This is a genomic window from Kitasatospora sp. NPDC058032, from assembly GCF_042885845.1.
Taxonomy (GTDB): Bacteria; Actinomycetota; Actinomycetes; order Streptomycetales; family Streptomycetaceae; genus Kitasatospora.
In genome coordinates this window covers 1-56,701 of record NZ_JBHVRK010000021.1, presented here as the reverse complement: position 1 = coordinate 56,701, position 56,701 = coordinate 1, and the positions used below count along the sequence as shown (strand labels likewise).

At 72.8% G+C, this 56,701-nt stretch carries 50 protein-coding genes (1 of these 50 cut by a window edge); 11 read left to right on the top strand and 39 right to left on the bottom strand.

The window, feature by feature from the left end:
• The 20 genes from ACFVUH_RS28245 to ACFVUH_RS28150 form a co-directional block, all read right to left on the bottom strand.
• Window positions 1-614, bottom strand: the 5' portion of a protein-coding gene (locus ACFVUH_RS28245) for a 2-oxoacid:ferredoxin oxidoreductase subunit beta (protein WP_387916097.1). It extends 439 nt beyond the left edge of the window; only the first 614 of its 1,053 coding nucleotides appear in the window; the start codon lies at window positions 612-614; its stop codon lies off the left edge, out of view.
• Window positions 611-2,590, bottom strand: a complete 1,980-nt coding sequence (locus ACFVUH_RS28240; protein WP_387916095.1) for a 2-oxoacid:acceptor oxidoreductase subunit alpha — start codon at window positions 2,588-2,590, stop codon at window positions 611-613. The genes ACFVUH_RS28245 and ACFVUH_RS28240 overlap by 4 nt, the downstream gene beginning before the upstream one ends.
• A 235-nt stretch (window positions 2,591-2,825) precedes the next feature.
• Window positions 2,826-3,488, bottom strand: coding sequence for a response regulator transcription factor (locus ACFVUH_RS28235; protein WP_355374376.1), 663 nt, complete (start codon window positions 3,486-3,488; stop codon window positions 2,826-2,828).
• A 127-nt stretch (window positions 3,489-3,615) separates the two neighbouring features.
• Window positions 3,616-4,626 carry a polyprenyl synthetase family protein gene (locus ACFVUH_RS28230; protein WP_355374374.1) on the bottom strand — a complete coding sequence of 337 codons (1,011 nt, stop codon included), beginning with the start codon at window positions 4,624-4,626 and terminating at the stop codon, window positions 3,616-3,618.
• A gap of 300 nt (window positions 4,627-4,926) precedes the next feature.
• A complete protein-coding gene (gene nuoN, locus ACFVUH_RS28225) occupies window positions 4,927-6,561 on the bottom strand; it encodes an NADH-quinone oxidoreductase subunit NuoN (protein ID WP_355374371.1) in 1,635 nt (544 codons plus the stop codon).
• A complete protein-coding gene (locus ACFVUH_RS28220; protein ID WP_387916093.1) occupies window positions 6,558-8,207 on the bottom strand; it encodes an NADH-quinone oxidoreductase subunit M in 1,650 nt (549 codons plus the stop codon). Before ACFVUH_RS28220 ends, nuoN begins: the two co-directional genes overlap by 4 nt.
• Window positions 8,208-8,244: 37 nt before the next feature.
• Entirely contained in the window at window positions 8,245-10,140 is a 1,896-nt protein-coding gene (gene nuoL / locus ACFVUH_RS28215) for an NADH-quinone oxidoreductase subunit L (RefSeq protein ID WP_387916091.1), read from the bottom strand.
• A gap of 13 nt (window positions 10,141-10,153) precedes the next feature.
• Window positions 10,154-10,453 carry an NADH-quinone oxidoreductase subunit NuoK gene (nuoK, locus tag ACFVUH_RS28210; RefSeq protein ID WP_030300898.1) on the bottom strand — a complete coding sequence of 100 codons (300 nt, stop codon included), beginning with the start codon at window positions 10,451-10,453 and terminating at the stop codon, window positions 10,154-10,156.
• On the bottom strand, window positions 10,450-11,376 hold the full coding sequence (locus tag ACFVUH_RS28205; RefSeq protein ID WP_355374363.1) for an NADH-quinone oxidoreductase subunit J: 927 nt from the start codon (window positions 11,374-11,376) through the stop codon (window positions 10,450-10,452). The genes nuoK and ACFVUH_RS28205 overlap by 4 nt, the downstream gene beginning before the upstream one ends.
• Window positions 11,373-11,984 (bottom strand): NADH-quinone oxidoreductase subunit NuoI, encoded by a 612-nt coding sequence (nuoI, locus tag ACFVUH_RS28200; RefSeq protein WP_355374361.1) that lies wholly within the window; start codon window positions 11,982-11,984, stop codon window positions 11,373-11,375. Before nuoI ends, ACFVUH_RS28205 begins: the two co-directional genes overlap by 4 nt.
• Before the next feature lie 6 nt (window positions 11,985-11,990).
• A complete protein-coding gene (gene nuoH / locus ACFVUH_RS28195; RefSeq protein WP_387916090.1) occupies window positions 11,991-13,349 on the bottom strand; it encodes an NADH-quinone oxidoreductase subunit NuoH in 1,359 nt (452 codons plus the stop codon).
• Window positions 13,346-15,829, bottom strand: coding sequence for an NADH-quinone oxidoreductase subunit G (locus ACFVUH_RS28190; protein ID WP_387916088.1), 2,484 nt, complete (start codon window positions 15,827-15,829; stop codon window positions 13,346-13,348). The genes nuoH and ACFVUH_RS28190 overlap by 4 nt, the downstream gene beginning before the upstream one ends.
• Window positions 15,826-17,187 (bottom strand): NADH-quinone oxidoreductase subunit NuoF, encoded by a 1,362-nt coding sequence (gene nuoF / locus ACFVUH_RS28185; protein WP_387916087.1) that lies wholly within the window; start codon window positions 17,185-17,187, stop codon window positions 15,826-15,828. Before nuoF ends, ACFVUH_RS28190 begins: the two co-directional genes overlap by 4 nt.
• Window positions 17,187-17,921 (bottom strand): NADH-quinone oxidoreductase subunit NuoE, encoded by a 735-nt coding sequence (gene nuoE, locus ACFVUH_RS28180; RefSeq protein ID WP_355374388.1) that lies wholly within the window; start codon window positions 17,919-17,921, stop codon window positions 17,187-17,189. The genes nuoF and nuoE overlap by 1 nt, the downstream gene beginning before the upstream one ends.
• Before the next feature lie 17 nt (window positions 17,922-17,938).
• Window positions 17,939-19,294, bottom strand: a complete 1,356-nt coding sequence (locus tag ACFVUH_RS28175) for an NADH-quinone oxidoreductase subunit D (protein WP_355374350.1) — start codon at window positions 19,292-19,294, stop codon at window positions 17,939-17,941.
• Window positions 19,294-20,007, bottom strand: coding sequence for an NADH-quinone oxidoreductase subunit C (locus ACFVUH_RS28170; RefSeq protein WP_387916085.1), 714 nt, complete (start codon window positions 20,005-20,007; stop codon window positions 19,294-19,296). Before ACFVUH_RS28170 ends, ACFVUH_RS28175 begins: the two co-directional genes overlap by 1 nt.
• A complete protein-coding gene (locus ACFVUH_RS28165) occupies window positions 20,004-20,558 on the bottom strand; it encodes an NADH-quinone oxidoreductase subunit B family protein (protein ID WP_355374348.1) in 555 nt (184 codons plus the stop codon). Before ACFVUH_RS28165 ends, ACFVUH_RS28170 begins: the two co-directional genes overlap by 4 nt.
• A gap of 60 nt (window positions 20,559-20,618) precedes the next feature.
• A complete protein-coding gene (locus ACFVUH_RS28160) occupies window positions 20,619-20,978 on the bottom strand; it encodes an NADH-quinone oxidoreductase subunit A (protein WP_014137597.1) in 360 nt (119 codons plus the stop codon).
• 437 nt (window positions 20,979-21,415) lie between these two features.
• Window positions 21,416-22,075, bottom strand: a complete 660-nt coding sequence (locus ACFVUH_RS28155; protein ID WP_355374342.1) for a response regulator transcription factor — start codon at window positions 22,073-22,075, stop codon at window positions 21,416-21,418.
• Window positions 22,076-22,217: 142 nt separating this feature from the next.
• Window positions 22,218-23,282 (bottom strand): sensor histidine kinase, encoded by a 1,065-nt coding sequence (locus ACFVUH_RS28150; RefSeq protein ID WP_387916080.1) that lies wholly within the window; start codon window positions 23,280-23,282, stop codon window positions 22,218-22,220.
• A gap of 191 nt (window positions 23,283-23,473) precedes the next feature.
• On the opposite strand from ACFVUH_RS28150, the gene ACFVUH_RS28145 reads away from it, so the two are divergent.
• Window positions 23,474-24,085 carry a hypothetical protein gene (locus tag ACFVUH_RS28145; protein ID WP_387916079.1) on the top strand — a complete coding sequence of 204 codons (612 nt, stop codon included), beginning with the start codon at window positions 23,474-23,476 and terminating at the stop codon, window positions 24,083-24,085.
• Between the two features lie 16 nt (window positions 24,086-24,101).
• Here the strand turns inward: ACFVUH_RS28145 and ACFVUH_RS28140 are convergent, their stop codons facing one another.
• Window positions 24,102-25,007 carry a DMT family transporter gene (locus ACFVUH_RS28140; protein WP_387916078.1) on the bottom strand — a complete coding sequence of 302 codons (906 nt, stop codon included), beginning with the start codon at window positions 25,005-25,007 and terminating at the stop codon, window positions 24,102-24,104.
• Window positions 25,008-25,224: 217 nt separating this feature from the next.
• Between ACFVUH_RS28140 and ACFVUH_RS28135 the strand changes: the two genes are divergently transcribed.
• Window positions 25,225-25,938 (top strand): peptidylprolyl isomerase, encoded by a 714-nt coding sequence (locus ACFVUH_RS28135; RefSeq protein ID WP_387916077.1) that lies wholly within the window; start codon window positions 25,225-25,227, stop codon window positions 25,936-25,938.
• A gap of 122 nt (window positions 25,939-26,060) precedes the next feature.
• Window positions 26,061-26,393: a MazG-like family protein gene (locus tag ACFVUH_RS28130; RefSeq protein ID WP_387916075.1), complete on the top strand. Its 333-nt coding sequence runs from the start codon at window positions 26,061-26,063 to the stop codon at window positions 26,391-26,393.
• Window positions 26,394-26,482: 89 nt separating this feature from the next.
• On the opposite strand, the gene ACFVUH_RS28125 is transcribed toward ACFVUH_RS28130, so the two are convergent.
• From ACFVUH_RS28125 to ACFVUH_RS28095, 7 genes are all read right to left on the bottom strand, one after another.
• Window positions 26,483-27,766: a geranylgeranyl reductase family protein gene (locus ACFVUH_RS28125; protein ID WP_387916159.1), complete on the bottom strand. Its 1,284-nt coding sequence runs from the start codon at window positions 27,764-27,766 to the stop codon at window positions 26,483-26,485.
• 156 nt (window positions 27,767-27,922) lie between these two features.
• Window positions 27,923-28,615 carry a demethylmenaquinone methyltransferase gene (locus ACFVUH_RS28120; RefSeq protein WP_387916073.1) on the bottom strand — a complete coding sequence of 231 codons (693 nt, stop codon included), beginning with the start codon at window positions 28,613-28,615 and terminating at the stop codon, window positions 27,923-27,925.
• A 132-nt stretch (window positions 28,616-28,747) separates the two neighbouring features.
• Window positions 28,748-29,335, bottom strand: a complete 588-nt coding sequence (locus tag ACFVUH_RS28115) for a hypothetical protein (protein WP_355374323.1) — start codon at window positions 29,333-29,335, stop codon at window positions 28,748-28,750.
• Between the two features lie 292 nt (window positions 29,336-29,627).
• On the bottom strand, window positions 29,628-30,347 hold the full coding sequence (locus ACFVUH_RS28110) for a hypothetical protein (RefSeq protein ID WP_387916071.1): 720 nt from the start codon (window positions 30,345-30,347) through the stop codon (window positions 29,628-29,630).
• 14 nt (window positions 30,348-30,361) lie between these two features.
• A complete protein-coding gene (mqnC, locus tag ACFVUH_RS28105; protein ID WP_355374317.1) occupies window positions 30,362-31,585 on the bottom strand; it encodes a cyclic dehypoxanthinyl futalosine synthase in 1,224 nt (407 codons plus the stop codon).
• A 130-nt stretch (window positions 31,586-31,715) separates the two neighbouring features.
• Complete coding sequence (locus ACFVUH_RS28100) at window positions 31,716-33,374, bottom strand: serine/threonine-protein kinase (RefSeq protein WP_387916069.1); 1,659 nt, start codon at window positions 33,372-33,374, stop codon at window positions 31,716-31,718.
• A gap of 124 nt (window positions 33,375-33,498) precedes the next feature.
• Window positions 33,499-34,401: a menaquinone biosynthetic enzyme MqnA/MqnD family protein gene (locus ACFVUH_RS28095; protein ID WP_387916067.1), complete on the bottom strand. Its 903-nt coding sequence runs from the start codon at window positions 34,399-34,401 to the stop codon at window positions 33,499-33,501.
• A 366-nt stretch (window positions 34,402-34,767) separates the two neighbouring features.
• Here ACFVUH_RS28095 and ACFVUH_RS28090 point away from each other — a divergent pair, with 366 nt between their 5' ends.
• Window positions 34,768-34,971, top strand: a complete 204-nt coding sequence (locus tag ACFVUH_RS28090) for a cold-shock protein (RefSeq protein WP_344337792.1) — start codon at window positions 34,768-34,770, stop codon at window positions 34,969-34,971.
• Window positions 34,972-35,207: 236 nt separating this feature from the next.
• Here ACFVUH_RS28090 and ACFVUH_RS28085 read toward each other — a convergent pair whose 3' ends face one another.
• Window positions 35,208-36,539 (bottom strand): dicarboxylate/amino acid:cation symporter, encoded by a 1,332-nt coding sequence (locus ACFVUH_RS28085; protein WP_355374308.1) that lies wholly within the window; start codon window positions 36,537-36,539, stop codon window positions 35,208-35,210.
• A gap of 381 nt (window positions 36,540-36,920) precedes the next feature.
• Between ACFVUH_RS28085 and ACFVUH_RS28080 the strand changes: the two genes are divergently transcribed.
• The gene (locus ACFVUH_RS28080) at window positions 36,921-38,147 is read left to right on the top strand and encodes an MFS transporter (protein WP_387916065.1); all 1,227 of its coding nucleotides are present in this window, start codon (window positions 36,921-36,923) and stop codon (window positions 38,145-38,147) included.
• A gap of 118 nt (window positions 38,148-38,265) precedes the next feature.
• Here ACFVUH_RS28080 and ACFVUH_RS28075 read toward each other — a convergent pair whose 3' ends face one another.
• The 5 genes from ACFVUH_RS28075 to ACFVUH_RS28055 form a co-directional block, all read right to left on the bottom strand.
• The gene (locus ACFVUH_RS28075) at window positions 38,266-39,360 is read right to left on the bottom strand and encodes a LacI family DNA-binding transcriptional regulator (protein ID WP_387916064.1); all 1,095 of its coding nucleotides are present in this window, start codon (window positions 39,358-39,360) and stop codon (window positions 38,266-38,268) included.
• Window positions 39,361-39,371: 11 nt separating this feature from the next.
• On the bottom strand, window positions 39,372-39,749 hold the full coding sequence (locus tag ACFVUH_RS28070) for a DUF4229 domain-containing protein (RefSeq protein WP_387916062.1): 378 nt from the start codon (window positions 39,747-39,749) through the stop codon (window positions 39,372-39,374).
• 111 nt (window positions 39,750-39,860) lie between these two features.
• Complete coding sequence (locus tag ACFVUH_RS28065; protein ID WP_387916061.1) at window positions 39,861-40,388, bottom strand: GNAT family N-acetyltransferase; 528 nt, start codon at window positions 40,386-40,388, stop codon at window positions 39,861-39,863.
• Window positions 40,389-40,410: 22 nt separating this feature from the next.
• Window positions 40,411-41,781, bottom strand: coding sequence for an MFS transporter (locus tag ACFVUH_RS28060; protein WP_387916059.1), 1,371 nt, complete (start codon window positions 41,779-41,781; stop codon window positions 40,411-40,413).
• A 494-nt stretch (window positions 41,782-42,275) separates the two neighbouring features.
• Window positions 42,276-42,800: an ATP-binding protein gene (locus ACFVUH_RS28055; protein WP_380680081.1), complete on the bottom strand. Its 525-nt coding sequence runs from the start codon at window positions 42,798-42,800 to the stop codon at window positions 42,276-42,278.
• A 583-nt stretch (window positions 42,801-43,383) separates the two neighbouring features.
• On the opposite strand from ACFVUH_RS28055, the gene ACFVUH_RS28050 reads away from it, so the two are divergent.
• Together ACFVUH_RS28050 and ACFVUH_RS28045 are read left to right on the top strand one after the other, a co-directional pair.
• Window positions 43,384-44,049: a sigma-70 family RNA polymerase sigma factor gene (locus ACFVUH_RS28050; protein ID WP_355374291.1), complete on the top strand. Its 666-nt coding sequence runs from the start codon at window positions 43,384-43,386 to the stop codon at window positions 44,047-44,049.
• A complete protein-coding gene (locus ACFVUH_RS28045; RefSeq protein WP_387916057.1) occupies window positions 44,046-45,278 on the top strand; it encodes a zf-HC2 domain-containing protein in 1,233 nt (410 codons plus the stop codon). Before ACFVUH_RS28050 ends, ACFVUH_RS28045 begins: the two co-directional genes overlap by 4 nt.
• Window positions 45,279-45,347: 69 nt before the next feature.
• On the opposite strand, the gene purU is transcribed toward ACFVUH_RS28045, so the two are convergent.
• Both purU and ACFVUH_RS28035 read right to left on the bottom strand, forming a co-directional pair.
• On the bottom strand, window positions 45,348-46,214 hold the full coding sequence (gene purU, locus ACFVUH_RS28040; protein WP_355375738.1) for a formyltetrahydrofolate deformylase: 867 nt from the start codon (window positions 46,212-46,214) through the stop codon (window positions 45,348-45,350).
• A 169-nt stretch (window positions 46,215-46,383) separates the two neighbouring features.
• Window positions 46,384-46,899 carry a hypothetical protein gene (locus ACFVUH_RS28035; RefSeq protein ID WP_355375735.1) on the bottom strand — a complete coding sequence of 172 codons (516 nt, stop codon included), beginning with the start codon at window positions 46,897-46,899 and terminating at the stop codon, window positions 46,384-46,386.
• A 176-nt stretch (window positions 46,900-47,075) separates the two neighbouring features.
• On the opposite strand from ACFVUH_RS28035, the gene ACFVUH_RS28030 reads away from it, so the two are divergent.
• Window positions 47,076-48,374 (top strand): ABC transporter substrate-binding protein, encoded by a 1,299-nt coding sequence (locus tag ACFVUH_RS28030; protein ID WP_387916055.1) that lies wholly within the window; start codon window positions 47,076-47,078, stop codon window positions 48,372-48,374.
• 111 nt (window positions 48,375-48,485) lie between these two features.
• Here the strand turns inward: ACFVUH_RS28030 and ACFVUH_RS28025 are convergent, their stop codons facing one another.
• The 3 genes from ACFVUH_RS28025 to ACFVUH_RS28015 all read right to left on the bottom strand — a co-directional run bounded on the left by ACFVUH_RS28025 (window position 48,486) and on the right by ACFVUH_RS28015 (window position 52,881).
• Window positions 48,486-49,607 (bottom strand): hypothetical protein, encoded by a 1,122-nt coding sequence (locus ACFVUH_RS28025; RefSeq protein ID WP_387916053.1) that lies wholly within the window; start codon window positions 49,605-49,607, stop codon window positions 48,486-48,488.
• A 186-nt stretch (window positions 49,608-49,793) separates the two neighbouring features.
• Window positions 49,794-51,170, bottom strand: a complete 1,377-nt coding sequence (locus tag ACFVUH_RS28020) for a transcriptional regulator (protein WP_350553764.1) — start codon at window positions 51,168-51,170, stop codon at window positions 49,794-49,796.
• 1,018 nt (window positions 51,171-52,188) lie between these two features.
• Entirely contained in the window at window positions 52,189-52,881 is a 693-nt protein-coding gene (locus tag ACFVUH_RS28015) for a metal-dependent transcriptional regulator (protein WP_355375726.1), read from the bottom strand.
• Window positions 52,882-53,102: 221 nt separating this feature from the next.
• Here ACFVUH_RS28015 and ACFVUH_RS28010 point away from each other — a divergent pair, with 221 nt between their 5' ends.
• The 3 genes from ACFVUH_RS28010 (at window position 53,103) to ACFVUH_RS28000 (ending at window position 56,531) form a co-directional block, all read left to right on the top strand.
• Window positions 53,103-53,867 (top strand): SIS domain-containing protein, encoded by a 765-nt coding sequence (locus ACFVUH_RS28010; RefSeq protein ID WP_355375724.1) that lies wholly within the window; start codon window positions 53,103-53,105, stop codon window positions 53,865-53,867.
• 244 nt (window positions 53,868-54,111) lie between these two features.
• Window positions 54,112-55,053, top strand: a complete 942-nt coding sequence (locus ACFVUH_RS28005; protein ID WP_387916051.1) for a DUF4231 domain-containing protein — start codon at window positions 54,112-54,114, stop codon at window positions 55,051-55,053.
• A gap of 110 nt (window positions 55,054-55,163) precedes the next feature.
• Window positions 55,164-56,531 carry a phophatidylserine decarboxylase associated domain-containing protein gene (locus ACFVUH_RS28000; RefSeq protein WP_387916049.1) on the top strand — a complete coding sequence of 456 codons (1,368 nt, stop codon included), beginning with the start codon at window positions 55,164-55,166 and terminating at the stop codon, window positions 56,529-56,531.
• Window positions 56,532-56,701: the final 170 nt, after the last annotated feature.

Genomic DNA, 56,701 nt, shown 5'->3' with positions numbered 1-56,701 from the left:
CCCTCGTGCTCGGCCGCCGCCCGCAGCACCGACTGGAGGTGCTGACGGTCGGAGTCGATGGTCCGGGCGACGAAGGTGGCCTCCGCGCCGATGGCCAGCGAGAGCGGGTTGAACGGCGCGTCCAGCGAGCCCATCGGGGTGGACTTGGTGATCTTCCCGAGCTCACTGGTCGGCGAGTACTGGCCCTTGGTCAGGCCGTAGATACGGTTGTTGAACAGCAGGATCTTCAGATTCACATTGCGGCGCAGCGCGTGGATCAGATGGTTGCCGCCGATCGACAGCGCGTCGCCGTCACCGGTCACCACCCAGACGCTGAGGTCCCGCCGGGAGGTCGCCAGCCCGGTGGCGATCGCCGGGGCGCGACCGTGGATCGAGTGCACCCCGTAGGTGTTCATGTAGTAGGGGAACCGGGACGAGCAGCCGATGCCGGAGACGAAGACGGTGTTCTCCCGCCTGATCCCCAGCTCCGGCATGAACGCCTGCACCGCGGCCAGGATCGCGTAGTCACCGCAGCCGGGACACCAACGCACCTCCTGGTCGGTCTTGAACTCCTTGGCGCTCTGCGGCGCCTCGGCCTTCGGGACCAGCTTCAACGAGGGGAACTTCTCGCTCATCGGTTGTCCTCCTCGTCCAGGGTGCCGATCGCCGCCCACAGCACGTCCGCCAACTGCGCCGCCTTGAACGGCAGTCCGCGCACCTGGTTGTAGGACTCGGCGTCCACCAGGTACTTGGCGCGCAGCAGCAGCGCCAGCTGGCCGAGGTTCATCTCGGGCACGATGACCTTGTCGTAACTCCGCAGCACCGTGCCGAGATCGGCCGGGAACGGGTTGAGGTTGCGCAGGTGCGCCTGCGCGATCCGGCCACCGTCCGCCCGGACCCGGCGGACCGCCGCGGTGATCGGGCCGTACGTCGAGCCCCAGCCGAGCACCAGCACCCGGGCCTCGCCGTCGGGGTCGTCGACCGCCGTGTCGGGCACCGTGATGCCGTCCACCTTGGCCTGCCGGGTGCGGACCATGAAGTCGTGGTTGGCCGGGTCGTAGGAGATGTTGCCGGTGCCGTCCTGCTTCTCGATGCCGCCGATCCGGTGCTCCAGGCCCGGGGTGCCGGGCAGCGCCCACGGCCGGGCCAGCGTCTGGGGATCGCGCAGGTACGGCCAGAACGCGCCGTCCTCGCGGTTCGGCGCGGTCGCGAAGTCCGGGTCGATCGCGGGCAGTTCGTCGACCTCCGGGATCCGCCAGGGCTCCGAGCCGTTGGCCAGGTAGCCGTCCGAGAGCAGGAAGACCGGGGTGCGGTAGGTGACCGCGATGCGGGCCGCCTCCAGGGCCGCGTCGAAGCACTCGGCCGGGGTGGCCGGGGCCACGATCGGCACCGGGGCCTCGCCGTTGCGGCCGAACATCGCCTGCAGCAGGTCGGCCTGCTCGGTCTTGGTCGGCAGGCCGGTGGACGGGCCGCCGCGCTGGATGTCCACCACCAGCAGCGGGAGTTCGAGCGAGACGGCCAGGCCGATGGTCTCGCTCTTGAGCGCCACGCCGGGGCCGGAGGTGGTGGTCACGCCGAGCGCGCCGCCGAAGGCCGCGCCGAGCGCCGCGCCGATGCCGGCGATCTCGTCCTCGGCCTGGAAGGTGCGCACGCCGAAGTTCTTGTGCCGGCTCAGCTCGTGCAGGATGTCCGAGGCCGGGGTGATCGGGTAGGAGCCCAGGTAGAGCGGCAGCCCGGAGCGCCGGGAGGCGGCGATCAGGCCGTAGGACAGCGCCAGGTTGCCGGAGATGTTGCGGTAGCGGCCCGGCGGCAGCTTGGCCGGCGGTACCTCGTAGGACACCGCGAAGGACTCGGTGGTCTCGCCGAAGTTCCAGCCGGCCCGGAAGGCGGTGATGTTGGCCTCGGCGATCTGCGGCTTCTTGGCGAACTTGGTGCGCAGGAAGGACTCGGTGCCGCGGGTCGGGCGGTGGTACATCCAGGACAGCAGGCCCAGCGCGAACATGTTCTTGGCGCGCTCGGCGTCCTTGCGGGCGAGCCCGCTCTCCTTGAGCGCCTCCAGGGTCAGCGTGGTGAGCGGCACCTTGTGCAGGTGGTAGCCCTGCAGCGAGCCGTCCGCCAGCGGGTCCGCGCCGTACCCGACCTTGGCCAGCGCGCGCTTGGTGAACTCGTCGGTGTTGACGATGATCTCCGCGCCGCGCGGGAGGTCGGGGAGGTTGGCCTTGAGGGCGGCCGGGTTCATCGCCACCAGGACGTTGGGCGCGTCACCCGGGGTCAGGATGTCGTGGTCGGCGAAGTGGAGTTGGAAGGACGAGACACCCGGCAGCGTTCCGGCGGGAGCGCGGATCTCGGCCGGGAAGTTGGGCAGGGTGGAGAGGTCGTTGCCGAAGGACGCCGTCTCCGAGGTGAAGCGGTCGCCGGTGAGCTGCATGCCGTCGCCGGAGTCCCCGGCGAATCTGATGATCACCCGGTCCAGCCTGCGGATCGGCTTGGTGCCCCGGGGCTGTGGACCGACCGGCGCGGCAGGGCCGGAGCGGCCCCCGTCGGGCCCGGTGCGGCCCTCGTCGCCGTCCGAGCCGTCCACTGCTTCTGACTGATCGACCTGACTGGTCACTGCCGCGGACCTCCTCGTGGGCACCAGCCGCGGGCGTGAGCCGTGTGCCCCCGTCCGCCTGGTGCACCTCTCGCATCCTATGCGGGTAAGGATTGCCTTGGACGGAACTCCCCGATGCGGCGGAAAATCACCGCCGAGCTCGCGAAAAACGCCGTGGACGACCAATTTCGGACCGTGGGGCGACAATTCGGTTCGAACACGAACGCACCGCTGGAACGGCCCGTCGGCGAGCCGGTCAGGAATTCAGATAAGTCAGCACCGCAAGGACCCGGCGGTGGTCCCCGGGGCTCTGCGCGAACCCCAGCTTCAGGAAGATGTTGCTGACGTGCTTCTCCACCGCGCCCTCGGAGACCACCAGCTGCTTGGCCACCGCGGTGTTGGTCCGGCCCTCCGCCATCAGCCCCAGCACCTCCCGCTCGCGCGGGGTCAGCCCGGCCAGCACATCACCCTTGCGGCTGCGGCTCAGCAGCTGCTGGACGACCTCCGGGTCCAGCGCGGTGCCGCCCTCGGCCACCCGGACCACCGCGTCCACGAACTCGCGGACCTCGGCGACCCGGTCCTTCAGCAGGTAGCCCACGCCACGGGTGGAACCGGCCAGCAGTTCGGAGGCGTAGCGCTCCTCGACGAACTGCGACAGCACCAGCACGCCGAGCTCCGGGAACAGGCCGCGCAGGGTGACGCAGGCGCGCAGGCCCTCATCGGTGTGGGTGGGGGGCATCCGCACGTCGGAGACCACCACATCGGGCAGCGCGCCGTCGGCGGCCAGATCGTGGATCGTCTTGACCAGCGCCTCGCCGTCCCCGACGCCGGCCACGACCTCCAGGCCGCGGTCGGTGAGCAGCCTGGTCAGGCCCTCCCGCAGCAGTACGGAGTCCTCGGCGATGACGACGCGAAGCATGGCGGCCTTCCGGATGGGCGGAGGTGCGGACACGGTGCTGACGGGTGTCAGTCTCCCCCATCCGCGCGCCCCTCGGGACCGTCGAGGCCATTTCGCCCGGCCCGCCCCGGCCCGGGCCGCCGCACCGTCACATGGTGCGGATGGCCACCGAGTCGCAGAGCGCCTGGAGCGCTTCCTTGGCCGGGCCGTCCGGCAGCGGGTCCAGCAGGGTGCGGGCCTCCTCGGCGTGCCGCAGGGTCTCCCGGCGGGCGTGCTCCAGCGCCGGGTGGCGGCGCAGCAGCCGCAGCGCCTCGGCGTGCAGCTCGTCGTCGGCGAGGTCCTTGCGGAGCAGCTCGCGCAGCCGGGTGTCCTCCGGATCGGCCGGGTCGGCGGGCATCTGGCGCAGCAGCAGGGTCGGCAGGGTCTCCACGCCCTCGCGCAGGTCGGTGCCGGGGGTCTTGCCGGACTCGTGGCCGTCGCTGGCGATGTCCAGTACGTCGTCGGCCAGCTGGAAGGCGATGCCGATCCGCTCCCCGAACGCGCTGAGGATGTCGATCACCCACGGCTCGGCGCCGGCCGCCAGCGCTCCTATCCGGCAGGAGACGGCGATCAGCGAGCCGGTCTTGCCGGCCAGCACGTTCAGGTAGTGGTCGAGCGGGTCGTCCTCCGGGCCGGGGCCGGCGGTCTCCAGGATCTGTCCGGTGACCAGCCGCTCGAACGCGTCGGCCTGCAGCCGGACGGCCTCCGGGCCGAGGTCGGCGAGCACCTGGGAGGCGCGGGAGAAGAGGAAGTCGCCGGTCAGGATGGCGACCGAGTTGTCCCAGCGCGAGTTGGCGCTGGGCGCGCCGCGTCTCACCGGGGCCTCGTCCATGACGTCGTCGTGGTACAGCGTGGCCAGGTGGGTGAGCTCGACGACGACGGCCGCCGGGACCACCCCGGGCGCGCCGGCGTCGCCGAACTGGGCGGCGAGCAGTACCAGCAGCGGGCGGAAGCGCTTGCCGCCGGCCTCGATCAGGTGGCTGGCGGTCACGGTGATGAACGGGACGTCACTCTTCACGGCGTCGGTGAGCGCGGTCTCCACCGCGTCCATCCCGGCCTGGACGTCGCGGGTCAGATCGCGGTCCTGCACGCTGAGCCCAAAGGGTCCCACGACGGTCACGAAGACCACTCCTCTGTCCCTGGTCGATCTAGCGGCCCGGTCCCTGAGTGCCGCCGCTGGCCATACAGGCAGGGTATCCGGTCGCGAGTGGATCACTGCACGGGCGTGCGGCTCTGTCGCGCCCGGGGCGTCCCCGCTGGCCAGCACGGATACCCGAACGGGGCGTCCGGGCCGCGCGGCGGGCGCGACCCGGACGGACGTCGGAGCGGTCGGCCCGGCCGCCGCCGGGGCGGTCGGCCGGGCCGTCGGAGCGCGTTCCGCGAGCGGTCCGCGGGCGGTCCGGGCGCGGTCCGTGGGTGCTCAGCCGACGAAGAACACGGCCTTCGAGGCGAGGTCCAGGAAGTACTGCGGCAGCAGTCCGAGGCCCAGCGTCACCAGGACGCCGACGCCGATCGCGGTCGCCGTGAAGGCGCTCGGGATGGCGACGGTCGGGCCGCCCGGCTGCGGGTCGGAGAAGAACATCAGCACGATGACCCGGATGTAGAAGAACGCCGCCACCGCCGAGCTGAGCACGCCGACGATCACCAGTGGGGTCGCCCCACCGGCCGCCGCGGCCTGGAACACCGCGAACTTCCCGGTGAACCCGGAGGTCAGCGGGATGCCCGCGAAGGCCAGCAGGAAGAGCGCGAACACCGCCGCGACCAGCGGGGAGCGCCGGCCCAGGCCGGCCCAGCTGGACAGGTGGGTGGCCTCGCCCTTGGAGTCGCGCACCAGGGTGACCACGGCGAACGCGCCGAGCGTCACGAAGGAGTACGCCAGCAGGTAGAACAGCACCGAGCCGACGCCCTGCCGGTTGCTGGCGATCACACCGGTGAGGATGAAGCCGGCGTGCGCGATCGAGGAGTAGGCGAGCAGCCGCTTGACGTCCTGCTGGGTGACGGCCAGGACCGCGCCGACCACCATGGTGAGGATCGCCACACCCCAGAGCACCGGCCGCCAGTCCAGCCGCAGCGCCGGGAAGGCCACGTAGAACAGCCGCAGCACGGCGCCGAACGCGGCCACCTTGGTCGCCGCCGCCATGAAACCGGTGACCGGGGTCGGCGCGCCCTGGTAGACGTCCGGGGTCCAGGCGTGGAACGGCACCGCGCCGACCTTGAAGAGCAGGCCGACCGACAGCATCGCCAGGCCCACCAGCAGCAGGGCGTCGTTCTGGGTCGAGGAGACCAGCGCCGGGGTGAGCAGCGCGTTGCCGGAGATGACGTCGGCGATCTCGCCGAGCCGCACGGTGCCCGCGAAGCCGTACAGCAGCGCGGTGCCGAACAGGAAGAACGCCGAGGCGAAGGCCCCGAGCAGGAAGTACTTGACCGCCGCCTCCTGGGAGAGCAGCCGGCGGCGCCGGGCCAGCGCGCAGAGCAGGTAGAGCGGGAGGGAGAAGACCTCCAGCGCGACGAACATGGTCAGCAGGTCGTTGGCCGCCGGGAAGAGCAGCATGCCGCCGACCGCGAACATGGTGAGCGGGAAGACCTCGCTGGTGGTGAAGCCGGCCCGGATCGCGCCGCGCTCCTGCTCGCCCCCGGGCGTGGCGGAGGCCTGGGCGGCGAACGCGTCGGCCGGCGCTCCCCCGGCCCTGGGCTCCAGCCGGCGCTCGGCGTAGGTCAGCACCGCGACCACCGAGACCAGCAGGATCACGCCCTGGAGGAACAGCGTCGGACCGTCCAGGGCCACCGAGCCCATCGCCACCGCGTCGACCTTGGTGGTGCCGTAGCCCTGGGCGGCGAGCACCAGGACGGCCACGAAGGCGCCGGCCAGACCGGTCAGCGCGGTCACCACCTGGGCCCAGTGCCGCAGCCGCCGGGGCAGGAAGGCCTCCAGCAGGATGCCGGTCACGGCGGCGCCGAACACCACCAGCATCGGCGAGAGCTGCCCGTACTCGATGTGCGGTACGGGAATGCTCTGGGTGCCGCCGGCGGCGGCGAGCCATCCGGTGCTGCTCACTTGTGCTCACCTCCTGAGCGGGCGGCCCCGTCCTGGCCGGACCCGTGGTCGGCGGCGACCGGGTGGGCCGGTGCCGGATCGGTCTGGTGGACCTGCGAGAGGGTCGCGTTCACCGCGGGGTTGACCAGGTCGGTGAGCGGCTTCGGGTAGACCCCGAGCAGCACGGTCAGCGCCATCAGCGGTGCCACCACCGCGAGTTCGCGGACCTTGAGGTCGATGATGGCGCCGACGCCCTCCTTGACCGGACCGGTCATGGTGCGCTGGTAGAGCAGCAGGGCGTACAGCGCGGCCAGCACGATGCCGAAGGTGGCGACGATGCCGATCGCCGGGTAGCGGGTGAAGGTGCCGACCAGGACCAGGAACTCGCTGACGAAGGGAGCGAGGCCGGGCAGCGAGAGGGTGGCCAGGCCGCCGATGAGGAAGGTGCCGGCGAGCACCGGGGCGACCTTCTGCACGCCGCCGTAGTCGGCGATCAGCCGGGAGCCGCGGCGGGAGATCAGGAATCCGGCCACCAGCATCCACGCGGCGGTGGAGATGCCGTGGTTGACCATGTAGAGGGTGGCTCCGCTCTGGCCCTGGCTGGTCAGCGCGAAGATGCCCATGATGATGAAGCCGAAGTGCGAGATCGAGGCGTAGGCGACCAGCCGCTTGATGTCCTTCTGACCGATGGCCAGCAACGCGCCGTAGATGATCCCGATCACCGAGAGGACCAGGATCGCCGGGGCGAAGGTCTTCGAGGCGTCCGGGAAGAGCCCGAGGCAGAAGCGGAGCATCGCGAAGGTGCCGACCTTGTCGACCACGGCGGTGATCAGTACGGCGGTGCCGGCGGTGGCCTCGCCCATCGCGTTCGGCAGCCAGGTGTGCAGCGGCCAGAGCGGGGCCTTGACCGCGAAGGCGAAGAAGAAGCCGAGGAACAGCGCCTTCTCGGCGGTGCCGCTGAACCGCAGCCGGCCGTCGGCGACCGCGCCGGTGAGGGTCTGCAGGTCGAAGGTGGCCAGGCCCTGGTCCTGCGCGATCACGTACAGACCGATCACGGCGGCCAGCATGACCAGGCCGCCGAGCAGGTTGTACAGCAGGAACTTGACCGCCGCGTAGGAGCGCTGACGGGCCGCATCGGGGCCGCCCGCCCGGTCGCCGAAGCCGCCGATGAGGAAGTACATCGGGATCAGCATGGCTTCGAAGAAGACGTAGAAGACGAAGACGTCGGTGGCGTAGAAGGAGACGATCACCATCGCCTCCACCGCCAGGACCAGCGCGAAGAAGCCCTGGGTGCGGCGCCTGTTCTCGAAGGTCCCCTCGGGCGCGGGGGCGGCCGGGTCGGCGTCGTGCCAGGAGGCGAGCAGCACGACCGGCACCAGGACGGCGGTGAGCAGGGCGAGCACGGCGCCGATGCCGTCCACGCCGAGCGCGAAGGTGATGCCGAAGGAGCGGATCCAGCTGTAGGACTCGGTGAGCTGGTAGCGCGCGCCGTCCGGGTCGAACCGCACGGCGACCGCGCCGGCCAGGGCCAGGGTGGCGGCGGAGAAGACCAGTGCCGCGGTCTTGGCGGTGCGCCGCCGGCCCTCGGTGGTCCCGGCCGGCAGGGCGGCGGTGACCACCGCACCGGCGGCCGGGACCGCGCAGGTGGCGGTGAGGAGGACGCTCATGCCTCGGCCTCCTGACGACGTGTGTAATCCGAGTGCATCAGACGGACCTCATCAGGAGAGTCGTGGCGACCAGCACCAGCGTGCCGCCGAACATGGAGAGCGCGTACGTGCGGACGTAGCCGTTCTGGATCCGCCGCAGCCGGCTGGAGACGCCGCCGATGGTGGCGGCCAGGCCGTTGACGAAACCGTCCAGGCCGCGGCTGTCGAAGTAGACCAGGGCGGCGGTGAGCGCCGAGCCGGGTCGGACCAGGACGGCGTGGTTGAAGTCGTCCTGGAGGAGGTCGCGGCGGGCGGCCCGGGTGAGCGGGGAGCCGTAGGGCGGCACCACCGGGACGGCGGAACGGCCGTACATCAGGTAGGAGAGCGCGACGCCGAGCACCATGCAGGCACTGGTGAGCAGGGTGACCACCAGCGGGGCGAGCGGGGAGTTCCCCTCCTCGTGGCCGGTGACCGGCTCCAGCCAGGTGAGGAAGGAGCTGTTGAACGCGAACAGCCCGCCGGCGAACACCGAGCCGAACGCCAGCAGGACCATCGGGATCGTCATGGTCCGCGGCGACTCGTGCGGGTGCGGGTCGTTGCCCTGGGCGTCCGGCTGCCAGCGCTTCTCGCCGAAGAAGGTCAGGAGCATCACCCGGGTCATGTAGAACGCGGTGACCGCGGCGCCGGTCAGCGCGCACAGGCCGAGGATCCAGCCCTCGGTGCCGCCCTTGGCGAACGCCGCCTCGATGATCTTGTCCTTGGAGAAGAAGCCGGACAGGCCCGGGAAGCCGATGATGGCCAGGTAGCCGAGGCCGAAGGTCACGAAGGTGACCGGCATGTACCTGCGCAGGCCGCCGTAGTGACGCATGTTCACCTCGTCGTTCATGCCGTGCATGACCGACCCGGCGCCGAGGAACAGCCCGGCCTTGAAGAAGCCGTGGGTCACCAGGTGCATGATCGCGAAGGCGTAGCCGATCGGGCCGAGGCCGGCCGCGAGGATCATGTAGCCGATCTGCGACATGGTCGAGCCGGCCAGGGCCTTCTTGATGTCGTCCTTGGCGCAACCGACGATCGCACCGAAGAGCAGGGTGACCGTGCCGACCACCACGACGGCGGTCTGGGCGTCCGGCGCCAGGTTGAAGATCGCCCCGGAGCGGGTGATCAGATAGACGCCGGCGGTGACCATGGTGGCCGCGTGGATCAGCGCGGAGACCGGGGTCGGGCCCTCCATCGCGTCCCCGAGCCAGGACTGCAGCGGCACCTGCGCGGACTTGCCGCAGGCGGCGAGCAGCAGCATCAGCCCGATCGCGGTCAGCTTGCCCTCGCTCGCGCTGCCGGCGGTGGCGAAGACCGGCTCGAAGGCGAAGGAGCCGAACTCGACGAACATCAGCATGATCGCGATGGACAGGCCCAGGTCACCGACGCGGTTGACGATGAACGCCTTCTTGGCGGCCGTCGCGGCGCTCGGCTTGTGCTGCCAGAAACCGATCAGCAGGTACGAGGCGAGGCCCACGCCCTCCCAGCCGAAGTACAGCAGCAGGTAGTTGTCGGCGACCACCAGCAGCAGCATGGCCGCCAGGAAGAGGTTGAGGTAGGCGAAGAAGCGGCGCCGGCGCTCGTCGTGCTGCATGTAGCCCACCGAGTAGAGGTGGATGAGCGTGCCGACGCCGGTGATCAGCAGGACGAAGGTCATCGAGAGCTGGTCGAGCTGGAAGGCGACGTCGGCCTGGAAGCCGTTCACCGGGATCCAGCTGAACAGGTGCTCGGTGACGGCGCGTTCCTCGGCGTCCCGGCCCAGCATGGACGAGAACAGCGCGAGGCCGAAGCCGAAGGACAGTGCGGCGAGCGCGGTGGCCAGCCAGTGGCCGAACCGGTCGAAGGCCCGGCCACCGAGCAGCAGCAGGGCGGCGCCGGCCAGCGGGGCCGCGACCAGCAGCGGAATGAGAGAGTTCACCGAGGCCCTCCGCCTACAGCTTCATCAGGTTGCTGTCGTCGACCGAAGCGGAGTGCCTGGTCCGGAAGATCGAGACGATGATCGCGAGGCCGACCACGACCTCGGCCGCCGCGACCACCATGGTGAAGAACGCGATGATCTGGCCGTCCAGGTTGCCGTGCATCCGGGAGAAGGTGACCAGCGCCAGGTTGGAGGCGTTGAGCATCAGTTCGACACACATGAACAGGACGATCGCGTTCCGCCGGATCAGCACGCCGGAGGCGCCGATGGTGAACAACAGGGCGGAGAGATAGAGGTAGTTGACCGGATTCACTCCGCCCCCTCCTCGTCGTGGTCGGACGCCGGGCGGTTCGCCGGCGCCTTGTGGTTGGCGGCCACCGGCTCCAGCGCCTGGCGCGGGCCGGTCACCGGCGGGCGCTCGGACGGCGGGCGGCCCAGCCAGTCGGCGGTGCTGGACTCCAGCTCGGCCATCCGCGCCAGCATCTGCTGGCTGACGTCGCGGATCTGGCCGCGCTCGCGCAGGGTCGCCATCACCGAGTCCTCGGCGATCGAGCCGTCCGGCAGCAGGCCCGGGATGTCCACCGCGTTGTGCCGGGCGTAGACGCCGGGCGCGGGCAGCGGCGGGACCTGCAGGTTGTCGGCGACCCGCTGGGCGGCCAGCTCGCGCTGGGTCTTCGGGGCCTTCACGTGCTCACGGTGGGTCAGCACCATGGCGCCGATCGCGGCCGTGATCAGCAGCGCGCCGGTGACCTCGAAGGCCCACACGTACTTGGTGAAGATCAGCCGGGCCAGGCCCTGGACGTTGCCCTCGGCGTTGGCCTCGCCGAGGCCGGCGAAGGTGTGCAGCCTGGCGTTGGCGATCCCGGCGACCAGCAGCACGCCGAAGCCGAGGCCGCAGACCACGGCGGCGAACCGCTGGCCCTTCAGCTGTTCCTTCAGCGAGTCCGCGCTGGTCACGCCGACCAGCATCACCACGAACAGGAAGAGCATCATGATCGCGCCGGTGTAGACGACGATCTGCACCACGCCCAGGAACACCGCGCCCTGGGCCATGTAACAGACCGCCAGGGCGAGCATGGTGGCGGCCAGGCAGAGCGCGCTGTGCACCGCCTTCCTCATCAGCAGCATCCCGAGGGCTCCGCCGACGGCGATCACCGCGAGCACCCAGAACTGGACGGCCTCGCCGGTGGAGGTCGCGCCGGTGACGGCGGCGAGGGTGGCGGGGGCGGCGGTCACGACTGCGCCTCCTTCTCCCGATCGGTGCGTTCCTGCTGCTCGGTGCCCGGCGCCGCCGCGGTGATCTCGCCGCGGTAGTACGCGCCCTCGTCGGCGCCCGGGAAGATCGCGTGCGGGGTGTCGACCATGCCCTCGGAGAGGCCGACCAGCAGCTGCTCCTTGGTGAAGATGAGGTCCTTGCGGGAGGAGTCCGCGAGCTCGTACTCGTTGGTCATGGTGAGCGCCCGGGTCGGGCAGGCCTCGATGCACAGGCCGCACAGGATGCAGCGGGCGTAGTTGATCTGGTACACCGCGCCGTACCGCTCACCGGGCGAGTAGCGCTCCTCCTCCCGGTTGTCCGCGCCCTCGACGTAGATGGCGTCGGCCGGGCAGGCCCAGGCGCACAGCTCGCAGCCGATGCACTTCTCCAGGCCGTCCGGGTGCCGGTTGAGCTGGTGGCGGCCGTGGAAGCGCGGGGCGGTGGGCTTCTTCTGCTCCGGGTACTGCTCGGTGAGCCGCTTCTTGAACATGGCCTTGAAGGTCACGCCGAAGCCGGCGGCCGGTCCGAGGATGGACGGCTTCTCGGCCCGTTCGGGCCGGTCGGTCCGGCGGTTCTGGTCGGACGACATCTCGGTTCAGCTCCCTTCGGAATGGTCGGCCCCGTTGAGGGCGTCCTGGAGTTGCTTCGGGGCGCGGCTGGGCCGGCGCGGGACCTGCGGGAGCTGCTGGCCGGGCAGTGGCGGCACCGGGTAGCCGCCGGCCATCGGGTCGAACTCCCCGCTCGGCGCGCCGTCCACGGGTTCCGGCCGGCGCTTCACGACGTCCCGCAGCAGGCCGAGCAGCAGCAGCGCGCCGACCGGGGCACCGACGTAGAGCACCACCTCGCCGAACCCGTAGCCCTCGTTGCGCAGCGCCCGGACGGCGGCCACCATCACCAGCCAGACCAGCGAGACCGGGATCAGCACCTTCCAGCCGAGCTTCATGAACTGGTCGTAGCGGAACCGGGGCAGGGTGCCGCGCAGCCAGATGAAGAAGAACAGCAGCAGCTGGATCTTGAGGGTGATCCAGAGCATCGGCCACCAGCCGTGGTTGGCGCCCTCCCAGAAGGTGGAGACCGGCCAGGGGGCCCGCCAGCCGCCCAGGAACAGGGTGGAGGCGACGGCCGAGACGGTGACCATGTTGACGTACTCGGCCAGCATGAACATCGCGAACTTCAGCGAGGAGTACTCGGTGTTGAAGCCGCCGACCAGCTCGCCCTCGGCCTCCGGAAGGTCGAACGGCGCGCGGTTGGTCTCGCCGACCATCGCCACGATGTAGACGATGAACGACACCGGCAGCAGCACCGCGAACCAGGTCGGCTGCTGCGAGGAGACGATCTCCGAGGTGGACATCGAGCCGGAGTAGATGAACACCGCCGCGAAGGACAGGCCCATCGCGATCTCGTAGCTGATCATCTGGGCCGAGGAGCGGAGGCCGCCGAGCAGCGGGTAGGTCGAACCGGAGGACCAGCCGGCCAGCACGATGCCGTAGATGCCGACCGAGGCGGTGGCCAGGATGTACAGCAGCGCCACCGGGAAGTCGGTCAGCTGCATCGGCGTCCGGGTGCCGAACACCGACACCTCGTTGCCGGCCGGGCCGAAGGGGATCACCGCGAAGGCCATGAACGCCGGGATGGCGCAGACGATCGGGGCCAGGATGTAGACCGCCTTGTCGGCGCCCTTGACCACCAGGTCTTCCTTGAGCGCCAGCTTCACGCCGTCGGCGAGCGACTGCAGCATGCCCCACGGGCCGTGCCGGTTGGGCCCGATGCGTAGCTGCATCCAGGCCACCACCTTGCGCTCCCAGACGATCGCCACGAGGACCGTGCCGACCAGGAAGGCGAAGCAGAACACCGCCTTGAGCAGGACCAGCCACCAGGGGTCGCGGCCGAAGAACCCGAGCGTCTCGTACACGGCGAGGTCGTACCCGGCGAGCGGGTGCGCGGTGGGGTTCACTTCTCCTCCTCGTCGGACTCGACGCCCTGCGCCGGGGCGATGGTGACCAGGTGGCCGGTGGTGGTGCCGAGCGTGCGGTGGGCACCGCCCGGGGTGGAGTTGAGCGGGATCCAGACCGTGCGGTCCGGCATCTCCTTGCCGATCTCCAGCGGCAGGGTGACCGAGCCGGACGGGCCGGTCAGCCGCAGCGCGGGGGCTCCCACCGCGTCGATCTCCTCGGCGGTGGTCGGCGAGATCCGGGCGACGGCGCGGTGCCGGGTGCCGGCCAGGTGCGGATCGCCCTGCTGGAGCGAGCCGCGATCGAGCAGCAGGCGCCAACCGGCCAGCACCGCCTGGCCGGTGGCCGGGCGGGGCAGCACACCGGGGTGGGCGGCCGGGGCGGCCGGGCGCGCGCCGGTCCAGGGCGTGAACCGGTCCAGCTCCAGCCGGGCGGCGCGGACGTCGGGCAGGCCGAGCCGGTGGCCCAGCGCGTCGGCGAGCATGTTCAGCACCCGCAGGTCCGGGTGCAGATGACGGCCCATCTGCTGGTCCGGCTTGAGCGCGGCCTCGAACATCCGCACCCGGCCCTCCCAGTCCAGGAAGGTGCCGGCCTTCTCGGCGACCGCGGCCACCGGCAGCACCACGTCGGCGCGGGCGGTGACGGCGGACGGGCGCAGCTCCAGCGAGACCACGAACGGGACGGCCGCCAGCGCCTCCTCGGCCGCCGCCGGGTCGGGCAGGTCCTCCGGGTCGAGGCCGCCGACCAGCAGCGCGTCGAGTTCGCCGCGGGCGGCGGCGGCCAGGATCCCCGCGGTGTCCCGGCCGGTCCCCTCGGGCAGTCCGGGCACGCCCCAGGCTGCGGCGGCCTCGGCCCGGGCGGCCGGAGCGGTGACCGGGCGGCCGCCCGGCAGCAGGCCGGGCAGCGCGCCCGCCTCGACCGCGCCGCGCTCGCCGGCCCGCCGCGAAATCCAGGCGAGCCGGGCGCCCGTGGCGTGCGCGAGGCGCAGCGCGGCGGTGAGCGCGCCGGGGGCGGCGGACGCCCGCTCCCCGACCAGGATCACCGCGCCGGGGGTGCGCAGCAGTTCGGCGGCGCGGCCGGCCTCGTCGTTGAGCGGCTCGTCGGCGGCGAGCGCGGCCAGCCACTCGGCCTCGGTGCCGGGGGCGGCGGGCAGCAGCGATCCGTGCAGCTTGGCCAGGCCGCGGGAGGCGTGCGCGGCGACCGAGAAGACCGGCAGCCCGCGGTTGCGGTTGGCCTTGCGCAGCCGCAGGAAGACGATCGGCGACTCCTCCTCCGGCTCCAGGGCCACCAGCAGCGCCACCGGCGCGGCCTCCAGGTCCTGGTAGGTCACGCCCTCGCCGCTGACGTCCACGCCCTGCCCGGCGACCGCGGCGGCCAGGAAGTCCGCCTCCTCGGCGCTGTGCGGGCGGGCCCGGAAGTCCACGTCGTTGGTGCCGAGCACCACCCGGGCGAACTTGGCGTAGGCGTAGGCGTCCTCGACGGTGACCCGGCCGCCGGTGAGCACGCCGGTGCGGGCCTCGCGCAGTCCCTCGGCGGCCCGGGCCAGCGCCTCCGGCCAGGAGGCGGCGACGAGTTCGCCGTCCCGGCGGACCAGCGGGGCGGTGATCCGGTCGCGCTGCTGGGCGTAGCGGAACGCGAACCGGCCCTTGTCGCAGTTCCACTCCTCGTTGACCGCCGGGTCCTCGCCGGCCAGCCGGCGCAGCACCTTGCCGCGCCGGTGGTCGGTGCGCTGGGCGCAGCCGGAGGAGCAGTGCTCGCAGACGCTCGGCGAGGAGACCAGGTCGAACGGGCGGGAGCGGAAGCGGTAGGCCGCCGAGGTGAGGGCGCCGACCGGGCAGATCTGGATGGTGTTGCCGGAGAAGTACGACTCGAAGTCGTCGCCCTCGCCGGTGCCGACCTGCTGCAGGGCGCCGCGCTCGACCAGGTCGATGAACGGGTCCCCGGCGATCTGCTGGGAGAACCGGGTGCAGCGGGCGCAGAGCACGCAGCGCTCCCGGTCCAGCAGCACCTGGCTGCTGATCGGCACCGGCTTCTCGTAGGTGCGCTTCATCCCCTCGAAGCGGGAGTCCGCGTCGCCGGTGGACATCGCCTGGTTCTGCAGCGGGCACTCGCCGCCCTTGTCGCAGACCGGGCAGTCCAGCGGGTGGTTGATCAGCAGCAGCTCCATCACACCGCGCTGGGCCTTCTCGGCGACCGGCGAGCTGAGCTGGGTGCGGACCACCATGCCCTCGGCGACCGGGATGGTGCAGGAGGCGACCGGCTTGCGCTGGCCCTCGATCTCGACGATGCACTGCCGGCAGGCGCCGGCCGGGTCGAGCAACGGGTGGTCGCAGAAGCGCGGGACCTGGGTGCCGATCTGCTCGGCGGCCCGGATCACCAGGGTCCCCTTGGGGACCCGCACTTCGACGCCGTCGATGGTGAGCGTGACCAGCTCGACCGCGGCCTGGCCGCCCTGGGAGGTGGACGGTTCTGTGATCGTCACGCGTGCACCTCCCTTTCGGTGGCGGACTGGTGGCCGGGGCGGGGGCCGTCGGCCCAGACGGTGGAGGCGGCCGGGTCGAACGGGCAGCGGCGCTCCGCGAGGTGCTGCTCGTACTCGGCCCGGAAGTGCTGGAGCGAGGAGACGATCGGGCTGGCCGCGCCGTCGCCCAGGGCGCAGAAGGACTTGCCGTTGATGTTGTCGGCGATGTCGAGGAGCTTCTCCAGGTCGCCCTCGGCGCCCTGGCCGGCCTCGATCCGCTTGAGCAGCTGGACCAGCCAGTAGGTGCCCTCGCGGCAGGGGGTGCACTTGCCGCAGGACTCGTGGGCGTAGAACTCCGTCCAGCGGGTGACCGCGCGCACCACGCAGGTCGTCTCGTCGAAGACCTGCAGGGCCTTGGTGCCGAGCATCGAGCCGGCCGCGCCGACGCCCTCGTAGTCGAGCGGAACGTCGAGGTGCTGGTCGGTGAACATCGGGGTGGAGGAGCCGCCCGGGGTCCAGAACTTGAGCCGGTGGCCGGGGCGGATGCCGCCGCTGATGTCGAGCAGCTGGCGCAGCGTGATGCCGAGCGGGGCCTCGTACTGGCCGGGGTTGGTGACGTGGCCGGAGAGCGAGTAGAGCGTGAAGCCGGGGGACTTCTCGGTGCCCAGGCCCTTGAACCAGGCCTTGCCTCGGGCCAGGATCGGCGGCACCGAGGCGATCGACTCGACGTTGTTGACCACGGTCGGGCAGGCGTAGAGGCCGGCGATGGCCGGGAACGGCGGGCGCAGCCTCGGCTGGCCGCGGCGCCCCTCCAGCGAGTCGAGCAGAGCCGTCTCCTCGCCGCAGATGTACGCGCCGGCGCCGGCGTGCACGGTGATGTCCAGGTCGAGGCCGGAGCCGAGGATGTCCCGGCCGAGCAGCCCGGCCTCGTAGGCCTCGGCCACGGCCGCCTGGAGCCGGCGCAGCACCGGGACGACCTCGCCGCGCAGGTAGATGAAGGCGTGGTCGCAGCGGATCGCGTAGGACGCGATGATCATGCCCTCGATCAGCGAGTGCGGGTTGGCGAACAGCAGCGGGATGTCCTTGCAGGTGCCCGGCTCGGACTCGTCCGCGTTGACCACCAGGTAGTGCGGCTTGCCGTCGTTCTGCGGGATGAACTGCCACTTCATGCCGGTGGGGAAGCCCGCGCCGCCGCGGCCGCGCAGTCCGGCGTCCTTGACCAGGGCGATCACGTCGTCCGGGGGCATGGCGAGGGCGGTGCGCAGGCCCTCGTACCCGGCGTGGCGGCGGTAGGTGGCCAGGCTCCAGGGCCGGGTGTCGTCCCAGGAGGCGGACAGTACGGGGGTGAGCAGCTTCTCGGCCGGCTCGGCGGAGGTCATCACGCTTCACTCCCTTCCTGGCCGGTGCCCTCGTGGCGGGGGGAGACGACGCGGGTGCCACCGGTGCCGGGCAGGGCCTCGCCGCGGGCCAGCCGCAGGCCGGCCAGCGAGGGGGCGCCGCCGGCGCCCGACTCGTCGACGGCGCCGGGGCGCTCGTCGGGGAAGCCGGCCAGGATCCGGGCGGTCTCCTTGAAGGAGCAGAGCCGGGCGCCGCGGGTGGGAACGGCCTCCCGGCCCGCGCGCAGGTCGTCGACCAGCCGCTTGGCGCTCTCCGGCGTCTGGTTGTCGAAGAACTCCCAGTTGACCATCACCACGGGTGCGTAGTCGCAGGCCGCGTTGCACTCGATGTGCTCGATCGAGATCCGGCCGTCCTCGGTGGTCTCGTTGTTCGCGATCCCGAGGTGCTCCTGGAGCTCGGCGAAGATCTGGTCGCCGCCGAGCACCGCGCACAGGGTGTTGGTGCAGACCCCGACGTGGTACTCGCCGGCGGGCCGGCGCCGGTACATGGTGTAGAAGGTGGCGACGGCGGTGACCTCGGCGGTGGTCAGGTCGAGCTGCTCGGCGCAGAACCGGATGCCGGTCGGGCTGACGAAGCCCTCCTCGGCCTGCACCAGGTGCAGCAGCGGCAGCAGGGCGGACCGGGCCACCGGGTAGCGGCCGATCAGCTCCGCGGCGTCGGCGGCCAGCCGGGCGTGCACCTCCTCGGGGTACGGCCTGGCCGGCAGTGCCGGCATCCCCAGTTGGACGTCTGTCACCGGTCCACGCCTCCCATCACCGGGTCGATCCCGGCCACCGCGACGATGACGTCGGCCACCTGGCCGCCCTCGCACATCGCCGCCATCGACTGCAGATTGGTGAACGACGGGTCCCGGAAGTGGACCCGGTACGGGCGGGTCCCGCCGTCGCTGACCACGTGCACGCCCAGCTCGCCCTTGGGCGACTCGACCGCCGCGTAGGCCTGGCCGACCGGGACCCGGAAGCCCTCGGTGACCAGCTTGAAGTGGTGGATCAGGGCCTCCATCGAGGTGCCCATGATCTTCCGGATGTGGTCGAGGGAGTTGCCCATCCCGTCCGGGCCGACGGCGAGTTGGGCCGGCCAGGCGATCTTCTTGTCGGCCACCATGACCGGGCCGGGGCGCAGCCGGTCCAGACACTGCTCGACGATCCGCAGCGACTGCTTCATCTCCTCCAGGCGGATCAGGAAGCGGCCGTAGGAGTCGGCGCTGTCGGCGATCGCGACCTCGAAGTCGTAGTTCTCGTAGCCGCAGTACGGGTCGGTCTTGCGCAGGTCGTGCGGCAGGCCGGTGGCGCGCAGGATCGGGCCGGTGGCGCCGAGGGCGAGGCAGCCGGGCAGGTCGAGGAAGCCGACGTCGACCAGGCGGGCCTTGAACACCGGGTTGCCGGTGGCGAGCTTGTCGTACTCGTGCATCCGGGAGCGGATGGTCTTCACGGCCTCGCGGATCTGGTCGACCGCGCCGGGCGGGAGGTCCTGGGCGAGGCCGCCGGGGCGGACGTACGCGTGGTTCATCCGCAGGCCGGTGACCAGTTCGAAGACGTCCAGGATCAGCTCGCGGTCGCGGAAGCCGTAGATCATCAGGGTGGTGGAGCCGATCTCCATGCCGCCGGTGGCCAGGCAGACCAGGTGGGAGGCGATCCGGTTGAGCTCCATCATCAGTACCCGGATGACGTTGGCCCGCTCGGGGACGTCGTCGGTGATGCCGAGCAGCTTCTCGACCGCCAGGCAGTAGGCGGTCTCGTTGAACAGCGGGGTCAGGTAGTCCATGCGGGTCACGAAGGTGGTGCCCTGGACCCAGCTGCGGAACTCCATGTTCTTCTCGATGCCGGTGTGCAGGTAGCCGATGCCGCAGCGGGCTTCCGTCACCGTCTCGCCGTCGATCTCCAGGATCAGCCGCAACACCCCGTGGGTGGAGGGGTGCTGGGGGCCCATGTTGACGATGATGCGCTCGTCGTCGGCCCGGCCGACGGCCTCGACCACCTCGCCCCAGTCGCCGCCGGTGACCGTGAAGACCCGGCCCTCGGTGGTGTCCCGGGCACCCGCCTCGGCGGTGCCGTCCCGGTGCGTCTCCTCGTAGTGCTGGGTGTTCATCAGCTGTACGACCTCCGCTGGTCGGGCGCCGGGATCTGGGCGCCCTTGTACTCGACGGGGATGCCGCCGAGCGGGTAGTCCTTGCGCTGCGGGTGACCCAGCCAGTCGTCCGGCATCATGATCCGGGTGAGCGCCGGGTGGCCCTCGAAGACCAGGCCGAAGAAGTCGTAGGCCTCGCGCTCGTGCCAGTCGTTGGTCGGGTAGACGCTGACCACCGACGGGACGCGCGGGTCGGCGTCCGGCGCGGTGACCTCCAGCCGGATCAGCCGGCCGTGGGTGATCGAGCGCAGGTGGTAGACCGCGTGCAGTTCGCGGCCCTGGTCGCCCGGGTAGTGCACTCCGCTCACCCCGAGGCAGAGCTCGAAGCGGAGCGCCGGGTCGTCGCGCAGGGTGCGGGCGGTGCGCAGCAGGTGCTCGCGGGCGATGTGGAAGGTGAGTTCGGCGTGGTCGACGACGGTCTTCTCGATCACCTCCGCGGGGTCGAGGCCCTGTTCCTCCAGGGCGCCCTCCAGCTCGTCGGCGACCTCGTCGAACCAGCCGCCGTAGGGGCGCTCGCTGGCCGAGGGCAGGGCGATCGGGGCGACCAGCCCGCCGAAGCCGGAGGTGTCGCCGGTGCCCTGGGCGCCGAACATGCCCTGCCGGCGGCCGACCACCTCGACCGGGATCTCGCGGTGCGGCTGCTCGCGGCGGGTCTCGGGTACCTGGTCGTTCATCGCAGCAGCCCCCGCATCTCGCTCACCGGGGTCGCCTGCAGCGCGAGCGCCTCGCCCAACTCCTCGGCGCGGCGCTTGTTCGCGCCGAGCGGCTCGTGCTGGATCTTGTCGTGCAGCTTCAGGATCGCGTCCATCAGCATCTCCGGGCGGGGCGGACAGCCGGGCAGGTAGATGTCCACCGGGACGATGTGGTCGACGCCCTGCACGATCGCGTAGTTGTTGAACATCCCGCCCGAGGAGGCGCAGACGCCCATGGAGATGACCCACTTCGGATTGGCCATCTGGTCGTAGACCTGGCGCAACACGGGCGCCATCTTCTGGCTCACCCGACCGGCCACGATCATCAGGTCGGCCTGCCGGGGGGAGCCCCGGAACACCTCCATGCCGAACCTGGCCAGGTCGTAGCGGCCCGCGCCGGTGGTCATCATCTCGATCGCGCAGCAGGCCAGCCCGAAGGTGGCCGGGAAGAGCGACGCCTTGCGCACCCAGCCGGCGGCCGTCTCCACGGTCGTGAGCAGAAAGCCGCTCGGCAGCTTCTCCTCGATTCCCATCAGATCCCTCTCAATGCCCTCAAGTCCGTTGGCTTGTCCGCACGTTCACAAAGTCAGCGGTCAGTCCCACTCCAGACCGCCGCGGCGCCAGACGTAGGCGTAGGCGACGAAGACGGTGGCGATGAACAGGAGCATCTCGACCAGCCCGAAAATCCCCAGGGCGTCGAAGCTCACGGCCCACGGGTAGAGGAAGACGATCTCGATGTCGAAGACGATGAAGAGCATCGCCGTCAGGTAGTACTTGATCGGGAACCGACCGCCGCCCACGGGCTGCGGGGTCGGCTCGATGCCGCACTCGTACGCCTCCAGCTTGGCCCGGTTGTAGCGCTTGGGGCCGGTCAGTGAGGCCATCACGACGGAGCCGACCGCGAACGCCGCCGCGATGGCACCGAGTACGAGGATCGGCGCGTAGGCATTCATAGCCCCCGCTCCCTCCGTCCAGTCGTCCTTGACTGCAGATCGGAACCGACGGGTCACACTGGGGTGAACCCGGCGCTCCAGTTCCCGGATCCACCCCATGTGAGGCAGTTCACAAAGCCTGGAACGAGCGCATCCTATGCCCGTGGGCTTGTGATCTGCGACACGCAGTTCAGGGCGATCTTTGTGATCTACGACACCTCGCGAATGATGGCGAAGGTGAGCATGACGATATTTGTCAACGCAAAGAAGTCAAATGGTCACAAGCTGTCGCTTTTATCTGCGAAGCGGCTGGTCAGAGCCGCACGCCTATATCAACTATGCATCGCCGAGAGCAAATTTCCGGGCGTCATGTTGACGTGTTATAGCGTCTCACCCGCAGGGGTGGCGGCTCCGCGAACGCCCGCTTGACCCTTCGTTCACAAGCGCGCGAGCCGTGCTCAGGCCCCGCTCTCCCACGCCCAGGCGGCGATGCCCACCCGGTTCCGGGCACCGAGCTTCCGCTGGACCGAGGCCAGGTGGTTCTTCACCGTTCCGGCGCTGATGAACAGCTCCGCCGCGATCTCCGCATTGGTCGCGCCGTCCGCGACCAGACGCGCGATCTCCTTCTCCCGTGCCGTGAGTTCCTCGACCGGGCCGACCTGCGGACGCTCCGCTCTCCCGCCGGCCGCCGGCCGCTGCGGTGTGCCGCTCGACAGTCGACGGAGCAGCCGGACGGTGATCTGCGGACTGATCAACGCGTCCCCCGCGACGGCGGACCGCACCGCCTCCGCCAGCAGCGCCGGTCCCGAGCGCTTGAGCAGGAAACCCGCCGCACCCGCGCGGATCGCCTCGTGCACATACTCGTCCAGGTCGAAGGTGGTCACCACGACCACCCGGAACTCCCCACCCAGGCGCCTGGTCAGCTCCAGCCCGTCCAGCCGGGGCATCCGGATGTCGGCGAGGATGACGTCCGGCCGGAGCCGCTGGGCCAGGGCGACCGCCGCCTCGCCGTCCGCGGCCTCGTTCACCACCTCGATGTCCGGCTGGGCGTCGAGGATGATCCGGTACGCGCTGCGGATCGCCTCGTCGTCGTCGGCGAGAAGCACCCTGATCGTCATCGGCCCACGCCTCCGTCCTTCTGCCGGTACGGTCCCGGCGCCGTTCTTGCCGTTCCCGTCATTCGTTCCGTTCGCGTTGGTCGTTCTCTTCGCGTTGGTCGTTCCGTTCGCGCCGCTCCCCCGGCGCAGACCGCCGGGCCCGTCACCACGCCTTCAGCGGCATGGTCACCGCCACCTGCCAGCCGCCACCCTCCCGGCCGGCGGCGAGCGTGCCGCCGAGCGCCTCCACCCGGGCGGCCAGCCCCGCCAGCCCACTGCCTCCCCGGCGCGGCCCGGACGGCTGCGCCGCCACACCGCCGTCGTCCCGTACCCGCACCGACAGCCGCCGCCCCTCCCGGCGCACCCGGACCTCGACCACACGGGCGGCGGGCGCGTGCCGCCGCACATTGGTCAGGGCCTCCACCACGACCCGGTAGGCGGTGGCCGCCACCTCCCGGGGCACCCCCGGCTCCTCCGCGGGGGCGTCCAGCCGCACCGTCACTCCGCCCGAGTCCGCGAACCGCTCGGTGAGTTCGGTGAGTTCGGCCAGGCCGGGCTGCGGACCGCGCTCCGGACCGTCGGTGTCCTCGCTGCGCAGCAGCCGGACCGTCCGGTCGAGCGAGGCCAGGGCCTGCAGCCCGGCCTGCTCTATCCGCTCGAACAGAGCGGCCGCCCGCACCGGGTCGGAGGCCGCCAGCACCATGCCCGCCTGCGCCTGGGCGACCATCCCGCTGACGTCATGGGCGACGAAGTCGTGCAGGTCGTGGGCGAGTTCGAGCCGCTGGGAGCGGCGCGCGGCGGACACCGAGCGGCGCCGGGCCTCGTCCAGCCCGCGCAGGTAGAGCCCGACCAGGACCGCCGGCAGCGCGAAGGCCGAGCCGAACCCGAAGAGCGTCAGCGCGTCCTGCGGGCCCTCGATCGCCTGGAACCGGGAGGGCCAGAGCGCGACCGCGCCACCGACCGTCCAGACCGCCACCGCCCCGCGCCGACCGCCCTCGGCCCGCAACGCCACGACCACCAGGAGCAGCAGCAGGGCGAGTTCGAGCAGACCGACCAGGGCCGGCCAGCGATCGGCCTCGGTCCACCGCCCGGCGGCCCAGACGCCGGCCGATGCCCCGGCCGACACCGCACCGGCCGCACCGGCCACCGCCGCCACTCCGAACCGGGAGCGCAGCAACCACCCGTAGAGGACCGCCACCGGGGCGGCAAGCGAAAGCATCTGACTCATCGTCGCCTCCTTCCTGCCGGGAAGCCTACGGATCGCCCGAGCGCTCCGCCTGTGCCGATCGGCACATTTCCGCACCCGTTCCGAGCAGCCAGGACAGCCCGATCGGCACTGATGGAAGGCCCCCTCCGGCGGCCACTCTTGATCCCGTCGGACCGGCCGCCGCGGCCGGTCCCGGAGGGGAGTCCGCCACCATGTCCGCCACCGCACCCGCCGCACCCACCGCACCGGCCACCGCCGCCGGCCTCGCCGCCCGCACTGCCCGCGCTGCCCGCACAACCCGCGCCGTCCGCCCCGCCGGCACCCCGCGCTGGGCCGAGCGGGCCGCCCTCGCCACCGTCTGGACGACCGTCCCGTCCGGACTCTGGCGGCTCGCCCTCGGGGTGGGGATCCCGGTCGGCTTCAGCGGGGAGCTGGCCGCGGCCTTCGACCCCTACGTCCCGGGCTGGGGCACCGTGTACGTCCTCGCGCTCAGCGGGCTGGCCGAGCTGCTGGCCTTCCTCACCCTGGGGCTGGTCCGTCCCTGGGGCGAGGTGCTCCCGCGCCGGATCCCGCTGATCGGCGGCCGGGCCGTCCGGCCGTGGGCCGCGATCGTCCCGGCGGCCCTCGGCTCCACCGCCCTGACCGCGATGGGCATGTCGGCGCTGTTCGGCGGCTGGGCCTCGGCGATGAGCGGTCCCGGTGCTCCGCGGGGCCTCGCCGGGGTGATCATGACCCTCTGCTACCTGCCGCTGGTCGCCTGGGGTCCGCTGCTCGCCGCGGTCACCTTCGCCTACGCCCGCCGCACCCTGGGGCGGCGCCGGTGAGCACCGCGCCCGACCGTCACACCGCCGTCGGCTCCCGCTCCGCCGGTACCGCCTCCGGCCGCGGCGCCAAGGCGGTCCGCCGCCCCCACTCGGTGCCGACCAGGACGAGGGCGCCACCCAGCAGGGCCGACGGCCCGAGGTGGTTGTCCGCCAGGGTGATGCCGAACACCGCGGCCCAGAGCGGTTCGGTGCCCAGCAGCAGGCTGACCCGTGAGGGCGAGGTGGTGCGGACGGCCCGCATCTGCACGAAGAACGCGAACAGCGTGCAGAGCAGGGCCAGATGCAGCAGCCAACCCCACTGGGCCGGCCCATAGGCGGCCGCGACCGTCCAGGGCAACGGGCCGGCGAACGGCGCGACGGCGGCGAACACCAACGTCGCGGCCGCGAGCTGGACCCAGGTGACGGCCAGCGTGTCGCTCTCCCGGATCGCCCGGACCCGGGCGGTGGCCAGCACGTTGACCGTCCGCACGACGGCGGCGCCGAGCATCAGCAGGTCCCCCGAGGCCGGGGCCCGCAGGCCGCCGTCCCCGGTGAGCAGCGCGATGCCCACCACCGCCAGACCGGCCGCCGCGAGGAAGGAGCGCGGCAGCGGCGTCCGGGCCAACGCACTCTCCGCGAGCGGGGTGAACACGATCGTGAGGCTGATGATCAGGCCCGCGTTGGTCGCCGAGGTGTGCACCGCGCCGAACGTCTCAAGGAGGAAGATCCCACCGAGCACCAGTCCCAGCCCGGCCCCGCCCAGCCACTCGGCGCGCCGCAGCCGTCGCAGCGAGCGCCAGGCCGCCGGCCCCAGGACGGGCAGCACCAGACCGAACCGCAGCACCAGCATCGCCACCACCGTGCCCGGTTCGGCCACCCGCTGCACCGCCAGGAAGCTCGATCCCCACACCACCGCCACCAGCAGCACCGGCAGATCACGCAACAGAGCGGAGGACGGAGCACGCACGGCGAAGCCTCTCGAAGCGTTCGAGGCCCGAGGCCTCGAAGGTGCCGGACCGGCACACGAGAGTCGCGCACGTCGTCGGACGGATCACTGAGCGGGGCGGAGCGGGGCCCGCCATCCTCGCGCACCCGACCGCTCACGATCAACGGCTTTCCGCCCCCTACCGGATCCCCACCCCGCCGTGAATGATGTCGCCATGCCAACGCAGCCGTCCCCCACCCACCGGAAGGCCCGTCACATGAGGCGCAAGCACTGGGCGTTGTTCGCCGCCGCCACCGTCCTCCCGCTCGTCGCGAGCACCGGCACCGCCGTCGCGGACACCCCGTCGACCGGCGCTGGCGCGGCCAGCACCACCTGCACCTACACGCCGGCCGTCCCGGCCGACAACTTCAAGGGCATCCCGGTCTTCGACGCCCGGAAGGCCGCCAAGCCGTACAAAGCGACCCTGAAGACCTCCCAGGGCTCGATCACATTCCAGGCGCTCACCGACAAGGCCCCCTGCACGACCTTCTCGTTCCGCTTCCTCGCCGAACGCGACTACTTCGACCGCAGCCACTGCCACCGGCTGACCACCCAGCGGCTCTACGTCCTGCAGTGCGGGGACCCGACCGGAACCGGCAGCGGCGGCCCGGGCTACTCCTTCCCCGACGAGAACCTGGAGGGCGCCACCTACCCGGCCGGCACGGTCGCCATGGCCAACGCGGGGCCCAACACCAATGGCAGCCAGTTCTTCTTCGTCTGGAAGGACACCAAGCTCTCCCCCGCCTACACCCCGTTCGGCCGGGTCACCGACGGCCTGGACGTGCTGCAGAAGATCGCGGCCGGAGGTGAGGACGACCAGAACAACCCCGGTGACGGCTTCCCCACCCTGCCCGTGAACATCCGCAACGTGAAGATCTCCGCCCGCTGAGCCATCCGGTGAACTCCCGTACGGTGGAGCAGAACGTCGGCGGCCACCGAACGGCCGCACGAATCCGGCCACCCGACCGGCCACCCCGGCAGGCCGCGGACACCGCACGGGAGCAGCACCGCATGGACAGCAGGATCTGGGAAAGCGTCGACCACCTGGTCGCCTGGCTCGACGAGGAGAGCCCGCTCCCCCCGCAGGAGGAGCGGCTCGCCCGCATCCTCAAGCTCTCCGAGGAGGTCGGCGAGGTCAGTGCCGCCGTGATCGGCGCCACCGGCCAGAACCCGCGCAAGGGGGTCACCCACAGCTGGGAGGACGTCCAGCACGAGCTGTGCGACGTCGTCTTCTCCGCGCTGGTCGCGCTGCGCACGCTCACCCCGGACGCCGCCCAGGTGTTCGCCGACCGCCTCGCCTACGTCGAGCAGCGCTCCGCGGCCAGCCGCAACCTGGACCGCTGACCCGGCCGCCGGTGAACCGACCGGGGCCGCCGGACCGCTGACCCGGCCGCCGGCGGGAGCGAGCGCCCGACCGCTGGCGGCCCCGTTGGTCAGGCGTTCGGCGCCACCTTGGCCAGGCCGTTGATGATGCGGTCCATGGCGTCGCCGCCCTGCGGGTCGGTGAGGTTGGCGAGGAGCTTGAGCACGAACTTCATCAGCATCGGGTGGGTCAGCCCGCGCTGGGTGGCGAGCTGCATGACCTTCGGGTTGCCGATGAGCTTCACGAAGGCCCGGCCGAGCGTGTAGTAGCCGCCGTAGACGTCCTTGAGGATGCGCGGGTAGGCCTGCAGCGCGCGCTCCCGGCCTCCGTCGGTCACCCGCGCGAGGGCCTGGACGATGACCCCGGCGGCGATCTGGCCGGATTCCATCGCGTAGGCGATGCCCTCGCCGTTGAACGGGTTGACCATGCCGCCCGCGTCGCCGACCAGCAGCAGGCCGCGGGTGTAGTGCGGCTGCCGGTTGAAGGCCATCGGCAGCGCGGCCCCCCGGATCGGGTCGGTCATGTTCTCCGGGGTGTAGCCCCACTCCTCCGGCATGCTGGCGCACCAGGCCTTCAGGACCTCGCGCCAGTCCAGCTCGCCGAAGGCCGGCGAGGAGTTGAGGATGCCGAGGCCGACGTTGGAGGTGCCGTCGCCCATGCCGAAGACCCAGCCGTAGCCGGGCAGCAGCTTGCGCTCCCCGCCGCGGGTGTCCCACAGCTCCAGCCAGGACTCCAGGTAGTCGTCGTCGTGGCGCGGGGAGGTGAAGTAGGTGCGGTAGGCGACGCCCATCGGGCGGTCCTCCCTGCGGTGCAGACCCATCGCGAGCGACAGCCGGGTGGAGTTGCCGTCGGCGGCCACGACCAGCGGGGCGCGGAAGGTCACCGGGCGCTTCTCGTCGCCGAGCCTGGCGGTGACCCCGACGATCCGGCCGGTCCGCTCGTCCAGCACCGGGCCGCTGACGTTGCAGCGCTCGTAGAGCCGGGCCCCGGCCTTCTCGGCCTGACGGGCGAGCAGCTCGTCGAAGTCGGCCCGCTTGCGGACCAGGCCGTAGTCCGGGAAGGCCGACAGCTCGGGCCAGTCCAGCTCCAGCCGGACCCCGCCGCCGATGATCCGCAGGCCCTTGTTGTGCAGCCAGCCGTCCTCGGTGGACACGTCGATGCCCATGTCCACCAACTGCTTGGTGGCCCGCGGGGTGAGACCGTCTCCGCAGACCTTCTCCCGGGGGAAGCTGGTCTTCTCCAGCAGCAGCACGTCCAGGCCCGCCTGCGCGAGGTGGTAGGCGGTGGTGGACCCGGCCGGGCCGGCGCCGACCACGATGACGTCCGCGGTGCTCTCCACAACGCCTGCGCTCAGGTCAACAGCGGTCTCGGACACGGTGGGCACACTCCTGCTGGGGGGGTCGGCCGGCCGGTGGGGGCCGGCACGGCTGGGCTTGGACGAGTCTATGAGCTGCGGACGGCGCCGCGGCCGGCCGCGCGACTCGCCCGCGCGACCGGCCACACAGGCAGGTCAGACCTTGTAGGCCCGGTGCAGGGCGACGATCCCGCCGGTCAGGTTGCGCCAGGCCACCTTGGACCAGCCGGCCTCCTGCAGCCGGGCGGCCAGCGCCGGCTTGTCGGGCCACTCGCGGATCGACTCGGCGAGGTAGACGTAGGCGTCCGGGTTGCTGCTGACCGCGGTGGCGACCGGCGGCAGCGCGCGCATCAGGTACTCCGTGTAGACGGTCCGGAACGGCGTCCAGGTCGGCGTGGAGAACTCGCAGATGACCAGCTTGCCGCCGGGCCTGGTGACCCGCAGCAGCTCGCTCAGCGCCGCGTCGGTGTCCTGGACGTTGCGCAGCGCGAAGGAGATCGTCACCGAGTCGAAGGTGTCGTCGGCGAACGGCAGCCTGGTGGCGTCACCCGCGGTCAGCGCCAGCTCGGGGTGGCGGCGCTTGCCCTCGGCGAGCATGCCGACCGAGAAGTCGCACGGGACGACCCGCGCCCCGGCCTCAGCGAAGGGCAGCGAGGAGGTGCCGGTGCCGGCCCCGAGGTCGAGCACGACGTCCCCCGGCCCGGCGGCCACCGCCTCGGCCACCGCACGGCGCCAGGCACGGGCCTGGCCGAGCGAGAGAACGTCGTTGGTGCGGTCGTACTTGGCCGCGACGTCGTCGAACATGGCGGCGACTTCGTGCGGCTGCTTGTCCAGAGAGGCTCGGGTCACGCCCCCATTGTTCACCCTGGCTCCGACGATCCGGGCAAGGGGGCGTCTTCCGGGCACCCCGGGCACCCCGGTCGGGTGCCTCGGGAACACCCGGGCGCGGTCGCGGGCCCGCCGGAGCAGCCGCCCGCCGCCTCAGTGCTGGGCGCGCCGCCCGCCCGCGCGGCGCCGCCGGCGCGAGCGCTTGCCCTGCGTTATCGCCGGCATCCCGTCGGCCAGCGCCTCGGTCGCCATGGCGACGGTGGTGGCGAACCGGTTCTGCCCGCTACGGACGGCCACCGCCCGCCGGTGCCGCCGGATCCGCAGCACGCAGACGGCGAACAGCAGCACCGCGACCGGCACACTGAACCGCGCCAGCCCGACGCCCACCGGCTGCGGGTAGGTGTCGCCGCAGATCCGCACCGCCTTCGGCTCGTCGGCCGCGTGCTCCAGGCAGACGGCCTCCCCCACCTTGGTGCCGTCGGCCAGCGGGAGTGCGGTGGCGGTGTGGTGCTGGCCGGCCGCCTGGTAGCTGACGGTGCTGTAGGAGCCGCCGCCGGTCGGCAGCTGCGTCACCACGCCCTCGACCCGCACCGGGTGGGCCCCGATCCGGTCGGCCTGCTCGGCCTGACGCCACCCCAGCAGGCACATCCCGACGGCCAGCACGGCGCTGAGCACGGCGGTGAGGTACCAGCCACGGCCCAACCGCGGGGATCGCTGCGGGGGGACGGTCGCGGATCGCATGGTTCCTGTCCTGGCTTGCTTCCGGGGCCTGGGACGGGGCCCCGTCGCCCGCGGGCACGGGCGGAGGTGAGGTGGGACGGTACGGACTGAGCTGAGCCGGATGCTATCCGCTGGCGGGCCCTCAGGTCACGGTGAAGGGACAATCAGGCCAGGCCGACGAAGCCGCAGTTCAGTGGCACACGAAGCAAGTCCCGGTCGTCGCAAGGGAGTACGAGGAACCGGGAGCGGCCCCGGGGCGAACCGCACGACTACCGGCGAGTAGGGTGCGACCGGGGCACGGGCGGCGCCGCCCTCAGCGCCGCCGGAACACCAGCCGGCCGGCCAGCACCGTGGCCCGGCAACCCCCGACCCACGGACCGCCCGTACCCACCGATCCGCCCGTACCCACCGGATCGCCCCCGTGCCCCTCGACGCCCTCCGCCCCGGGCGCGAACACCGCGAAGTCCGCCCGGCCACCGACGGCCACCCGCCCGTGCAGGGCTCCGGCGAGCGGCAGCACCGCCAGCGGGTCCAACGGCCCGGCCACCCCCGCGCCGACCCCGTCGCCGGCCGCGCCGACCCCGGCCCCGGCCCCGGCCCCCGGCAGCACGGTCAGGCCCGACCGGGCCACCGCCGTCCGCACCGCGGCACGCTCGAACGGCCCGGCCACCGCCGTCACGCCGAAGCCGAGCATCCGCTGCAGCCCGCGCCGGGCACTCGCCCCGCAGCGCGCCTCGTCCCGCTCCCCCGCCAGCCCGTCCGGCACCGGCTCGTCCCCGACCCCTTCGCGCGGGTCCGGGTGGTACGTCCGCTCCAGCAGCCAGTGCCCGTACGGGTTGCGCAGCCCCGGCGTGAGCAGCGCGTCGCCCCAGTCCCGGACCCGGGCCTCCGGGTGCGCCGCCGCCAGCCCGGCGTACGCGCCGACCGCCTCGACCAGTTCGCCACGCACCAGCACCGCCCCGTCCGGGTGGGACGGGGCGGTGGGATCGGCCGGGTCGGGCAGCACGAGGGCGGCCCGGTGCAGGGTCAGCACGGTGGGACGGGACCTCAGGCGTTGTCGAGGATCTTCAGCTCGGGGTGCGCGGTGCCGCCCTCGATCGCGGTGGAGGCGATGTGCGAGGCGACCCGCGGGTCGACCGGGTCGTTGGCCGGGTCGTCCAGCACCCGCAGGTGCTCGTACGTGGTCGAGCGCTGCGCGGGGACGCGGCCGGCGGCCCGGATCAGGTGGATCAGCTCGGTGAGGTTGGAGCGGTGCTTGGCACCGGCCGCCGAGACCACGTTCTCCTCCAGCATGACCGAGCCGAGGTCGTCCGCGCCGTAGTGCAGCGACAGCTGGCCGGCCTCCTTGCCGGTGGTCAGCCAGGAGCCCTGGATGTGGGCGACGTTGTCGAGGAACAGGCGGGCGATGGCGATCATCCGCAGGTACTCGAAGACGGTCGCCTGGGTCGAGCCCTTCAGGTGGTTGTTCTGCGGCTGGTAGGTGTAGGGGATGAAGGCGCGGAAGCCGCCGGTGCGGTCCTGCACGTCGCGGATCATCCGCAGGTGCTCGATCCGCTCGGCGTTGGTCTCGCCGGTGCCCATCAGCATGGTGGAGGTGGACTCCACGCCCAGGCCGTGGGCGGCCTCCATGATCTCCAGCCAGCGCTCGCCGGACTCCTTGAGCGGCGCGATCGCCTTGCGCGGGCGCTCCGGCAGCAGTTCGGCACCGGCCCCGGCGAAGGAGTCCAGGCCCGCCCGGTGGATCCGGGTGATCGCCTCCTCGATCGGGACGCCGGAGATCCGCGCCATGTGGTCGACCTCGGACGCGCCCAGCGAGTGGATCACCAGCTGCGGGAACTCCGCCTTGATCGCCGAGAAGGCGCGCTCGTAGTACTCGACGCCGTAGTCCGGGTGGTGGCCGCCCTGGAACATGATCTGGGTGCCGCCCAGCTCGACGGTCTCGGCGCAGCGGCGCAGGATCTCGTCCAGCTCGCGGGACCAGCCCTTGTCGCTCTTCGGCGGCACGTAGAAGGCGCAGAACTTGCACGCCGTCACGCAGACGTTGGTGTAGTTGATGTTGCGCTCGATGATGTACGTCGCGATGTGCTCGGTCCCCGCGTAGCGGCGGCGGCGCACCGCGTCGGCGGCCGAGCCGAGCGCGTGCAGCGGGGCGGAGCGGTAGAGCTCCAGCGCCTCCTGCGGGCTGATCCGGCCACCGCCGGCCGCCCGGTCGAGGACGGCCTGCAGGTCGGTGCTGGGCGCATCGAAGGTGGTCGCTGCGAGCTCGGACACCTGGCGGCCTTCTCTCTCTCGGGACTTCACGTGCGACATGTGCGGCGGGTGCGACGGGTGCGACGACGCCTTGCCGGGGCACCGCTTCCGCATCCGGTTCAGCCTACGCCAGGGCTTCGCGGCCCCCGCGTCAGCCCGCTCGCCGGAACGTCCCGGACGGGTTCCCGGCGCTGGGATCGGCGGAGGTGAAGCGGATGGTGCCGTCCTTCTGCAGCGCGAGGGTCTCCGCGTAGGAACCGCCGGTGCAGGCCCCGGGCAGCGAGGAGCGGACCAGCCGGGAGGTGAAGACCAGCTTCTCCGGCTCGGCCGAGGTGAGCGTCCAGGCGCCCTCGCAGGTGAGCGAGAGCAGCCCGGTCAGCTCGTTGCGGCTGCTGACCGCGTCCTGCCCGATCCCCGCGCGGCCGATGACCAGCGTGGTCGTCCCGGCGGGCACGCCCTTCTGCGTCGTCATCTCCCCGTGCCAGGTGCCGAGGAACGACTCCGGTACGGCGTTCGGACCGGGCGCCGCGGTGCCGGAGGGCGCGGTCGTACCGGGCGCCGACGACGACGGCTGTGACGGCTGCGACGACAAAGGCGACGGAGGCGACACCGTGCTCGGCCCCGACGGCACCGGCGGCGCCTGCGAGGGCCCCTCCGCCGTGGCGGTGGGCTCCGGCCCCGGCTGGTCCTTCCCCCACACCTGGTACGCCCCGTACCCGCCGCCCGCGAGCGCCAGCAGCACCGCCCCGACCACCAGCCCGACCACACCCCGCCGCCGCCGGGAGGCGCCCGCGTCCACCGCCGCACCCCCGCCGGCCTCGCCCCCGCCCCCGCCGCCGTCCCCGCCTCCGCCCCGTACGAACGTCGGCGTCCACTCCCCCTCCACCGGCCCCACCCCGGCCTCCGCCTCAAGGTCCAGCAACTGCACCGCACTGCGCCCGACCGCCGCGGACAGCACCGGCGGCAGCCAGCCGCCCTGCCCCAGCCGCCCGACGGCCGCGCCGTCCGGGTCCAGCCACTCCCGCAGCTGTCGCGGCGTCGGCCGGTCCGCCGGGTCCTTCGCCAGGCATGCGAGCACGATCGAACGCAGCGGCCCGCCGCCGAGCCCGGCCAGGTCCGGTTCCTCGTGCACCACCCGGTACAGCAGGACCGCGGCGCTCACCCCCTCCCCGAACGGGTGCACCCCGGTGGCCGCGTACACGAGCACCGCGCCGAGCGAGAAGACGTCACCGGGCGGCCCGGCCGGCTGACCGTTCGCCTGTTCGGGCGACATGAAGCCGGGCGACCCCACCACGAACCCGGACTGGGTGAGCCCGGTGGCCGCGTCGAGGGCCCGGGCGATGCCGAAGTCGATCAGCCGCGGCCCGTCCAGGGTGAGCAGCACGTTGGACGGCTTGACGTCGCGGTGCACCAGCCCGAGCCCGTGCACGTGCTCCAGCGCCTGCGCCAGGCCCGCGCCGAGGGTGCGCACGGCGGGCTCGGGCAGCGGCCCGTACTGCCGGACGGCGGCGGCCAGCGCGGGGCCGGCGACGTAGCCGGTGGCCACCCAGGGGTGTGCGCCCTCGGTGTCGGCGTCCAGGACGGGGGCCGTCCAGGCCCCGCCGACCCGGCGGGCGGCGGCCACCTCCTGCCGGAACCGGGCGCGGAACTCGGTGTCCTCGGCGAGTTCGCCGCGCACCACCTTGACCGCCACCGTGCGGCCGCCCGCCGTCCGGCCGAGGTAGACCCGGCCCATGCCGCCCGCCCCGAGCCGCCGCAGCAGCCGGTACGCGCCCACCTGACGCGGGTCGTCCGATCCCAGTGGCTGCATCCCGCGCACGCTCCCGTCGCCCCGCCCGCTCGCCCCGCCGCCGGGGCCGTCTCGCGTGCAGACGCTATCGGGCGGCGGCGGCGCGAACCATCACGGTCGCGACCGCCACCCGTTCAGGACGCGCTCAGGCCACCGGCTCCGGCGCCGGCTCCAGCAGCCGGACGGCCACGTCGGGGGCGAAGCCGCTGTCGTGCGCGACCCGCCGCGCGAACTCGGCGACGCCGGCCAGCTGCCGCTCGCCGAGCGAGAAGTCCAGTGCCTCGCTGAAGTACCGCTCCAGCACCGCCGCGTCGAAGGACTCCCAGCGGGCCGCCTGCTCGGCCACCTCACGGGCCTCGACCAGCGACAGGTCCCGGGACTCCAGGAAGGCCCGGTGGACGGCCGCGGTCAGTCCGGGGCGCCGCTCGGCGAAGTCGCGGCGGGCGGCCCAGACGGCGAAGACGAACGGCAGCCCGGTCCACTCCTTCCACATCTCGCCCAGGTCGTGCACGGCCAGGCCCTGCTCGGCCGCCTGCCCGAGGTAGGCGCGCAGCGCCGGGTCGCCGATCAGCACGGCCGCGTCGGCCTCGGCGAGCATCGCGTCCAGGTCGGGCGGGCAGCTGAAGTACTCCGGCCGCACCCCTTCCCGCTCCTCCAGCAGCAGCCGGGCGAGCCGGACCGAGGTGCGGCTGGTGGAGCCGAGCGCGACCCGCCGGCCGTCCAGCTCGGACAGCGGCAGCTTGCTGACGATCACGCAGGACATCACCGGGCCGTCGCTGCCCACCGCGATGTCCGGCAGCACCAGCAGTTCGTCCGCGTGCCGCAGGTACTCCACACAGGTGATCGGACCGATGTCCAGGGAGCCGCCGACCAGCTGATCGCTCAGCTTCTCCGGGGTGTCCTTGGTGAGATCCAGATCGAGCAGATTGCCGGTCCTGGCCAGCCCCCAGTAGAGGGGTACGCAGTTCAGGAACTGAATATGCCCGACCCGGGGCCGGACCGGGGTGTTGTCCTGGGGCTCCCGCGTTTCCGCATCCGGTACTGCCACTGCGCCGCTCCCTTGCTGTTCGTGCGCCTCCCCGCAGCGTATGCCTGCCGCTCCGGGAGCCCCGCACCGCCCTTCCGGGAGGCACCGCGGCGTGCCGCACCGAGGGTCACAACAGCCTTACGACACGCGCTGTCCAGCCCGCAAGTCACCCCTGGTCGTCACAGCAGCCGCATGCTAGCGTTGCCCTCAGTTGCAGTTTGATTCCCCTTGCAGTACTTGAAGCCTGCGGAGCATGTAACCGCAGGCTTTTTGTAGTTTTTCAGCAATATCGAAAAACTCCGGCCCCGTCCGGAGGCAGGGCGATCAGCGCAGCGGACCGGGTGCCACACGGTGTGGCCCCGACACGTCCCTCGCAAGGAGAACGGCATGGCTCAGGGAACCGTCAAGTGGTTCAACGCTGAGAAGGGCTTCGGCTTCATCGCCCAGGATGGCGGCGGCCCCGACGTCTTCGTCCACTACTCCGCCATCAACGCGAGCGGCTTCCGCTCGCTGGAGGAGAACCAGGCGGTCAGCTTCGACGTCACCCAGGGTCCGAAGGGCCCGCAGGCGGAGAACGTCACCCTTATCTGATCATCCTCAAATGATGGTCTGATCGCTCGGGACCCCGTCGGGTCCGCCGACGGCCTCCGGTCGTCACGGTGAGCACAAGAGCTGCAGTACCCAAGGGGGCCCGCCGTCCGGTGGGCCCCCTGCCTTGTGCCCCGCTCCTGCTCGGCGGCATGCCGGACGCAGGCGCGCGCACGCGGAAGGGCCCGCCTCCCCGTTCCGGGAAGGAGGGCCCTTCGTCTTGCCCGCCCGAAGGGGCGTCAGGCCGTCGCGACGGCGCCGGCCGGGGCCGGGGCCGGGCCCTCGTCGTAGAGGTCACCGGTGGGGTTGTTGTAGGCGGCCAGGTCGAGGGTCTTCTCCCGGGCTGCGACCACGATCGGCACCAGGGCCTGGCCGGCGACGTTGGTCGCGGTGCGCATCATGTCGAGGATCGGGTCGATGGCCAGCAGCAGGCCGACGCCCTCCAGCGGCAGACCCAGGGTGGAGAGGGTCAGCGTCAGCATGACGATCGCACCGGTGAGGCCGGCGGTGGCCGCCGAGCCGATCACCGAGACGAAGGCGATCAGCAGGTAGTCCTTGATGCCGAGGTCGATGCCGTACACCTGGGCCACGAAGATCGCGGCCAGCGACGGGTAGATCGCGGCGCAGCCGTCCATCTTGGTGGTGGCGCCGAACGGGACGGCGAACGAGGCGTACTCGCCCGGGACGCCGAGGCGCTCGGTGACCCGCCGGGTGACCGGCAGGGTGCCGACCGAGGAGCGCGAGACGAAGGCCAGCTGGATGGCGGGCCAGGCGCCCTTGAAGAAGTTGACCGGGTTGAGGCCGGCGGCGAACTTCAGCAGCAGCGAGTAGACGACGAACAGCACCAGCGCGCAACCGATGTAGACGTCGAGGGTCAGCGTCGCGAACGGCTCCAGCAGGTCCCAGCCGTACTTGGCCACGGACTTGCCGATGAGGCCGAGGGTGCCCAGCGGGGAGAGCCGGATGACCCACCAGAGGGCGGTCTGGACCAGTTCCAGCACCGACTCGCTGAGCTTGAGGACCGGCTCGGCCTTGGCGCCGAGCTTGATCACGGCGGCGCCGGCCACGATCGCCAGGAAGACGATCTGCAGGACCTCGACCTCGGTGAACGCGGAGACGATGTTGGTCGGGAAGATCCCGGTCAGGAAGTCGATCCAGCTGCCGGTGGACTTCGGCGCCTTGAGGCCCTCGGTCTTGAGGTCGGTGCCCGAGCCCGGGTTGGTCAGCAGGCCGAGGCCGAGGCCGATGGCCACCGCGATCAGCGAGGTGATCGCGAACCAGAGCAGGGTGCGGACGGCCAGCCGGGCCGCGTTGGTGACGTTCCGCAGGTTCGCCACGCTCACCAGGATCGCGGTGAACACCAGCGGCGGGACGGCGAGCTTCAGCAGCTGGACGAAGATCCGGCCGATCGTCTCCAGGGTGGTGGCCAGCCAGGATATGTCGGCCGCGCGGGCCAGGTAGCCGAGGGCCACGCCGAGCACGAGGCCGGCGACGATCTGGGCCCAGAAGGGGGTCTTACGGATTCTGCCGAGCACGGACGGCGACGAAGTCGCCTCGGGCGCTGTGGACATGACGGTGCGGCTCCGGGGGAGGTGTTGCTGGTGATGAGGAGAAGAGGGGGGACGGCGGCACGGCGCGCGGGCCGGACGGGGAGGAATCGGCCCCGGTCAGGGGCGTGCCGCCTGAATACAGCTCATGGCGCGACAACGGCGCGGGCTGTCCACAGCACCGGTCGGACGACACGCGCGGGCGGCACCGGGCAGCGGGCCCGGGCCGAGCGGCGAACGTGCGTCTGAGGTGGTCACGGCCGACACATTAGCAGTAAAGCTTTGAGATGTTCAAAGTAGTTGTTTGAGTTCTGGATACGGTCCGATTGACCGGTTGACAGTTATACGTATAACTTGAGGGCATCCCCCGCCCGCTCTGCCCTCCCCGACCGGAGAATCCCGCCCATGGGCTACCTCGCCCTGCTCCGCGCCCCGCACGTCGGCCGCCTCCTCTTCGGCACCCTGCTCGGCCGCCTCCCGGCCGGCATGACCGCCCTGGTGATCGCCCTCGCGCTGCGCGAGGTCCACGCGCCGTACAGCCGGATCGGCCTGGCCACCGCCGCGTACGCGATCGCGGCGGCCGTCGGCGGACCGGTGCTCGGCCGGATCGTGGACCGCACCGGGCAGCCCCGCGTCCTGCTGGTCTCCGCGGTGGTCGCCGGCGGCGGGTACGCCCTGCTGGCCCTGGCCCCCGGGTCGGCGGTCGCCGCCCCGCTCGGCGCCGCCATCGCCGGGCTGGCCATGCCCCCGCTCGAACCCTGCCTGCGCTCGCTCTGGCCGGACGTCGTCGAGGAGGACCAGCTCGACACCGCCTACGCCTTCGACTCCGCCTCCCAGCAGACCCTCTACGTCGCCGGCCCGCTCGCGGTCGCCGGCATCGCGGGCACGGTCGGCGCGGTCGCCGCACTCTGGGTGGCCGCGGCCCTCGGCCTGGTCGGGGCGGCCGTCGTCGCCACCACCGCACCGGCCCGGGCCTGGCAGGCCCCGCCGCGCGCGCACTCCTCCGGCCTGCTCGGACCGCTGCACTCCCCCGGCCTGGTCCTGCTGCTGCTCGGCCTGGCCGGCGCCGGCTGGGCGGTCGGTGCGCAGAACGTGCTGTTCATCGCCTACGCCGAGGCCCACGCGGCGGACGGCCTGCCCGGCGGCGCCGGCACCCTGCTGGCCCTCGCGGCGCTCGGCGGACTGCTCGGCGCACTCGCCTACGGCGCGGTGCCGTGGCGCAGCTCGACGGCCACCCGCACCTGGCTGATGGCGCTCGGCATGGCCGTCAGCTACCTGCCGCTGATCCTGCTCCCCGGACCGGTCGCGATGGCCTGGCTCGCCTTCGTCTCCGGGATCGCACTGGCCCCGCTGCTGGCGGCGGCGTTCGTCCTGGTCGCCGAGCTGGCCCCGACCGGCACCGTGACGGAGGCCTTCGCCTGGCTGGTCACCCTCTTCGCGACCGGCAACTCGCTCGGCTACGCCGTCTCGGGCCACCTCGCGGAGGGCTCACTGCGCCCGGTGGCGCTGTGCGCGGCGGGCGGGATCGGCCTGGGCGCGCTGCTGCTGTTCGGCGCCCGCCGCTGGTTCCGGCCGGCCGCCGAACCGGCCGCGGCGCCGTCGCTGCCCTCCGAAGCGGTGCCGGCGGGCTGACGCCCGCCGCATCCCTGGACGTGGCTGCGCCCGTCGGACCGGGTGGTCTGGACGACGGGCGCAGCCACTTTTTCGGCTCGGACGACCGCGCGGACCACGGCGCGGTCCGAACGGACGGTCAGCCGGCTTCCGGCGCCGCGGCGGTGGAGGAGCGCCGCACCAGCGAGGTGGCGAGCGGCGGCACCGGCGCGACCGGCTCGCCGCGGAGCAGCCCGGCGAGCGCCGCGACCCCGGCCCGGCCCAGCTCCTCGCCGGGCAGGTCGACGGTGGTCAGCGGCGGGGCGAGCAGCGCGGCCACCGGGACGTTGTCGATGCCGATCACCGAGAGGTCGCCGGGCACCCGCAGCCCGCGCTCGGCGGCGGCCTGGTAGACGCCGGAGGCGACCACGTCGTCGTCGCAGATCACCGCGTGCGGCCGGTCCGGACGGGCGAGCAGCCGGTGGGCGGCCTCGCGCGCCGCCGGGTGGCCCTCGTTCAGGCTGACGCCGAGTTCGACCACGTCCAGGCCGAGCGCCCGGACCGTCTCCTCGAAAGCGGCCTGGCGGACCCGGAAGGTGTACGCGGAGTGGGTGGAGCGCAGCCGGCCGAGCCGGAGGTGGCCGAGCGCGGCCAGGTGCTCGACCGCGGCCCGCATGCCGCCGGCCACGTCCAGCTCGATGGTCGGCCGGGCCCGGTCGGTGCCCGGGTCGGCGTCCAGGAAGACGGCGGGGGTGTCGGCGGGCAGCTCGCCGAGCTGGCTGTCGTCCGGGGAGCAGATCAGCAGGCCGTCGAAACGGCTGGTGGTGGCGGCCTCGGCGAGCGTGGCGCTGCCCCAGCCGGAGCTGACCACCACGGCCAGGCCGTACTTTCCGGCCTCCTCGTGGACGCCCTCCAGGACCCGGCCGAAGAACGGGCCGAGGATGTTCGGCACGGCCAGCAGGATCATGCCGCTGCGGCCCAGCCGCAGTTGCCGGCCGGCCGCCTGCGGGCGGTAGCCGAGGCTGCGGGCGGCCTCGCGGACCCGCTCGCGGGTGGCGTCGGAGACCCGGCGGCCGGCCTCGGAGCCGGAGAACACCAGCGAGACGGTGGCCTGCGAGACCCCGGCGAGCCGGGCGACGTCCCGGCCGGTGGGGCGGCGGACCGGGGCCGGCCAGGTTCCCGCCACGGGCCCGCCGGCGTCCCCGGCCCCGGCGCTGCCCGGTGCGGCGCTGTCCGGTGCGGCGTTCTCCGGCACGGCGGCGCGGGTCAGTTCTGCGGGGCCGAGGCGGCGGGGCCGGAGGCGGCCTTCTTGGCGGCCGCGGCACGGGCGGCCTCGTCGGCGGCGTCCTCCTCGGCGTTCTGCGCGGCGATCTTGGAGGCGGTCCGGGTACGGATGCCGTCCACCCTGCCGGAGATCTCCGCCGACATCTCGTCCCGCTGGCGGCTCAGCAGGACGTAGCTGAGCGGGGCCGAGGCGACCGCGGCCAGCAGGAAGAGGAAGACCACACCGGCCTCGCCGGAGACCGGGATGACCCGGAAGTGCCCGAGGAGCAGCGCGATCAGCAGGCAGCCGAGGAAGATCGAGACCCGCATCGAGGTGTAGCGGAGCGTGGCGTGCGACTTCTTGCTGACATTGCTGCCCACCGGGGACACATCCTTACTGCGCTGGGGACCGGGCCGGTCTCCCAGTGAAGCATGCCCGACACCCCCGGCGGGGAACGGGTCCCACCGGGCAGCGCCCGGGCGACCGCGCGATCAGCGCAGGTCGAGCCACATGATGACGTCGTCGCGGTCGTCGCCGGGCGCGACCCGGATGGTGGCCGGCACCCGGCCGACCTCGACGTAACCGCTGCGGGCGTAGAACGACTCCAGGCCGAGCCCGCCCCGTACCTGGAGCTTCAGCCCCGCCAGGCCCCAGCCGCGGGCGATCCGCTCGGCCTCGGCCAGCAGCGCGGCGCCGTACCCGCGCCCCTGGAGCTCGGGGTGGACCATGACCTTCACCACCAGCCGCCAGTGGTCCATCGGCCCGAACCGCATCGACTCGAAGACCAGCATCGCGGCGAGCCGGCCGGTCCCGGTCTCCCGGGCGATCAGCAGCCGGTCCGGTCCGGCCGGTGCCGTTCCGGCGAACTGCCGCTCCCCGGCGGCCCGGACCTCCTCCTCGGTCACCCGGTGGACGAAGCCGACGGCCCCGCCGGCGTTGCTGGCGGCCGTCCACAGGCTGGTGATCTCGGCGTGCAGCGCGGGGTCGAGTGCCGGGTCGAGGGTGAAGCTCAGCGTCATGACCTCGGAGCCTAGTCGCCCCTTACGACAGGACGGAGGCGGTCCGTTCCCGCCCACGTTCCGGTCCACGCCCGCGCAGCGCCAGGCAGAGCAGCACCGCGACCGCGCAGAGTCCGCCGGCCGCGTACCAGGCGAGGTCGTAGTCGCCGAGCGCGTCCCGGGCGAATCCGGCCAGGCCGGCCACCACGGCGGCGCCGATCTGGTGGCAGGCCAGCGCCCAGCCGAAGACGATCGGCGCGTCCTCCCCGAAGTGGCGGCGGCAGAGCGCGACGGTCGGCGGCACGGTGGCCACCCAGTCCAGCCCGTAGAAGATGACGAACGCCAGGATCGGCGGTTCCAGCGCGCCCGCGAACAGCTGCGGCAGCACCAGCAGCGAGAGCCCGCGCAGCGCGTAGTAGACGATCAGCAGCAGTCCGGCGTCGAAGCGGTCGGTGAACCAGCCGCTGGCGACGGTGCCGATCACGTCGAACACGCCGATCAGCGCGAGCAGGCTCGCCGCGGTGGTGACCGGCAGGCCGTGGTCGTGGGCGGCCGGGATGAAGTGGGTGCCGACCAGTCCGGCGGTGGTCGCGCCGCAGATCGCGAAGGAGCCGGCCAGCAGCCAGAACGCCCGGGTGCGGGCGGCCTCCCGGAGCACCCGCAGCGAGCGGGCCAGCGCCCGGTCGCCGCCGACGGGCGCGGGCGGCGGCTCGGTCGCGCCGTACGGGAGCAGGCCGAGGTCGGCGGGCCGTTCGCGCATCAGCAGCAGCACCGGGACGGCCACCGCGGTGGCCGCCAGCGAGACCACCACGACCGCCGTGCGCCAGCCGTGCTGTTCGACCAGCCAGGCGCCGAGCGGGAGGAAGACCAGGTTTCCCGCCGCGCCGGCGGCCGTCAGCACGCCGGTGACCAGCCCCTGCCGGGCCCGGAACCAGCGCCCGGTGATCGTGGTGGCGAACGCGCCGGCCATCGAGCCACTGCCGAGGCCGACCAGCACGCCCCAGCAGAGCATCAGTTGCCAGGGCTGGCGCATCAGCATGGTGAGGCCGGCGCCGACCGAGATCGTCAGCAGTGCGCACACCACCACCAGTCGCACGCCGAACCGGTCCATCAGCGCGGCGGCGAACGGCGCGGTGAGGCCGTAGAGGGTGAGGTTGACCGAGCTGGCGGCGGATATCGTGCCCATCGACCAGCCGAACTCGGTGTGCAGCGCGTCCATCATCAGACTGGGCGTGGACCGGAATCCGGCCGAGCCGAGCAGCACCAGCAGGGCAACACCGGCCACCACCCAGGCGTAGTGCACCCGGGGCGCGCGGACGGGCGCGGGGAGCGCGTCGGTGGTGGTCCGGGGTCCGGTGGGGGCCAGGGGTCCGGCGGGAGTCGGGGGTCCGGTGGGGGCGTCGGTCTCGTTCACCCGGCAGAGTCTCCCGACGGCGCGGGCCGACGACGAGGGGCGGGACTGCCGACTTCCGCCGGAATCGGGCCAACCGGGGGTGAGAGGCGGCCCGACCGGAATCCGGGGTTCGGCGCGCGGGCCGGGTGGCCGGAAAAGATCGCCCACGGCGGGCGGATCGGATGGCGGCGGGCCGCACGCACCCCGAGCACGGCACGGCCGGCCGCCATCCAACCTCGGCACACGGTCCCTGAACCCGTGCCACGCCCTCCGCACTCGCCAAGGAGCCAGCGTACGACCGACCCACGGCCCCCCTTGCTGACGTGGTCCCCCTGGACAGCAGCACCGCGGTGGCGTTCGGGTGTTCCCTCGGCGTCCCCTCGCGACGGAGAGCTGCACCCAAGCGTGATCAGTCGGATACGTCACGTCAATGGTTTGTCCGAAATTCGGAATGGTTGCGTCAGCTTTCGGCCCCGGGGCCAAGGGGACGTCAGGGACGCGGGGGCCGGGGCCCGTCAGGGCTGCGCCAGCGCCGCCCAGTCGACGGCGGTGAGCGGATCCGCGGGCCGGGCGTCCGGGCTGATCTCGCACCAGACCCGCTTGCCCGTGCCGTCGGGGTACCAGCCCCAGCGGTCGCAGAGCAGCTCGACCAGCTCCAGGCCGCGCCCGTTGGTGGCGTCGACGTCCGCCCCGGCGTGCCGGGGGGCGGGGGCGACCTGGCTGGCGTCGGCGACCTCGACCCGCAGCGGACCGACCGTCGCCGACTCGCGCACCCCGTCGCGTCCGGCCGTGCCCGGGGCGGCGTCCGGTACGGCGCCCGGGAGGTCGCCCAGCGGGAAGCAGAGCCGCAGCACGGCCGGACAGCCGGTGTGCACCACGGCGTTGGTGACCAGTTCGGAGACCACCAGGACCACCGTCTCGGCGATCGGCGCGTCCGGGTCCACCCCGTGGTTGAGCAGCCGCGAGCGGACCCACCGACGGGCCCGGCCGACCTCGGCGGGGTCCGCCTGCACCGCAAGCTGTACCTGAAGAACCTGCACCGCTCCACCACCCGCACTCGCAGTTCGGCCACCGTCTCGGCCGGGTCCTGGTCGCCCGCCCGGCCCGGGCGCGCACCGGGCCGGCCGTCCGTCGGGTCGGCCGTCCGTCGGGCCGCCGCCCGGCGGGGTGACCGCACGCCGCACCCGCCGCGGCGCGCCCGCGCCACCTCGTCCGCCGCCGCACCGGCCGCGACACGAATACGCCTCAGGATGAGTCGGCGGGCGGACCGCAGCAAGCGCTTCGGGCATATTCCAGCGATCGGGGGACGGGGCAGGGCATACTGTCCCGTTCACTCTGGCGAGCCCCGGACCGGCGATCGCCCGGCCCGGACCGACCGGCCCACGACGCAGAGGCGAACCTACCGCCGTCCGCCGCTCCCGCCGCACCCGCCACTCGCGAACCACCCGTGCGACATATGTCCAGCCCCCTTCGAACAGCTCAACCGCGGGATCGACGGCAGATCCCACGATCTGACGATCCGAAGCCCCGGCCTCCGTTCTCCGCCGAATCCGCGCGCCGCCCGAACCGCGCGGGTTACCGTGGGACCGTCAGCGGTCGGTCCGGCAGGAGGGGTGGTGACCGGTGGCCACCACCGACGGCGCCCCGCGCCGGGACGAGCAGCTGCAGCGGCGCCTGGCCCGCGGCGAAGAGACCGCCCTCGGCGAGCTGTACGACCAACTCGCGCCGATGGTCCACGGGTTGGCCGGGCGGATACTGGCCGACCAGACCGCGGCGGCGCAACTCACCCGGGAGATATTCGCCCACGTCTGGGAGCACCCCGAGGCCTTCGACCCGGCCCGCGGCTCGCTCCGCGCCTGGCTCGGCGCGCTGACCCACCGTCGCGCGGTGGACCGGCTGCGGGCGCGCCGCGCCGCGGAGGCGGGTTTCGCGGGCGACGACGCGCAGGACGGGGTCCACGACGAGATCCGCGCGGTGGCCACCGCCGCCCGGGTCCAGTACGCGGTCGCCGCTCTGCCGCAACCGCTGCGTGAGACCATCGCGGAGTCCTACTACGACGGCCGCACCTACCAGGAGACGGCCCGCCGGCTGGGGATCAGCGAGCAGGCCGCCAAGCAGCGGATGCGGCAGGGACTGGAACTGCTCGCCACCGAGTTGGAGCAGGAGCGCGCCCGGCACCGGGGCCCCACCCCGGCCGACCCGGGACGAGCCGACGCGGACGACGCGGACTCGTCGGACACGGAACGAGCGGACGGGAGCGCGCGGTGGAAGGAGGGCGGGGGGACGTGACGATCACCGACGAGCAGCACGAGGCCCTGCGCTCGCTGCTCGGCGCCTGGGCGCTGGGCGCCGTCCAGCCCCGCGAGGGCGCCGAGGTCGAAGCCCACCTGACCGGCTGCCCGGAGTGCGCCGAGCACGCCGAGCGACTGCGCGAGGCGGCCGGCTGGCTCTCCGTCGAGGAGCCGCTGGACCAGCCCGCCGCCCTGCGCAAGCAGGTGCTCGACTGGTGCCTGGCCCGCCGCCCGGCCGATCTGCCGGTCCCCGCCTGGGGCATGCCGTACGCCGCCGAGACCGCCAAGTTCGACGCGCTGCTGCGCGACCTCGGCCCGGAGGAGTGGCAGGAGGTCGCCGAACTGCCCTGGCACGGCGGCACCGAGTACCTGCGCCCGGCCGAGGTGCTCTGCCACCTCGCCGCCGTGGACGGCTACCTGGCCGTCGCCCTCGGACTGCCCGACCCCGTCCCGTCCGGCACCGGTCCCACCGGCACGGCCGCGTCCGGCACCGGGCCGGCGGCCGAGCGCCGGGTCCCGCCGCAGGAGGCCGTCCTCCCGTCGGTGCCCCGGGTGCCGCAGCAGGCCGGCCGGCCCTGGGCCCGGATCGCCGAGCGCACCGCCCGGCTCACCGCCGAGCAGGCCGGCCAGCCGCCGCAGCGGGTCCGCGCCCGGTGGCGCCGGCACTGCCACCGGCTGGTCCGCTCGGCCGCGCTCGCCCCGCAGGGCAACACCCCGGTGGACTTCGGCTTCGTGACGGTCCCGCTCCGGGACGCCTTCGTCGACCGGGCCTTCGAGTGCTACGTGCACGGAGAGGACGTCGCCCGCGCGGTCGCCTACCCGTACGACCCGCCGGCCCCGCAGCACCTGCGGCAGATGATCGACCTGGCCGTGCGGATGCTGCCGCTGGCGCTCGCCGGGCAGCGGGCGGCGCACCCCGAACTCACCGGAGCGGCGGTCGGCGCACCCGACGGCGGGCCCGGGCGAGCGGACGGGGCCCGGACCGGCCGCCGGGTCCGGCTGGTGATCGACGGCCCGGCCGCCGGTGAGTGGCTGATACCGCTGGACGGCCCGGAGGCGGGCCCGCCGGTCGGCGAACCGGTGGCCGTGATGGTGCTGGACGGGCTGGAGTTCTGCCAGCTGGCCGCCGCGCACCGCGACCCGGACCGGCTGCCGGTCGGCGAGCAGGGCGACCGGACCGCGATCCGCGAGGTGCTGCGCGCGACGCCGCTGCTCTCCCGCCCCTAGACCGGTTCTCCCGGCGCCAGGCTCCTGCCCCGCACGGCTCCCGGCTCCTGCCCGGAAGCCCTGCTCGGCTCAGGCGAAGACGACCGTCCGGGTGCCGTTCAGCAGCACCCGGTGCTCGCTGTGCCACTTCACCGCGCGGGCCAGCGCCTGGCACTCGACGTCCCGGCCGAGCGCGACCAGCTGGTCCGGGGTGATGTCGTGGGTCACCCGGGCCACCTCCTGCTCGATGATCGGGCCCTCGTCCAGGTCGGCGGTGACGTAGTGCGCGGTGGCGCCGATCAGCTTCACGCCCCGGGCGTGCGCCTGGTGGTACGGCTTGGCGCCCTTGAAGCTCGGCAGGAAGGAGTGGTGGATGTTGATCACCTTGCCGGAGAGCGCGGTGCACAGCTGGTCCGACAGCACCTGCATGTAGCGGGCCAGCACCACGAGCTCGACGTTCTCCTTGGCGACCAGGTCCAGCAGTTGCTGCTCGGCCTCGGCCTTGGTCTCCCGGGTCACCGGGATGTGGTGGAACGGGATGCCGTAGCCCTCGGTGAGGTCGCGGAAGTCGGTGTGGTTGGAGACCACCGCGGCGATCTCCACCGGCAGCGCGCCGATCCGGGTGCGGAACAACAGGTCGTTCAGGCAGTGCCCGAACTTGCTCACCAGGAGGACGATCCGCAGCTTCTCCTCGCTCGGGTGGATCTGCCAGTCCATCCCGAACGAGGCGCCGATCGCGGCGAAGCTCGCCCGCAGCTTGTCGACGGTCACCGGCTCGGCGGCGGAGAAGTGCACCCGCATGAAGAACAGACCGCTGTCGCCGTCACCGAACTGCTGGCTGTCGATGATGTTGCACCCGGTCATGAAGAGGTAGCTGGAGACCGCGTGCACGATGCCCTGCTTGTCCGGGCAGGACAGCGTGAGGACGTACTGGGCGCTGGCCGGCTGCTGTTCCACGGTGGGGGTATCCCGTCCTGGGCTCGTACTGGTGTGAATGCTCCAGCGTGTCACACTCCGGGAGGACCCCCGCCCGGCTGCCCGCACTGCGGACGGGCCTGCCCGGCGCCGGGCCGCCGGGCCCCTCCGACCTGGATCGGACCCGGCTCGGGCCCGGACCGGGCCCGGGTCAGACCTGGGTCAGGATCCGCAGCACGTCCAGCGAGCGCGGCGGGACGTCCGGGTCCTCGCCGTCGTTGACCGCCAGCTTGACGTGCGCCTCGCGGGCCGCCCGGACCGCCTCCGGCCAGCCGTGGTGCTCCAGGTAGGCGGAGGCGGGGGCGTCCGCGCCGACCTCGTGCAGGATCCGCACCACCCGCAGCACCGCGACGTCCACCAGCGTGGCCTCGGCGGAGTCCCGGAAGATCGTGCCGACGTACTTCTCGGCCGACCAGCGGTCCAGCCAGGTGTCCTCCACCAGGCGGTAGACGGCGTCGGTGACGTCGCCGTACCCCTCGCGGCCGGCCAGCCAGGCCTCCCGCTGGAACCCGGGGTCGGAGAGCATGTGCAGCGCCGAGCGGAGTCGGGCCCGCCAGCGCCACCAGGGAAGGTCGTTGAGCGGCATGCCGCCCATCGTGCTGGAGCGGTGACCCGGACGAGAAGGGTTTCGGGCAGACCGATACGAAGATTCTGTGCTGGCGGACATGGGAATCGATCGTACGTTCCCCCGCCACTGGTGCTCCACTCCCGATCTACACGCGTTCCCCCTCGGATTTCCACTCCCGTTTGCCGGCTGTTGGCTGGACGGCCCTCTCGGCTTGCTCCACCGGGGATTGGCTGGAACCAGTGCGCAGCACACTGCGCCCAGGGAGGGAAAGACCGATGACCAGCCGCAGGGGCTCGTCCCAGGCCATGCACCCGATCGCGGGACGGCGCCGCCGGCGCCCGATCGCTGCCGTCGCGACCGCCGCGGCGGTGCTCCCAACCCTCTTCTCGGCCTCCGCGTGCGGCGGACCGGCCGATGCCGCCACCGGCAGCGGCGACCTCACCGTGATGACCTGGGCGCCGTCCGACACCGGCTCGGCCGACCGCCCCGGGATGACCGCCCTCGCCGAGGCGATCGGGCGGGACATCAACGTCAAGGGCGGCCTGCACGGCCGCCGACTGCGGGTCATCACCTGTAACGAGCACAACACCTCCGACGGTTCCAAGGCCTGCGCCCAGCAGGCGGTGGACGCCAAGGCGGTCGCGGTGCTCGGCTCCTACAGCCAGTTCGGCGACGACTTCATGCCCGTCCTGGAACGGGCCGGCATCCCGCTGATCGGCGGCTACGGGCTGTCCCAGCCGGAGTTCAGCAGCCCGCTGTCCTACCCGGTGGGCGGCGGCATGCCCGCACTGATCGGCGGCAGCGGCCGGCAGCTGGTCGAGGCCGGCTGCAAGACGGTCTCGCTGATCCGCCCGGACACCCCGGCCGGCGACAACCTGCTCGGCTACCTGGGCAGCGCGCTCAAGCCGGCCGGGATGAAGCTGCTGGACGTCAAGGCGCCGGAGAAGTCCAACGACTACTCGCCGGAGGTCCGCAAGGCGATCGGCGGCGACCAGCCGGGCAACTGCGTCACCAGCGCGCTGGGCGCCGAGCCGACCGGCAACCTGCTCGACGCCTTCCGTCGGACCGGTGCCAAGAACACCCGGATCGCCTCGGTGATCGGCAGTGTGCAGCAGTCGGTGGTCGACTCCACCGGCGGCGACTCCGGCCCGCTCGCCGGCGCCTTCGTGACCGGCTGGTACCCGCCGGAGTCGGCCAAGATCTGGGACGGCCTGCGCGCGGTGATCCGCTCCGACAGCGCCGGCCGGCACATCGACGCCGCCGACCCCGGGGTGCAGACCACCTGGGTGGCCTACGAGGTGTTCCGGCAGGTCTCCGACCGGCTGGCCGCGGCCGGACGCGAGGTCTCCAGCAAGGCGGTCACCGCCCTGCTGGACGGTGGCGAGCAGATCGACGTGGGGCTCACCCCGCCGCTGAACTGGGCGACCACCAACATGCTGCCGAGCACCGAGTCGCCCCGGCTGGTGAACACCTGGGTCACCTACCAGGTGGTCAAGGGCGGGCAGCTGACCCTGCAGCGGCCCGGCTTCGTCGACGTGCGCTGGGTGCTCACCGGGGGCAAGCCGCCGGCCTGATCCGCCCGTTCCACCCCGCGGTTCCCGGGGCCCGGCCGTCCAGCGGTCGGGCCTCCGCCGTTTCCGGCGCCGGATGATGCCGCCCGGTGCCGCCGTGCCGTCCGTCCGGGGTCAGAGGTCGCCGTCGGTGCGGGTGGGCAGACCCGTCTGGCCGGCGACGGTGTTCCAGAGCCCGGCCGCCTGCTTCTTGGCCGTGGTGGCAGTGCCGCTCGCGGCGACGGCGTTCTTGTAGTGCTGGTTGTCGTTCTTCTTCGGGTCGCAGCCGCCCTGGGCGTCCGTGGCCCAGGCCGCGTACTCGTCGTCGGCGGTCGCCGAGGCCGTCCACGCCGCGTTCAGCTGCTCGACCAGCTGCGGGCCGCCGGGCAGCTTGTCGGTCTTCAGCCCGGCCAGCTTGGTCTGCAGCTCCCGGCGCTGCCCGGCCGCGGCGGTCAGCGCCTGCTGCGACTCCGGCAGCTTGTCGCACTTCTGCACCGAGGCGACCGCGCCGATCACCGCCTGCCGGCTGTCGTTGGCCGTGCCGAGCAGGTCGGACAGCGACTGGGCCTGCGCCTTGACCTCCGGGTTGACCGAGGCGGTCGTCGGGCCCGCGCTCTGGGCGGTGGCCGCGGCCGTCCCGCTCTCGGTCACCGGGGGGACGGCCTTCTTCGCCGTCCCGGCCGTGTCGTCGCCGCCGTTCAGCAGCACCGCGACCAGAACCGCCGCCGCCACGCCGCCCGCCACCACGCCGCCGATCAGCAGCTTGGACGAGGGACGGCCACTGCGGCCGCCGTCCCGTCCACCCGGGGCCTCACCCGGGTGGTCCGGGTAGCCCGGCGCGGGCCGGTCGGCGTACCCCGGCTGCGCGGGCGGGTAGCCGCCCGCCGCCTGCGGGTCCCCGGCCGGGTACGGCGGCAGGTACTGGGTCGCCTGGGCCGGGTCGGCCGGGTAGCCCGGCTGCGGGGCGCCGCCCCAGCCCGGCTGCTGGGCCGGGATGGCCTGGGTCGGCAGCGCGCTGTCGCCGAGGTACTCCGGCTGCCCGGCCGGCTGCCCCGGGTACGGCCCGTACGGCTGTCCCTGCGGCGGCTGGCCGGGGTGCTGTCCCTGCGGCGGCCCGTACGGCTGCCCCGGCTGCTGTCCTTGCGGTGGGCCCTGCGGCGGACCCGGCTGCTGCGCGGGCTGCTGACCGGGCTCCGGCCGGAACAGGTCGTCCAGGTTGAAGTCACCCGAGTTGGGGTACGAGCGGCGCTGGCTCAACGCGATTCCTCACCTGTGCACGACCGCGCGCTGACGGCGGACCACATCTCGTCGGTTCTTGGGGGCATCACAGTTCCTTGGACGTCGCGCCCACGCTACCGGTTCACGGAACCGGCCGACCACGTGGGCGGTCCATCCCTCACCGACCCTGCACGCTCCCCGCCGCCCTCCTCGACGGCCCCCGGATCAGGCGGCCTCCGCCTCGGCCCGGGCCTGGAACTCACGCACCACCCGCTGCTCCCGGTAGGGCTCCAGACGGCGCCGGAACTCGTCCAGGTACTCCACGCCCCGGTTGGAGCGCAGCCCGCTGAGCAGCCGGACCGCCTGGGCACCCGTCTCGCAGGCCCGCTCGACGTCCCGCTGCTGGAGCTGCGCCGTCGCCAGCAGCACCAGGTCCACCGCGCGGCGCCGCACCCGGGTCGGCGGGTGCAGGTCGAGCGCCCGGCGGGCGTAGTGCTCGGCGGGACCGGCCTGTTCGAGGTCCCGGTGGCAGTGGGCCAGTTCGTCGGCGAGGTAGGCGTCGTCGAAGTGGACGATCCAGTCCGGGTCGTCCTCCGGGCGGCGCTTCTCCATCATCTCCAGCGCCTTGGCGGCCACCGCCTCGCAGGCCTTGGCGTCGCCGAGCAGGGCGTGCCCGCGCGCCTCGGCCGCGTAGAACATCGCCATCGCGGTCGGGGTGGCCACCGTCCGGGCGCCCTCCTGGGCGGCCCGGGCGAGCTGGGCGATCTCCCGCGGGTTGCCCAGGGTCGCCGCCAGGTGGCTCATCGAGGCCGCCAGCACATAACCGCCGTAGCCCCGGTCGTCGGCGGCCTGGGCCAGCCGCAGCGCCTGGATGTAGTAGCGCTGGGCCAGGCCCGGCTGGCCGGTGTCCACCGCCATGTAGCCCGCCAGCTCGGTCAACCGGGCGACGGCCGCGAACAGTTGGCGGCCGGTCTCGTCCCGGTAGGAGCCGCCGAGCAGCCCGGAGACCACGCTGTTGAGGTAGTGCACCACCACCGGGCGCACGTGCCCGCTGCCGAACCGGTGGTCCAGGTCGACCAGCATCGCGGTGGTCGCCTTGACGGCCGCCACGTCGGTCGGGCCGACCCTGGTGCCGCCGGTGCGGGCCACCACCGGGTCGGGCGGGGTGATCAGCCAGTCCCGGCTGGGCTCCACCAGGGCCGAGGCCGCCACCGTCGCCCCGGTCAGGAAGTCCCGGCGGCCGACGTCGCTGCGCCACAGCTCGCACACCTGCTCCAGTGCGGCGCCCAGCGTCGGCGCGAACTGCAGACCGATGCCGGAGCTGAGGTTCTTGCCGTCGGCCATGCCGATCTCCTCGACCGACACGCTGCGCCCCAGCTTGCGGCCGAGCGCCTCGGCGATCACCGCCGGGGCCTGCCCGCGCGGCTGCTGGCCGCGGAGCCAGCGCGCGACGGAGGTCTTGTCGTACCGCAGGTCAAGGCCGTGCTCGGCACCGCAGAGGTTGACTCTCCGTGCCAGACCGGCGTTGGAGCAGCTGGCCTCCTGGATCAGCTGCTGGAGACGCTCGTTGGGCTGTCGTGCGACAAGTGGTCTCGCGGCCATTGGCTTCGCCTCCCCACACCCTCCGGTCCCGGCCGGCGGGCGACGCTTTCTGCTGATCTCTGTTGCCGAGTTGCCGACTGTCCGACCGTTCAAGGAAACTGACACAAGGTTAGCGATCAGCAACGCCACCGGGATACCCACGGTGACGATCCCCACCCCCCACGCGCCCGGGAGAATGCTCCTGTGCGCCCCCACTGCGCCCACCCCGCCTCCCCCCGGCGCGCTCCCGTACGGTCCGCCTCACCGGTTCGGGTGAAGGGCCCCCGCACGGCGCAGCGGCCGGGATCCCCCCGTAACCCGCTTCACGCACGGTAGTTGAGTACCCCGTGGACGACATCGCCGATTCCCCCCGGGCCCCCGCCGCCGCGCGGCCGGCCCTCCCCGCGGCGGTGGACTGACCGCCTCCTGGACTGCCGCCCTGCGCCGAACGGGTGAGGGCGCGCGACGCGCGAGACCCCGCGCACACGTGACGGGCCTTGTCTCCCACCGGAGTCGGGGCCCGTCATACGCATGTGCGGATAAGGCTTCGGTGTACCCGCTGATCAGGGAAGAAAGCCCCTCGTACGAGTGACAGCACTCAAGGATTGCCTTGATCGTCCGAGTGGGAGAACTTCCAACGTGAGGGGCCGCCGGACGGGGCGCTCGGTCGGGGAAGCCGGGCGAGGCGGACGGGAGGGACGGAGGGGAGACCGGAGGGGACGGGAGGGAAACGGGAGGGACAGGGCGGGGCCGTGGGGGCGCGCCCGGGGGGGGGGGGGGGGGGGGGACGCCGACACTCGGGACGGCGGGGGGGGGGGGGGGGGGGCCGCGGGCGGCGGCGCGGGGGGGCGTGCCGCCGGGGGGGTGGGGGGGGGGGGGCCCCCATAATCGGGGGTTGTTTGGGGGGGGGGGCGGGGAGGGCCGAACGGGGCCGGGAGCGCGGGGAGCGCACGGCCCCGTTCGGCGTTGCCCGCTCGTTCTCGTCCGGTCGCCCGTCCGCCGCCCGACCCGTCACGCGGCCCCGCCGCCGCCCGTACGGTCAGGCCTGCGCGACGAAGACGTGCGCGGCGATCTCCTTGCCCAGCTCGGCGGCGTTGTCGCCGGTGCCCACCAGCACCCCGCCGACGCCGGCGCTCACCCGCACCGTCGACCCCGGACGGACCCCGGCCCGGCGCAGCGTGCGCATGAGGTCGCCGTCGGTCTGGATCGGCTCGCCGATCCGGCGGACCACCACGTCGGCGCCGTCGGCGCCCGGCGCCACGGAGTCCAGCGGGACGAGGCCGGCGTCGAAGCCCTCGCCCTCGGCCTTGGCGTCGCCCAGCTCGTCCAGCCCCGGGATCGGGTTGCCGTACGGGGACTGGGTGGGATGGCCGAGCATGGCGAGCACCTTGCGCTCGACCGTCTCGCTCATCACGTGCTCCCAGCGGCAGGCCTCCTCGTGCACCTGCTCCCACTCCAGGCCGATCACGTCGACCAGCAGGCACTCGGCGATGCGGTGCTTGCGCATCACCCGCACCGCGAGCCGGCGTCCCTCCTCGGTCAGCTCCAGGTGCCGGTCACCCGCGACGCGCAGCAGTCCGTCGCGCTCCATCCGGCCGACCGTCTGGCTGACCGTGGGACCGCTCTGCTCCAGGCGCTCGGCGATCCGGGCGCGCATCGGGGTGATGCCCTCCTCCTCCAGCTCCAGGATGGTGCGAAGGTACATCTCAGTGGTGTCGATCAGCCCAGACATCGCCGCTGGCTCCGTTCCTCGGGGTCCTCATCGCCAATTCTGACCTACCGCACCGACTGCCGGGCCCGCCGCGGGGTGCGGGGGGCCTCATTTCGTGCCGGTTGACAGCGGCACCGGTGAGGCAGCACGGTGCTCGCCATAGCTTCTCCCCCATGGTCCGGACCACCGCGGACCGCCCCCACCCGGCCGGATCCCCCACCGGCAGAGAGCGAAGGCACCAGATGAGCGAGCTGGTCGGCCGGTACTTCGACGCCGCGATCGCCCACCTCCGGCGGGTCCGCGAGGAGGAGGCGGAGAACATCGAGGCGGCCGCCGCCCTGCTGGCCGACGCGGTCACCGAGGGGCGCCGGGTCTTCACCTTCGGCGCCGGCCACTCCTCGCTGGCCGCCCAGGACGTGGTCTACCGGGCCGGCGGGCTGGTCCCGATCAACCTGCTGGAGGTCCCCGGGATGGCCGGGGTCACGGTGATGCCGGCGCCGCTGTCCAGCGCCCTGGAGCGGGTCTCCGGCCTGGCCACCGCCACCCTGGACCTCACCCCCGCGACCAGCGGCGACCTGCTGTTCGTGATCTCGCTCTCCGGCCGCCAGGTGATGCCGGTCGAGCTGGCCCAGTACGCCCGCGGCCGGGGCCTGAAGGTGATCGGGCTGACCTCGCTCGCCTACCCCGGCGAGGTCTCCTCCGGCCACCCCTCCGGCACCTACCTCAAGGACCACTGCGACGTCGTCCTGGACAACAAGATCGCGGTCGGCGACGGCGAGCTGACCCATCCCGGAGCCGAGACCACCTTCGGCCCCGTCTCGACCATCGTCACCAGCGCGCTGATGCAGGCCGTGGTCGCCACCGCGGTGGAGCGGCTCGCCGACGCCGCACTCGCCGGCACCGGCCCCACCCCGCCGCTGTTCCGCTCCGGCAACGTGCCCGGCGGCACCGAGTGGAACGCCAAGCAGATGTCCGACAACGCGGAGCGGATCTTCTACACCTTCTGATCGCACCGGTCCGTTTGTCGTACGGCTGGTCGGCCGCCGGCGCCGGGTCGCCTACGCCGACCGGCCGACCGGCCGACCGCTGTGGACTCCCCCCACGGCGGGCCCGTCCGCCCGAACCGCAGGACCCGTCCCGCAGGGCCCGTCCCGCCACCGCGGCCCCACCCGAGCCACCCCTCCCGAGGCGTACCGGGCCTCCCGCCGGGGCAGGTAACGCCGGGCGGAGGAGCTGCGAGTGGGGGACGGGATGACGTCGGGCGCGGGCGGGACGGACCGGGTGCGGGAGCGCGAGCTGATGCCGGAGCTCTTCTGGGCGGCCGACTCGGCCTCCCAGCAGGGCCAGCACCGGGCGGTCCGGCTTTCCGCCACCGAGCTGGTGCTGCTGGTCGTGGCCGCCACGGCCGGCTCCGCCGACGGCACGCCGTGGGCCTGGCTCGCCGCCGTCGCCTACCTCGGCGCGATCGGCCTCTCCGCCGTGACCAGCCGGCAGAACCCCCAGGGCCTCTGGTACGAGGGCCGGGCCGCCGCCGAGTCGGTGAAGACGCTCGCCTGGAAGTTCGCCGTCCGCGCCGACGCCGTCCAGCCGCCCCCGCGCCCGCTGCCGGACGCCGAGGGCCTGTACGGCCTCCAGCTCGGCCGGGTGCTGCACGCCTTCCGGGGCAGCCGTGCGGTCGGCCCCGGGCTGGCCGGCCGGCCCGCCGAGAGCCAGATCACGGCGGCGATGCGCGGTCTGCGCGAGCAGCCGCTGGCCGTCCGCCGGGACGTCTACCTGCGCGAACGCATCCAGGTCCAGCACGACTGGTACCGGTCCAAGGCCCGCTACTGCGCCCGCGCCGGCTTCTGGACCGGGGTGGCGGGGGTGGGGCTGCCGCTGCTCGGCCTGGTGCTCGCGGTGATGCGGGCGATGGGCGAGTTCTCCTTCGACGCGCTCGGCGCGGTCTCCGCCGTGGCCGCGTCCGTCACCGCCTGGGCCCAGCTGCGCCAGTACCGCCCGCTGGCCGCCGCCTACGGCCTGGCCGCCGACGAGCTGGCCCAGATACGCGCCCAGCTCGCCCGGCTGGACGTCGGCTCCCCCGACGCCGAGGAGCTCTGGGCGCGGCTGTCCCGCGACGCCGAGGACGCCGTCTCCCGCGAGCACACCACCTGGCAGGCCCGCCGCGAGGTGAACAGCTCCGCCGAGCGCGAGTAGCGCGGGGGGAATGTTCACCCGTTCGGCCCAACCGAGTTGCGGGGCGAAGGGCGGGCGACGTGGCCTGGAAGCAGTAGCCGTCTCACCGCGTAAGCAAGGATGTGACTGCTGTGACCACCAGCGAGACCGAGACCGCCCCGGCCGAGGCACGGCAACGGGAAGGCGAGTTCGACCGGCGCTACCACGCGCTGCACGGGGTCGCCGCCGGCTATCTCCCACGGCGTCGCGGCGCCGTGGACGAGTGGCACGAGGAGCTCACCCGGGTGATCGCGGACCGGGGCCTGGATCCGAAGGACTGGCCGCCGTCCGTCAAAGCCCTCGACGAGCTCCTCAAGAAGGACGAGCCGCTGCGCAAACTCGTGAACGGGATGATCTCCGACGTGCCGGAGGAGCACCAGCACGGCATCAAGGAGATCAAGGACCTGCTCGACCGGCTCGCCCACATCGTCACCAGCCCGGTGGCCTACAACTGGGACCCCGCCAAGCGGAGCTTCTTCCCGATGTCGACCCTGTTCGTGTACATGATGTTCACCGAGTGGGGCTGGGACGCGTTCCGGGACCAGGAGTTCAACAACGCGCTCCGGAAGATCCTCCAGACCTGGTACGACTTCCTGAACTCGGACAAGAGCGCCACCTACCTCAACGACAAGCTGCCCGACGGCTGGCTGTCCCAGCCCGCCCGCGAGCAGTTCAAGCTCTACGAGTTCGAGGTCACCCCCGCCCCCGCCTCCTTCAACGCCTTCTTCCACCGGCAGATCAAGCGCCAGGAGTTCCGTCCGGTCAGCGCGCCCACCGACGCACAAGTGATCGTCTCGTCCAACGACGGGACCGTCGTCCGGTGGGCGCAGGTGACGCAGGCGTCCGACGAGTACTACCTGAAGGGCCAGCCCTACTCGCTCACGGACATGCTCACCGATCCCAGTGACTCCACCTGGAAGCCCGGCGACTACGTGCAGCGGTTCGTCGGCGGGCACGTGTACCAGTCGTTCCTGTCCGGCGCCGACTACCACCGCTGGTGGACCCCGATCGCCGGCACCGTCGTCGAGGCGCCGCGGGTCATCCCCGGCCTCATGTTCAGCGAACTGCGGTCGGCGGGCATGGACCCGGACGCGGGCCCGCAGTCACAGGGCTACCAGGCGTCGGTGAACACCCGCGGCCTGCTTCTCGTCGAGAGCGACTTCCACCTCGACGACGGCACGAGGATGCTGGTCGCCCTCCTGCCCATCGGCATCACCGAGATCTCCTCGGTCGCCTTCCTCGACGCCGCCGGCAAGCCGATCACCAAGGGTCAGCGACTCGAGAAGGGCGCCGAGGTCGGACGCTTCAGCTACGGCGGGTCCAGCATGTGCCTGATCTTCGGCAAGGGCGTCGTCCAGACCTTCGACACCCCGCCCAACACCAGCGGCGACATGGAGACCGGCCCGCCCGTCTTCGCCGGCATGCGGATCGCCACCACCAACCGCCTCACCGTCCCGTAGCCACCTGAGCGTCCCCCTGGCGCAGGAAGTCGGCGGGTCCGACTTCCTGCGCCGGTGGTCGTGCCCTAGTGACCCGGTTCGGAGATGCGTGAGCAGTAGCGGCAGATCCGGTCGATGATCTGGTCGGCGCTCTTGGTCCACTTGAACGGCTTGGCGTTCTCGTTCCAGAC

What these genes read in the sequence shown, in the direction of transcription:
- ACFVUH_RS28130 (WP_387916075.1), top strand. Translation starts at nt 26,061, where the DNA reads ATGGACAGCAGGATCTGGGAAAGCGTCGACCACCTGGTCGCCTGGCTC.
- ACFVUH_RS28015 (WP_355375726.1), bottom strand. Translation starts at nt 52,881, where the DNA reads ATGTCTGGGCTGATCGACACCACTGAGATGTACCTTCGCACCATCCTG.
- ACFVUH_RS28035 (WP_355375735.1), bottom strand. Translation starts at nt 46,899, where the DNA reads ATGTCCGCCAGCACAGAATCTTCGTATCGGTCTGCCCGAAACCCTTCT.
- nuoI (WP_355374361.1), bottom strand. Translation starts at nt 11,984, where the DNA reads ATGTCGTCCGACCAGAACCGCCGGACCGACCGGCCCGAACGGGCCGAG.
- ACFVUH_RS28005 (WP_387916051.1), top strand. Translation starts at nt 54,112, where the DNA reads ATGACGTCGGGCGCGGGCGGGACGGACCGGGTGCGGGAGCGCGAGCTG.
- nuoE (WP_355374388.1), bottom strand. Translation starts at nt 17,921, where the DNA reads ATGCCGGCACTGCCGGCCAGGCCGTACCCCGAGGAGGTGCACGCCCGG.
- ACFVUH_RS28145 (WP_387916079.1), top strand. Translation starts at nt 23,474, where the DNA reads ATGTCCGCCACCGCACCCGCCGCACCCACCGCACCGGCCACCGCCGCC.
- ACFVUH_RS28160 (WP_014137597.1), bottom strand. Translation starts at nt 20,978, where the DNA reads ATGAATGCCTACGCGCCGATCCTCGTACTCGGTGCCATCGCGGCGGCG.
- ACFVUH_RS28085 (WP_355374308.1), bottom strand. Translation starts at nt 36,539, where the DNA reads ATGTCCACAGCGCCCGAGGCGACTTCGTCGCCGTCCGTGCTCGGCAGA.
- ACFVUH_RS28100 (WP_387916069.1), bottom strand. Translation starts at nt 33,374, where the DNA reads ATGCAGCCACTGGGATCGGACGACCCGCGTCAGGTGGGCGCGTACCGG.
- ACFVUH_RS28220 (WP_387916093.1), bottom strand. Translation starts at nt 8,207, where the DNA reads ATGAGCGTCCTCCTCACCGCCACCTGCGCGGTCCCGGCCGCCGGTGCG.
- ACFVUH_RS28135 (WP_387916077.1), top strand. Translation starts at nt 25,225, where the DNA reads ATGCCAACGCAGCCGTCCCCCACCCACCGGAAGGCCCGTCACATGAGG.
- ACFVUH_RS28150 (WP_387916080.1), bottom strand. Translation starts at nt 23,282, where the DNA reads ATGAGTCAGATGCTTTCGCTTGCCGCCCCGGTGGCGGTCCTCTACGGG.
- ACFVUH_RS28165 (WP_355374348.1), bottom strand. Translation starts at nt 20,558, where the DNA reads ATGGGAATCGAGGAGAAGCTGCCGAGCGGCTTTCTGCTCACGACCGTG.
- ACFVUH_RS28090 (WP_344337792.1), top strand. Translation starts at nt 34,768, where the DNA reads ATGGCTCAGGGAACCGTCAAGTGGTTCAACGCTGAGAAGGGCTTCGGC.
- ACFVUH_RS28170 (WP_387916085.1), bottom strand. Translation starts at nt 20,007, where the DNA reads ATGAACGACCAGGTACCCGAGACCCGCCGCGAGCAGCCGCACCGCGAG.
- ACFVUH_RS28030 (WP_387916055.1), top strand. Translation starts at nt 47,076, where the DNA reads ATGACCAGCCGCAGGGGCTCGTCCCAGGCCATGCACCCGATCGCGGGA.
- ACFVUH_RS28235 (WP_355374376.1), bottom strand. Translation starts at nt 3,488, where the DNA reads ATGCTTCGCGTCGTCATCGCCGAGGACTCCGTACTGCTGCGGGAGGGC.
- ACFVUH_RS28175 (WP_355374350.1), bottom strand. Translation starts at nt 19,294, where the DNA reads ATGAACACCCAGCACTACGAGGAGACGCACCGGGACGGCACCGCCGAG.
- ACFVUH_RS28155 (WP_355374342.1), bottom strand. Translation starts at nt 22,075, where the DNA reads ATGACGATCAGGGTGCTTCTCGCCGACGACGACGAGGCGATCCGCAGC.
- ACFVUH_RS28020 (WP_350553764.1), bottom strand. Translation starts at nt 51,170, where the DNA reads ATGGCCGCGAGACCACTTGTCGCACGACAGCCCAACGAGCGTCTCCAG.
- nuoF (WP_387916087.1), bottom strand. Translation starts at nt 17,187, where the DNA reads ATGACCTCCGCCGAGCCGGCCGAGAAGCTGCTCACCCCCGTACTGTCC.
- ACFVUH_RS28080 (WP_387916065.1), top strand. Translation starts at nt 36,921, where the DNA reads ATGGGCTACCTCGCCCTGCTCCGCGCCCCGCACGTCGGCCGCCTCCTC.
- ACFVUH_RS28065 (WP_387916061.1), bottom strand. Translation starts at nt 40,388, where the DNA reads ATGACGCTGAGCTTCACCCTCGACCCGGCACTCGACCCCGCGCTGCAC.
- ACFVUH_RS28115 (WP_355374323.1), bottom strand. Translation starts at nt 29,335, where the DNA reads ATGCGATCCGCGACCGTCCCCCCGCAGCGATCCCCGCGGTTGGGCCGT.
- ACFVUH_RS28010 (WP_355375724.1), top strand. Translation starts at nt 53,103, where the DNA reads ATGAGCGAGCTGGTCGGCCGGTACTTCGACGCCGCGATCGCCCACCTC.